This window comes from Microtetraspora sp. AC03309 (genome assembly GCF_020826795.1).
Classification (GTDB): domain Bacteria; phylum Actinomycetota; class Actinomycetes; order Streptosporangiales; family Streptosporangiaceae; genus Microtetraspora; species Microtetraspora glauca.
This window is the reverse complement of the sequence record NZ_JADDIL010000030.1, coordinates 57,672-98,816: the sequence shown is the minus strand read 5'-3', so window position 1 is coordinate 98,816 and position 41,145 is coordinate 57,672. Positions and strand designations below refer to the sequence as shown.

The following is a 41,145-nucleotide window of genomic DNA, read 5'->3' as shown; positions in this document are numbered from 1 at the left end:
GCCGAGCAAGGGGGTCGGCAGGGGAGCCGCCCGGATCGGCTTCGACTGCTCCGGCCTGGTGATGGCGGCGTGGGCGAAGGCCGGGGTCGGCCTCGGCCACTACACGGGCACCCAGTTCCGTCAGGGCCGCCAGGTGCCTCTCAGCGAACTACGCCCGGGAGACCTGATGTTCTTCGGCGGCACCACCGCCGCACCGACTCATGTGGGGATGTACGCCGGCGACGGGATGATGATCCACGCACCGAAGACGGGCGACGTGGTCAGGAAGGTGGACGTCCTGAGCTCCCGCCACTACATGACGACCTTTCGCGGGGCGGTTAGGCCGGGTTGAGCGTGAACGTGGGGCAGTTGGGCCAGGTTGACGTGGAGGTTTTCTGCGGCGGTTCTGCCCGATTGAGCGTGGCGTGGGGCCATGAGGTCGAGTTAAGCCTGAGCGTGGGGCGGTTGGGCCGGGTTGCGCATGAGGGTTTCGTGCGGCGGTTCTGCCCGATTGAGCGTGGAGGACTTGCGAGGCGGTTCGGCCATGCTGACGCTCAAGGAGCAACCCCAAGTTAAAGAGCCTTGCGGAGCCACTCCTCCACCCCGGCCACGTGGACGGTCGCCCAGGCTCTGGCCAGTTCCGACTGCCTGCCCGCGATCGCCTCGTAGATGGCGACGTGTTGCTCGCGCGTCTTGCCGAGCGCGCCCTCCTGGGTGAGGCCGCGCCACACCCGGGCACGGGTCGTCGGGCCGGACAGACTCTCGATCAAGGAACAGAGGACGGCGTTTCCCGCCCCGGCCGCGATGTGCTGGTGGAACTCCAGGTCGTTGGCGACGAGTTGCTCGATGCTGGGATCTTCCGGAAGAGAGTCAAGGATCTCGCGGAGGCCCTTGATGTCGTCTTCGGACATGGTGGTAGCCGCCATGGCGGTCGCGGCCGGTTCCAGGATGCGCCGTACCTCCAGGAACTGCAGAACGGTGTCGTCCCGATGGAAGTCCACCACGAAGGACATGGCGTCGAGGAGCAGATTGGGCTGGAGGCTGGTGACATAGGTGCCGTCGCCCTGCCGTACGTCCAGGACGTTGATGAGAGAGAGCGCCCGCACGGCCTCGCGCAACGAGTTGCGCGACAGCCCGAGCCGCTCGGCAAGGTCGGCTTCCTTGGGAAGCCGATCACCTGGGGCGAGCTCACCCGAGATGATCATCTCTTTGATTCTGTCAATCGCCGCGTCGGTGACCGCCACGCCACGCACCCCACCAGAGCCCCAGTCCGGGCTCCTAGACATCGGATGTCTCCAAGTGTATGGCCGGAGGACGCGAAGCCATGCCCCGCTGTCGCTGTCGCTGTCGCTGTCGCTGTCGCTGTCGCTGTCGCTGTCGCTGTCGCTGTCGCTGTCGCTGTCGCTGTCGCTGTCGCTGTCGCTGTGGTCCTGTGGGCCCTGGCCTGTGGGGCTGTGGGGCCGTGGGCTTTCGGCCTGGGCTGTGCGGCCGTGGGTCTGTGGGGCCCTGGGTCTGAGTTGTGGGCCTGGGCTGTGGGGCCGTGGGCTCTGGGCCGACGGCCGTGGGTCTGTGGATCTGTGGTCTCTGCGGGCGGTCGGCGCCGGGGTTGGGTTCATGCCTCTCGGGCTGCCGGGCGGAACAACGGTCAACTCGGCCGTGTCGGCCGTGTCGGCTGTTCGCGCCCGGCGGTGAATTCCGAGAGTCGATCAGGATGTCAGAGGCGCTCGATGATCGTGGCCGTGGCGAGCGCGCCTCCGGCGCACATCGAGATCAGTGCGGTCGAGGAGTCGGATCGCTCCAGTTCGTGCAACGCCGTCGTGATCAGGCGGGAGCCGGTGGCGCCGACCGGGTGGCCCAACGCGATCGCGCCTCCGTTGACGTTCACGCGGGCCATGTCCGGTTCGTGCACAGACGCCCACGAGAGGACGACCGATGCGAACGCCTCGTTCACCTCGAACAGATCGACGTCGCTCGCGGACATCCCGGTCTGCGCGAACACCTTGGCCGTCGCGTCCACCGGTCCGTCGAGGTGGTAGTAGGGCTCGCTGCCGACGAGCGCCTGGGCCAGGATCCGTGCGCGGGGGCGCAGGCCGTGTTGTGTGGCGGCCTCCTCGCTCATCAGCAGGACGGCCGCCGCACCGTCGGAGATCTGCGAGGACGTGCCCGCCGTGTGCATCCCGTTCTCGCCCAGTACGGGGCGGAGACCGGCGAGTTTGTCGACCGTGGTCTCGCGGAGTCCCTGGTCCTTGATGACGGTACGGCTCTCGCCGGTCGGCTGCCCGTCTTCCCCGAGTACGGGGGCGACCACCGGCAGGATCTCGCGCTCGAACCGGTTGTCGGCCCACGCCTTGGCCGCCAGATGCTGGGACCGGGCGCCGAAGGCGTCCAGCCGGTCGCGGGTGATGCCGCGGCGCTGCGCGATCCGCTCGGCGGCGGAGAACTGGTCGGGCATGTCCAGCGACCAGTCGTCCGGTTTCGGCCTCGCGGGCTGGACGTTGCTCATGAGGGGCTGGCGGCTCATCACCTCGACACCGCAGGCGATGCCGACGTCGATGACGCCCGCGTGGATCATCGCGGCCACAATGTGGACCGCCTGCTGGGACGACCCGCACTGGGCGTCGATCGTCGTCACGCCCGTCTGGTACGGCAGGCCGGCGTACAACCAGGCGTAGCGGCCGACGTGCCCGCCCTGTTCGCCCGCCTGCGTCACGCAGCCCGCGAAGACCTGTCCGACGATCGAGGGGTCGATGCCGGACCTCGTGACCAGCCCCTTGAGCGTGGCGCCCAGGACGGCCTGCGGTTTCAGTCCCGCGAGCCAGCCGTTCCGCTTCCCGATCGGAGTGCGTACCGCCTCGACAATCACCGGCGTGCCCACGGTGACCTCCTCCGTTTCAGAACCTTATTCCAGTTCAGGACTGTAACCGGTTCCATATTTCGGTGGAAGGGTGGGGGTTGGTTCAGGGAGGGCCGGGGGTCGGGTTCAGAAGTCGACCAGCAGCCGGGAGGAGACGATCTCGATCCGGTGCTGGATCTGGTCGTAGGTCCGCAGCCCGCGGAGCATCTCCAGCAGCTCGTGGACCCACACGCTGGCGAGCGAGTCGGCGAGGGTGAGCTGGTCCTCCGTGGCCAGTTCGACGGTGAGGCCGTTGCCGGCGACACGGAGCAGGAGCCGGGCCATCCGGTCGCCGAACGGGGTCTCGACCTCGGTCATGATCAGCGATCGGAGCAGCGCGTCAGCGAGCTCGGGCTCGCGCATCAGCCCTCGGGCCGCCCGCATCAGGACATCGACTGCTCGTCCGGAGGCGGTCGGGGAGCTCGGTGGGCGGCGTTGGATGCTGGACTCCAGGAGATCGATCTCCTCGCTCACGACCGCCACGACGAGATCCATCTTGGATGGGAAGTAGCGGTAGAGCGTGCCAAGCGCGACGCCGGCGCGTTCGGCCACGGTCCGCATCTGCATGGCTTCGACGCCTCCGCGCGAGGCGAGTGCGGCCGCCGCCTGCACGATGCGCTTACGCCGCTGGAGCTGGCTTCGCGTGCGGGCGCCCGGGGTGGCTGCGGCGTTCGCGGCGTTCCCGGCGGTCGGGTGGTTCTCCACGCTGGCAGCCCCTTCTGGGTGCGGCGTCGCGGTCTCTGTGGCGGCATGCGGAGTGCGCATGAGAACACGTTATCTGACTTCTTTCCCCGCTGGATGGTTACTCACCAGTCACAAAGAACGACGTCCTTGCATGTCTTTCTCGTTTCGGTCGGATGTCCTGACGGAGACGAGAGGTCACACACTGGACAGAGATTAGACCCTGTTCTACTTTGCGGTTGGAGCGTCCTCTGGAGGAGGCCAACGTGAGCGATGCCGTGGCGGGGCACCATGCCGTGCCGGTGGCCGCCCGAGATGACCCGGAGACGATCTCGGAGGCGGCCTCCGAAACGACCGCCGAGATGTCCGTGGAGATGAGACGGAGATCACTGCCGCGACGGCGACGGCGACGGCGACAGCGCGGTGGCCGGTGAGCTGACTGCACGATGGCCTGCGAGCCGGCCGAAGAGTCCAGCCCCGCACGATGGCCTGCGAGCCGGCCGAAGAGATCCAGACGTCCGCACCCCACCACTGATCCGGATCGCGAACAAGTTCGCCCGGTACGACCTTCTGGAGACCCGATGGACTTCAACCTGGACGAGAATCAGGCAGAGTTACGCACCCTGACCGCTGACGTCCTGGGGCGTACGGCCACCCACGCCAGGATCGAGGCGCACGAGGAGTCCGGCCTGCCGTACGACTCCGGGGTCTGGGCGGCCATGGCGCAGGCGGGGTTGCTCGGCGTGTGCCTGCCGGAGGAGGCGGGCGGCGCGGGGCTCGGTCCGGTCGAGATGGCGGTGATCCTCAGGGAGATCGGGGCTCACGTCGCGCCCGTACCGGCGCTGTCCAGCCTGGTCGCCGCGCTCACGATCGGCCGGTACGGCACATCCGAGCAGCGAGCGGCGCTCGCGTCACTCGCCGATGGAGCGGCCGTGCTGGCGGTCGCGCTGCGCGAACCCGGCGCGGACTTCGCGGAGCCGCCCGCGACGATCGCCAGGGACGGCCGGATCACCGGGCGCAAGAGCATGGTGTCCCATGCCGCCGTGGCGTCGCGGATCCTGGTGGCCGCCCGGGTCGAGGGCGCGGGCGTCGGGTTGTTCCTGGTCGATCCCGGCGCGGTCGCCATCCAGGAGATGCCGCTGACCACCGGAGAGCCGGGTGCGGTGATCACCATGGACGGCGTCCCGGGAGAAGCCGTCGGGGCGGCGGACGGCCTGGCCTACGAGGCGTTGCGCCTGCACGCCCTCGCGGCGATCACCGCGACCGCCTCCGGAGTCCTGGCGGGTGCGCTCAAGCTCACCACCGACTACATCAGGACGCGCAGGCAGTTCGATCGGGCGCTGGCCGAGTTCCAGGCCGTGACCATGCAGATCGCCGACGTCTACGTCGCGGCGCGGGCGATCGACGTGGCCGTCTGGTCGGGCGTGTGGCGATTGGCCGAGGGGCTGCCCGCCGAGGAGGATCTGGCGATCGCCGCCTACGCCGCGACGGACTCCGTGGTGAGAGCCCTGTACACCTGCCAGCACCTGCACGGCGGCATGGGCCTGGACGTGACCTACCCGCTGCACCGTTACTTCGCCTGGGGCAATCACGCCGCCCGCCTGCTCGGTGGCGCGGAGGCCCAGCTCGACCTGATCGGAGCCTTGGTCTGATGTTCATCGAACTCACGCGGGAGCAGCGCCGGATCCGTGACGAGCTGCGCGACTACTTCGCGGGCTGCATCACCGCCGAGGACCGCGAGAAGATCGCGGACGATCCGTTCGGTCCCGCGTACATGGAGCACTGCAGGCGGCTGGGCCAGGACGGCAAGCTCGGCCTCGGGTGGCCCAAGGAGTACGGCGGCGGCGGGTACGGCCCGCTGGAGCAGCAGATCTTCGCGAACGAGATCGCCCGAGCCGAGGTGCCGTATCCGATCATCACGGTGGGAACGGTGGGCCCGACCCTCATGCAGTACGGCACCGCCGAGCAGAAGGAGTTCTTCCTTCCACGCATCCTCGCGGGAGAGTGCCATTTCGCCGTCGGGTACAGCGAGCCGGAGGCGGGCACGGACCTCGCCTCCCTGCGAACCACCGCTGTCCGGGACGGCGATCACTACGTGGTCAACGGGCAGAAGATCTTCACGTCGGGAGCGCACCACTCGCAGTACATCTGGCTCGCCGCGCGTACGGACCCGGCCGCGAAGAAGCATCGCGGGATCACCATGATGATCGTGGACTGCGCCGACCCCGGCTACTCCTGGACGCCCATCATCACCATGGACGGGCGGCACCACACGAACTCGACGTACTACAGCGATGTCCGCGTCCCGGTGAACATGGTCGTCGGCGAGGAGAACAAGGGCTGGGATCTGATCGTCAACCAGCTCAACCACGAGCGGGTGACGCTCGGACCGGCGGGCAACATCGGACACACGTACATCCGGTTCGTCCGGTGGGCCAAGGAGAAGCCGGGCCGTGACGGCAGGCCGCTCTTCGAGAACCCGGCGGTCCGGCGGGCGATCGCCCAGGTGTACGCGTATTTCCGGACCAATGAGCTCCTGAACTGGCAGGTCGCCGCCAACATGGATTTGGGCTGGCTGGGAGCGCCCGACGCCTCAGCCACCAAGATCTACGCCTCCGAGCGGATGCAGGACGTCGGCCGCATCGTCGCCGAGACCCTCGCCAGGTACGGCGACCCCGGCGACGAGGAGACCCGCGATCTGATCGAGCGGGTCGACCGTGGCGTCAAGGGCGCGCTCGTGCTCACCTTCGGCGGCGGCGTCAACGAGGTCCAGCGCGAGCTGATCGCCATGCTCGGCCTCCAGCTCCCGAAGCCTCCCCGATGAGCATGAACAACCCGGGCGGCACGGGCGGTGCGGAGGTGCCGGAGAGCCGCGGGAACGTGGTGGGCGTGTTGCACGAGCTGGCCGCCCAGGTGATCGCGGCCGGGGAGGGACCGCGCCTGTCCGCTCCGCTTCCGGTCAACCTGCCGATGATCCGGCACTGGGCCGAGGCGATGGGGGACCGCGACCCCCGCTACGCCGGGCCCGACGCGGTCGCGCCTCCCGCCATGATCCAGGTATGGACCATGGCGGGCCTGGTGCAGCGGGGCGAACGCCCCCGGACACCGCTCGACGACATGCTGGACGCGATCGACGAGCACGGATACACGGGTGTCGTCGCGACCGACTGCGAGCACACCTACCACCGCTATCTCAGGCCGGGTGAGGTGCTCACCTCCGCCACGCGGATGGCCGATCTCGCCGGTCCGAAGCGGACCGCGCTCGGCGAGGGTTACTTCATCACCTGGCTGGTGACCTGGTACTCCGGGGCGGAGCCGGTCGCCGACATGATGTTCCGGGTGCTGAAGTTCCGCCCGGGGGAGAGGAAATACCCGCCCGAGGAGCAGGAGCCGCACCCGCTACGGCAGGCGATCGTCGGGGACGGTGCCCATCGACGATGAACTGATCCTGCCGATGCGGATTCCCCGGGAGCCAAGATGCAGAGAAGCCTGACGGAAGCCCCGAGAGCCGGGATCTCGCTCCCGGAGCTCACCATCCCGCTCACCCCGACCCTGATCATCTCGACCGCGATCGCGACCCGCGACTTCACCCCCGTGCATCACGACGTGGAGCGCGCCCGCGCGCAGGGCTCGAAGGACATCTTCCTCAACATCCTGACGACGGTGGGGCTCATCGAGCGGTACGTCACCGACTGGACGGGGCCGTGTGCCCTCGTCCACGGCATCAAGGTGAAACTGGGCGCCCCCGCGTACGCCGGTGACACGCTGACCCTGTCCGGCACCGTGACCGAGGCGACGGGGCCGGAGTTCACGATCGACGTATGCGGAACGGTCAGCCTCGGGGCCCACGCCACCGCCACCGTCCGGCTCGCCCTTCCCTGACGTACGGCAGGCGCACCGGCCGGCCGTACGTCGCCGGGAACGTCAGGGCGTGACGAAGGTGGGGAGCGAGAAGAAGACGATCAGCGCGATCGCCAGGCAGATCAGGAAGCCGACGATCTCCCAGGCCCAGTCGTAATGGTGCTCCCGTTTCCCGCGCGACCGTGCCTTCTCCTTGCCCCTTGCCGTGCCCTTGCTTCTCGCCGTGCCCTTGGCCCCGGACTCGGCCACGGCACTGGACTCGGCTCTGGACTCGGCCACGGCGCCGGTCTCGGCCCCGGTCATGGCCAGGGTGGTCGTTTCCCGCGCCTTGGCCTTCGCTCTGGTGCTCTTCTTTGCCTTGGCCTTGTGCTGCTTGGTGGCCTTGTCGGCTCGGGCCGTCGTACCGCTCTCGGCGGGCGTGGCGACCTCGGCAGGTGCGGTGGGTACGGCGTCAACCCGCACGGCGTCAACCCGCACGGTGGCGGCCTCGGCGGCGGGCGCCGCCTCGATCGCCGGAGCAGGGGAGCTCGTCAGGGCCGGGAAGGCCGCCGACGCGGCCGATGTCTCCTCGGCGGGGCGGAACGCATCGAACACCTGCGTGTCGGGTCCCGCCGTGCCGAACCCCGCGGGATCGAACACCTGCGTGTCGGGACCGGGCGTGCTGAGCCTCCCGAATGCGGATCCCCACGACGTCGGGGAACCCGTCTCGGCCGTACGGGAATGCGTGGCTGTCTCAGAGGCCGGAGGAGCGACATCCACCGGAGCCGGGAGCGCCGACGGAGGCGGAGCGGGCAGCGCCGCCCTGGCCGGTGGGGCGTCCAGCTCCGCCGGAGCGGACGCCTGCGGGACCTCCAGCTCGGCGGGAGCCAGCGAAGCGCGTCGCTTGCGGTCGGTGAACGCCGCCAGGAGCGAAGGACGCAGCCGGGGCATCGGCTCGGTCGTCGCCTCGTGCTTGGGCCTGCGGCCCGGCTTCGGCGGCGCGAGAGCCTCGGCCGGGAGCACGCACGTGTTCGTGACCTGGTTGGGGTCGGTGAGCGGCAGCGGCCACGCGGGCGTGGTGGGCCACAGCTTCCTCGTCGGCAGCGTCGAGGATACGGCGGCCGCGACGGGCGCGGCGGGCGCGGCGGTCTCGCCGGGCTCCTCGATGGGCAGCGCGGACAGGACCCGGCCCCGCACGGCGGCGGCGGGCCGGCGCCAGGGAAGCCGGGCCAGCACGTCCTCGATCGGCGAGACGACGATGGCGTCGTAGACCTCCGCGACGCTGACCGGCACGAACGGCGCCGACCTGGCGGCCGTCGTCGCGGTCACGAGAGTCTGCGAGAAGCGGCGCCGCGCGCTGAGCGTGAGCTGGGCGGCGGTGTCCGTGGCGACCTCGAACACCCAGGAGAGCTCGCCGGTCGACAGTCCGCAGACGGCGGACAGGAGGAGGACCTCTCGCTGGTGGGGGCGGATGTCACGGAAGACCCGCTCGATCAGCGCGGTGGCCGGGTCGGCCACGGAATCGACGGCTGGAAGGGCGTAGCTGACGTCCCTGCGATAGATCTCACGCCGGGCGAGCGCGTACAGCGCGGCACGCGCCGGGGGAGGGTCGGTCGGCACACCGGTGAAGACGGACACCACCGCGTCGGCGGCGGAGCTGGTCTCACCGAGCTGGTCGTGGCAGTACGCGAACAGCCCGGCGGCGTGACGTTCGTAGAGCTCGGCGATCAGCTCACTGCGCGAGCGCTGACCGGTGAGCGGTGTTGTCACGGCCGGTTCCTCTGAGGTTGGTGCGAGTCGGGAGAGTGTAGTCAATCATGCCAAGCCCTCACCGGCCACCGCACTATTCGAAGCGTTTTTGATAGATATTTAGTGAGTAATTTAAGAGATCATTCATCCGTTCCATTTCCTCCAGAGATGGAACATGACGGGCGAGATGCCCGCATAGGCTGGCTGGGGAGGATCATGTGGCTGAGCAGAGCTCAGGGGAACGGTAGGGGCCTCGGGGTTGTTGACGTGATCGCAAACTCTCGAAGGACGAGGTTCCTGTGATCACTTTTGAAGGCGTCACCAAGCGCTACGCCGACGGAACGGTCGCGGTGGACGACCTCAGCCTTGAGGCGCCCACAGGGGCGATCACGGTGTTCGTCGGCCCCTCCGGATGCGGCAAGACGACATCGTTGCGAATGATCAACCGGATGATCGACGCCACGGGGGGCCGGATCCTCCTCGACGGCCAGGACGTGCGCGAGATCGACCCGCCCACACTGCGCCGGGGCATCGGGTACGTCATCCAGCAGGCGGGCCTGTTCCCGCACCGCAAGATCGTGGACAACGTCGCGACTGTGCCGTACCTGCTCGGCTGGGACAGGAAGCGGGCCCGCGCCCGGGCGATGGAGCTGCTCGAACTGGTGGGCCTGGACTCCGAGCTGGCCGGGCGCTATCCCTTCCAGCTCTCCGGCGGCCAGCAGCAGCGGGTGGGCGTGGCGCGAGCATTGGCCGCCGACCCGCCGGTTCTGCTCATGGACGAGCCGTTCAGCGCGGTCGACCCGATCGTCCGGGCGAGCCTGCAGGACGAGTTGCTCCGCCTCCAGTCCGACCTGCAGAAGACGATCGTGTTCGTCACCCATGACATCGACGAGGCGATCAAGCTGGGTGACATGGTCGCCGTGCTGCGCGTCGGCGGCCGGCTCGCCCAGATGGCGGGCCCCGCGACGCTGCTGAGCGAGCCGGCGGACGACTTCGTCCGCGAGTTCCTCGGCCGTGATCGCGGCATCCGCCGCCTCTCGTTCATCCCCGCCAAGGACGTCAGGCTCGTGACGGCTCCCGCCGACCTCGTGGTGGACGCGTCGGGACGGCCGCTCGGATGGCGGGGGGACGGCGGGCTCCTGCCGTACGGGACCTTCAACCCGGAGCGGGACTCGCTGCGCGCGGCACTGGACGCGGCACTGCTGGCGCCCAACGGGACCGCGGTCGCGGTCGACGAGGACGGGCGGGTGATCGGCGTCGCTCCTCGGGAGGCGCTGGACGAGGTGCTGGGGCAGTACGCCGCGCGGTACACCGTGCCGGACCCCGGAGACCCGCACGAGGACGGCGGGCATCAGGGTGCCGGACATCAGGACACAGGACATCAGGACGCCGGGCCCGAGGATCCCGCGCACGGGGAGGACCCGCATGGGTGACGAACCCCTGGTGCGATGGGACTGGATCTGGCGGAACTGGGACACCGGGCGGCCGGACAGCATCCTCGCGCTGCTGGAGTCGCACGTCGTCATGGCGTTCCTGCCGGTGCTGTTCGGGTTGTTGCTGGCGTTGCCGCTGGGCCTGGCGAGCGCCCGATGGCGGTGGCTCTACCAGCCGACGGTCAGCGTGATGAACGTCGTCTACTCGCTGCCGTCGATCGCGGTGTTCATCGTGATGCTCGCGATCACCGGCCTCGGGCAGGCGACGGTCATCGTGCCGCTCACGTTCTATTCACTGGCGATCCTGATCCCCGCCGTCGTGGACGGGCTCACCTCGATCCCGGACCACGTCCGGAACTCGGCGGTCGCCATGGGCTTCACCCCGCTGCGCCGGCTGGTGCGGGTGGAGCTGCCCCTGGCGGTCCCGGTCGTGCTGGCCGGCCTCCGGGTCGCGACCGTCTCCAGCATCAGCCTGGTCAGCGTGGGCGCGCTCATCGGACAGGGTGGGCTCGGCTACCTCTTCATCGACGGCTGGCAGCGGCAGTTCACCACGCCCATCGTGGTCGGCATCGTGGCGACCGTCCTGCTCGCGGTGCTCGCGGACGGCCTGCTCGTGCTGGCGCAGCGGCTGCTGACCCCGTGGAGGCGCGCGTGAACTGGCTGATCGACTTCTTCTCGAATCCGGCGAACTGGTCCGGCCCGGGAGGGATCCCCGTACGCCTGCTCGAGCACCTGGAGTTCTCCGTGGTGGCGTTGCTGATGGCGGCTGCCGTCGCGATCCCGCTCGGGCTCTGGGTCGGGCACACCGGGCGCGGCTCGCTCGTCGTCGTGGTCAGCGCGAACGCCGCCAGGGCGTTGCCCACCCTCGGCATCCTCGTCCTCGTCGTGCTGATCATCGGCGTGGGCAGCACCTGGCCGGTGCTCATCCCTCTGGTCCTGCTGGCGGTCCCGCCCATCCTGGTCAACACGTACGAGGGCGTGCGCGGTGTGGACCCCGACCTGCGCGACGCGGCGTACGGCATGGGCCTGCGCGGGCCGCAGGTCCTGTTCAAGGTGCTCGTGCCCGTCGCGCTGCCGCTGATCCTCCTGGGAATGCGCCTGGCGGCCATCCAGGTGGTGGCGACGGCCACCGTCGCTGCCTACGTCGGCCTCGGCGGTCTCGGCCGCTTCATCATGGACGGCCTCGCCACCAAGAACTACACGATCACGATCGGTGGCGCCTTCCTCGTCGTCGCGCTCGCTCTGGCGGCGCAAGCCGGTTTCACACTGCTCTCGCGGGTAGCGGTCTCGCCCGGTATACGGCAGTTCCGGTAATCTATACTTTACCCCCCAATTATGAAGGGAATATGATGAAACGCCTTGTCAGCGCTCTGGCGGTCGCCGTGACCGCGGCGCTCGCCTTGACTGCCTGCGGCGGCGGGTCCGACCCGCTGTCCTCCACCTCCGCGTCCGCGGCCCCGGGAGAGACATCCGCGTCGAAGGTGGTCGTGGGTTCGTTCAACTTCCCCGAGAGTGTGCTCCTCGCGTCGATCTACGCCCAGGCGTTGCAGGCCAAGGGCGTCACCGTCGAGGAGAAGCCCAACATCGGCAGCCGCGAGATCGTGTACGGCCAGATCAAGAGCGGCGGGCTGACCGTACTGCCCGAGTACATCGGCTCGCTGCTCGCGTTCGTGGACAAGACCACCACGGCCAAGACCAAGGACGAGATCCTCGCCGGGCTGAAGACGGCGCTCCCCGCGGACCTTGAGGTCCTCGAGCCCGCGGCGGCCGAGGACAACAACTCGCTGACGGTCACCAAGGAGACCGCCGCGAAGCACAACCTGACCACGATCGAAGATCTGGTCAAGGTGTCCAAGGACTTCGTCGTGGGCGGCCCGCCCGAGTTCAAGGAGCGCCAGGAGAAGAACTTCAAGGACGTCTACGGTCTGGAGTTCAAGGAGTGGAAGCCCACGGGTGAGACCACCGCCGACGCGATCAAGAGTGGCACCGTCCAGGTGGGCAACGTCTTCACGACCGACCCGAAGATCCTGCTGAACGACCTGGTCTCGCTCCAGGACAACAAGAACGCCTTCGGCGCCGACAACATCGCGCCGCTCGTCTACAAGGCGGGCGTGAACGACACGGTCACGTCCACGCTCGACGCCGTCTCCGCGAAGCTCGACACCGCCACGCTCGTGTCGCTGATGAAGCGGGTCTCCGTCGACAAGGACGACCCGCCCGTGGTCGCCAAGGACTGGCTCTCCCAGAACGGCCTGGTCTGACCCGCGTGCTCACCCCGGCGGTCGTGCGATCGGGCGCGGTCGCCGGGGCGGACCCGCGAAGGCATAGGCTCTGACCGCAACGACCCGACGTGATCACGAGGGAGCCGGGTGGGCGAGTTCGTCGAGGCGATGGGACAGCTGGCCGCCGGGGTGTCGGTGGTCACGGTCCGGGAGGGCAGGGACGACGTGGGGGCCACGGTCTCCACGCTGATGTCCGTATCGCTCGACCCGCCCCTCGTCCTGGTCAGCCTCGCCGCCGGAAGCTACCTCACCGAGATGCTGCTGCGCCGGGACCGCTGGGCGGTCGCACTGCTCTCCGACGGGCAGCAGGCCATCGCCTCCCGTTTCGCCACCCCCGGCCGTCCGAGCGCGCGACTACTGCTGGCCGGCGCCCCGCACCACCGTGGGCCGTACAGCGAGGCGCTGGTCGTGGAAGGAGGAGTGGCCGCCCTGGAGGTCGAGACGACCCAGGTCGTCCCGGCCGGTGACCACACGCTGTTCATCGCCGCCGTGCTCGCGGTGGACTACATCGATCCCGCCAAGACCCCGCTCGTACGGCTCCGCGCGCGCTACCGCCCGGTTTCCTGAACCGGGCCCGATACGCGGCACGTGTCACGCTGGTCTGCTGGTTTGATGAGGAACGCCGCTTTGGTCCTGATCGCTGTGGCATGATCGACCGTCGATTGACGACATGCTTCTCGATGGACGGTGCCACGGTGACGACTGCTTCTCCTCAGGTCATCGTTGGCCGCTATCAGTTGATCCGTCCCCTCGGTCAGGGGGGAATGGGCACGGTCTGGGAGGCCCACGACACCGTGCTCGACCGGCCGGTCGCGGTCAAGGAGGTGATCCTCCCGCCCGGGGTCGGAGACGAGCAGAGGGCCGTGCTCATCGAGCGCGCCACCCGTGAGGCGCGGACCGCGGCCCGGATCAGTCATCGCGGCATCATCGCGATCTACGACGCCGTCCGGCACGACGGCCGTCCGTGGATCGTCATGGAACTCGTCCCGTCGCGGTCCCTGGACCAGATCATCACCGAGGACGGGCCGCTCCCCGCCGCCCGGGTCGCCGCCGTCGGGCGGGAGGTGCTCTCCGCGCTGTCCTGTGCCCACGCGGCCGGTGTCATCCACCGGGACGTCAAGCCCGCCAACATTTTGATCGGGCGGGACGGCCGGATCGTCCTCACCGACTTCGGCATCGCCACGTTCGAGGAAGACACGTCGCTCACCAGGACCGGCATGGTCACCGGATCGCCGAGCTTCATCGCTCCGGAGCGGGTCAGCGGCGCGCAGGCCGGGCCCGCCTCCGACCTCTGGTCGCTCGGAGCGACCCTGTACGCGTTGGCGACCGGCAGAGCGCCCTTCCACCGGACCAGCGGGATGGCGGTTCTCGCGGCACTCGTCGGCAATGAGCAGGCCGATCTCGCGCCCGTGCCCCCCGCCCTCCGTCCCGCGCTCGCCGGGTTGCTGGTCAAGGATCCCGTGCACCGCGTCGGCCCGGCCGAGGCGGATCGGCTGCTGGCCGAGGCGGCGAGCGGGACCGCGGCGGGAGCCCCCATGCCGGGAGTCCCCATGCCGGGCGGCCCTATGTCAGGGGGCACCATGCCGGGTGGCACCATGCACGGGGCCCCCGTGGCGGGTGGCGCCACGGCGCCGGCTCATGACCGGCCATGGCAGGACCCGGTACGTCACGTCCAGAACCACCCGAACCACAACCACCACAACCCAAACCACCCCAGCCACCGCAACTCCAGCCACGCGGCTCACAATGGCGACAACCGCAGCCACCCCGGCCACCCTTTCGGACATGCACCGAGGTCGCATGAGGCCGGAACGCCCACACTGGGCGGCCGACCCGGGCACGGCTCCGAAATGCGGCCGGGCCGTATGGCGATGCTGGTCGTGGCGCTCGTGCTGCTCGTGACGGCGGCGGTGGCGGCGGGCGGCTGGGTGCTCCTGCGTGAGGAGGGGACGGGGACCGCGGCAGGCCGCCCGTCCACGTCGAAGCCCGGACAGACCAGGACGCTGACGCTCCAGGGCTTCTCCTCGGACCGGGGCTGGACCATCCGGGCGCCCAAGACCTGGAAGAACGACCACGACGAGTACGGCGTGCAGTGGTGGTCGGATCCCAAGGGACGCGCGGTACTCAACGTCCGGTTCGACGACAGCGGCACCGATCCCGCGAGCTATCTGGCGAAGATGGAACTGGCCCTGAAAGCGAACGCCGCGAACAAGTACAAGCGCCTCAGGAAGTCACCCGCCGGCGCCGGCACCCAGGCGGAACTGGAGTTCACGGCCTACAGGGCGACGCCGTCCGCCGAGGCCGCCGAGGTGGCGGGCGACTACCGCGAGGTCGTGCGGGTCGTCTCCACGGGGTCGTCGTTCTGCTATCTCCACTGGCAGGTGCGCGGGAAGTCCTGGAACAGCTTCCAGCCGACGATGCGTGCCGTGTTCAAGTCGTTCGTGGCCCCCGCCTGATCACGCGTCACACAAGCCGGCGGGTCGTCCGGCGATCGCCGGGATCACGCTGGCCCTGCCCGGCCACTGTCCGGCCGGTGAGATCCGGGCCTGAAGCCGACGGAGGCCGGGCGGCCGGGTGAGACCACCGGGCCGATCTGGATCGGCGGGTCGTCCATCGGCCGGGTGAGACCACCGGGCCGATCTGGATCGGCAGGGCCTCCACCGGCCGGATGAAACCGACACGTGAAACCGACACGGGTGAAACCAACCGGGCCCCGGCGGGTCAGCGGATCGTCCACCAGCCGGGAAGGACGAGCGGTCCGTACGCCGGGAGGCCGAGTTCGGCGGCGACGCGGGCCATCGGGCCCCACGCCTCCAGGCGGACCCGGGCCTGGGTCGCCGACTTGTCCTCGCTCGACTCCGGCGGGCGCAGCCGCTCAAGGGGATGCATCCGCGGATATGTCCTGACCGGCGCGTCCACGGCGAGGCCGGCCTTCTTCCTGGCCAGGGCCAGGGCGTCCTCCAGGCCGCCGAGCTCGTCCACCAGGCGGCCGTCCAGGGCGTCGGCCCCGGTCCAGACCCGGCCTCTGGCCAGCTCGTGGGCCCGGTCCCGGTCCAGCCCGCGTCCCTGCGCCACCTTGCCCACGAAGTCGTCGTAGATCCGGTCGAGCCAGGCGTTCACCCGGTCCCACTGCGGGCCGGAGAACTCGCGCATGGGGGAGAACATCCCGGCGTTGGCGCCCTCGCTCACCGCCTCCGTCACCACGCCGATCTTGCCGAGCAACTCGCCGACGACCGGCTTGCCGCCGAACACGCCGATCGAGCCGGTGAGCGTGCCAGGCTGGGCCACGATCACGTCGGCGGCCATCGACACGAAGTACCCGCCGGACGCGGCGAGGTCGCCCATGGAGACGATGACCGGCTTGCCCGCCTTGCGGGCGAGCACCACCTCACGCCAGATGGCGTCGGAGGCGACGTACGATCCGCCGGGGCTGTCCACCCGGAACACGATCGCCTTCACCTTGTCGTCGCGGCGCGCCGAGCGCAGTGCGGCGCAGATCGTGTCGGACCCCATGGAGCTCCCGCCGCCGAGGGGCGAGCGGCCACTGCGTCCCAGGCGGATCGCGCCGATCCCGTGGACCAGGGCGACGACGTGCTCGCCGGGGTGGGGGAGCTTCTTCGGCAGCGGGTTCCTGGCGTACCGGGTGACGTAGAGCAGGTGGGCGTCCCCGACGGTCTCGCCGTACACCTCGTCCCGATATTTCAAGGCATCGATGAGACCGGCTTCGAGAGCCTCCGGCCCGACGAACGGACCCTGGTCGATCAGCTCGCGGACCCGTTCCGGAGTGAGCGAGCGCGCCTCGGCGATGCCCTTCACGATCTGCTCGGTCACCGACTCGGCGATCCGGGTGGCGGACTCGCGGTGCGCGTCGGTCATGTGGTTCTGGGTGAACATGTTGGCCGCGGTCTTGTACTCGTACCGCTGACCGAGCTGGTACTCCACACCGGCCTTGGCCAGCGCGTCACGGACGAAGCGCTGCTCCAGCGAGATGCCCGTCAGGCCCACGTCACCGGACGGCTGCAGGTAGACCCGCTCGCAGGCGCTGGCCAGGTAGTACGGGACGGTCCCGGCGGCGAACTCGCCGAAGGTCTCCCCGAACGCCACGGTCAGCTTCCCGGTGGCGCGGAGGCGGAGGATGGCGGCCCGCAGTTCCTGGACCATGCCGAGGCCGAGCGGATGCGCGCCGATCTTGACGATGATCGCGCGCACCCGGGGATCCTGGCGGGCCCGCTTGAGCCCGGAGAGCACGTCGGCCAGCCGCGCCTTGCGCATGGACAGGATCGCGCTCAGCGGGTCGACCGGCGGTCCCTCCGTGAGGCCCTCGGTCAGGTCGAGCTCTAGGACCAGCGGTGCGGTGCGGCGCTGCCGCAGTCGGTCGACCGTATCGATGATCGCTTTCGTCGCGTCCATAGTGCCACCATAAGTGACGGTTCCGGAGCTTAGATCGGCCTTGCACCAATTTCGGTGGACCGCGATCCGCTCGCCGCGTTCCCCTCGGTACGGCGCAGCCAGATGGTGGCCAGAGGGGGCACGCGCAGCCGCGCCGAGCACGGGAGGCCGTGGTGCGGCTGCTCGACCGCCTCGACCGCGCCCATGTTGCCCACGCCGCTCCCGGCGTAGTCGTAGGCGTCGGTGTTGACGACCTCCTCCCACCTGCCCGCCGCCGGAAGGCCCAGGTGGTAGTCCTCGTGCGGCGCTCCGGAGAAGTTTGCGACGCAGGCCAGCACCGAGCCGCTTCCGTCGTACCGCAGGAAGGAGAACACGTTCCCCGGGGCGTCGTCGGCGTCGATCCACCGGAACCCGCCGGGGTCGGTGTCCAGCGCGTACAAGGCGGGCGTGTCGCGATATATCCGGTTCAGGTCGCGGACGAGCCGCTGCACTCCCTGGTGGAAGTCGAAGTCGAGCACCCACCAGTCAAGACCCCTGGACTCCGACCACTCCGACCCCTGGCCGAACTCCCCGCCCATGAACAGGAGCTGCTTGCCCGGATGCGCCCACATGAAGGCGTACAGCGCGCGGAGGTTCGCGAACCGCTGCCACTCGTCGCCGGGCATCTTGCCGAGCAGCGACCCCTTCATGTGGACCACCTCGTCATGCGACAACGGCAGCACGAAGTTCTCGGAGTAGGCGTACATCAGGGAGAACGTCATCTGGTGGTGGTGGTACTGCCGGAAGATCGGCTCGTGCTTGAGGTAGGCCAGCGTGTCGTGCATCCAGCCCATGTTCCACTTGAAGCCGAAGCCGAGGCCGCCCAGATGCACGGGCCGCGACACCCCGGGCCACGCCGTCGACTCCTCGGCGATCGTCACGATGCCGGGGACCTCTCGGTAGCTGACCGTGTTCATCTCCTTGAGGAACTCGATCGCGTCCAGGTTCTCCCTGCCGCCGTAGACGTTCGGCGTCCACTCGCCCTCGCGGCGGGAGTAGTCGAGGTACAACATCGACGCCACGGCGTCCACCCGCAGCCCGTCGACGTGGAACTCCTTCAGCCAGTAGACCGCGTTCGCCACCAGGAAGTTCCGCACCTCGTGCCGCCCGAAGTCGAACACGTAGGTGCCCCAGTCCGGGTGCTCGCCGCGGCTCGGGTCGGCGTGCTCGTACAGCGGGGTGCCGTCGAACCGGGCCAGCGCCCACTCGTCCATGGGGAAGTGCGCGGGCACCCAGTCGACGATCACGCCGATGCCCGCCCGGTGCAACTCGTCCACCAGATGCCGGAAATCGTCGGGCGGGCCGAACCGCGACGTCGGCGCGTAGTAGGAGGTGACCTGGTATCCCCACGACCCGCCGAACGGATGCTCGGCCACCGGCATGAACTCCACGTGCGTGAAGCCCATCTCCTTGACGTACGCCACGAGCTCGGAGGCGAGATCACGATAGGAGAGCCCGGGGCGCCAGGAACCGAGATGCACCTCGTACACGCTCATCGGCTCGGCCACCGCGTCCCGGCCGGCCCGCTCCGCCATCCACGCGTCGTCACGCCAGTCGTACTCGGAGCGTTCGACGATCGACGCGGTGGCCGGGGGGACCTCGGTGCGGCGGGCCATCGGGTCGGCCTTCTCGCGCCAGACGCCGTCCATGCCGAGGATCGCGAACTTGTAGCGGCTGCCCGCCCCGATGTCCGGGATGAACAGCTCCCACACCCCCGACCTGCCGAGCGAGCGCATGGGGTGCCCGCCGCCGTCCCAGTGGTTGAAGTCGCCGATCACCCGCACACCCAGCGCGTTCGGCGCCCAGACCGCGAAGGCGGTGCCGTCGGTGTCCTCGTGGCGCAACACGCGCGCGCCGAGCACCTCCCACAGCCGCTCGTGCCGTCCCTCGCCGATCAGGTGCAGGTCCACCTCACCGAGCGTCGGCCAGTGCCGGTACGGGTCACCCGTCTCGTACGGCTCGGCCCCCGGATACGTGATCCGCACCCGGTAGTCGGGGATCTTGTCCACGCCGGGGATGGTCACCTCGAACACCCCGGCGGCGACGTGGTGCAGCTCGTGCGCCGTGCCGTCCACGAGTGCCTCGACCTTCTCGGCGAGAGGTCGGAGCACCCTGATCGTGACACCGTCACGCTCGAGATGCGCGCCGAGAATGGAGTGTGGGTCGTGATGAGCGCCGCCGGCCAGCCGATCGAGGTCCATTCCCTAACCCTGCCCTACAGGGCCGGGAACACCCATCCCTCGCATGAAAGATCCGTGTTTTCCGTCTCACCACGGGTGATCGACGATCGTGATCCGGGCGGCGGCGATGACCGGCGGAACGCGGCGAGTTTTCCGAGTTCCCGGAACCCGGATGATCGAGGGGCCAATCGACTAATCTGCTCACCGTGCGTAGTCGATTGGATATGAATCGTGGCGGTAGGGGTGCCGTTTCGCATCTCGCCGAGGAGGGGGAGAGCCGCGTCGGCGAGGGGGTGGAGCGGGATCTGGGCGGTAGTATTTCCGGTCCCACCTCAAGTAGGGTCGCTGGCGTGACGAGGAAGCTGTCCATCTCTGTGCCCGTCGAGGTCGCCGAGGCGATCCAGGAGCTGGTCGACGCCAAGAAGGCCGATTCCGTGTCCGCGTTCCTCACCGCGGCGGCGATCAAGGAGATCGACCGGGCGGCCATGTCCCGAGTCGTCATCGACGCCGCGCTCGAACGGGCCAGGGAGAAGGATCCCGAGAGGTTCGAACGTTCCCGGCGCAAGGTCGCCGAATGGTTCGGGCAGGCCGAAGGTGCTTAACGGGCTGTCCGGGCTGGTGCTCGACCACACCGCGGTGCTCGCGCTGGCCGACGACAACCCGGACATGGTTCACGTCGTCGACCAGGCGTATCGCACGTCCACGTCCCTGCTGGTGCCCACGACGTCACTGGCCACGGCCTTGCTCGACGTCCAGGAGATCCACGAGCTGAACAACATCCTCACCATGCTCGACCGGATCATGGTCCTGTACGACGAGCTCTCCACCCGCCGGGCCTACAACGTCCACGTCCGGATGTACGGCGAGGACGTGGTCAAGCCGGAGCACCGGCTCTCGCTCGGGCACGCCGCCGTGTGCGCGACCGAGCGGAACTGGCCCGTGCTCACCGCGGACGACACGTCCTGGGGGTTCGCCGGGCGAGAGATCTCCCTGCTCATTGTGGAGATCTGAACGCGGCGAGGGGGATGGGGAGCCAGGTCGGACGGTTGCGCGCCTCGTAGACCACCTCGTAGACGGCCTTCGACAGCTCCAGTGCGCGCAGCAGCACGGCGTCGTCGCCGCTGATCCGGCCGCCGCCCTCGGAATAGCCGCCGAGGAACGCCGCACGGTTGCGGGCCGACCACTCGTCCGCCCGTCCTGGCAGCGTCGCGGCCTCCGGATACCCGGCGAGCAGGTGCCGCGCCGCGTAGTCGAACGAGCGGAGCATCCCCGCCACGTCCCGCAGCGGTGTGTCCAGCCCGCGCCGCTCGGAGAGCGGCTGGCCCGGCTCGCCCTCGAAGTCCAGGACGACCCAGTCGACCGGCGTCCGCATCACCTGGCCGAGGTGGTAGTCGCCGTGCACCCGTTGGACGGCCACCGCCCGGTCGAGGTCGGCGAGCCGGTCGTAGGCCGCGTGCGCGACCGACGCGTGCGCGGAGAGCTGGGGCACCTCGGCCACCGCCTGGTCCAGGCGGTCACGGAACCGCTCGGCCATGCGCTTGACCTCCGGCGGCTCGACGACGCCGATCGGGAAGGCCGCCGCCAGCTCCTGGTGGACCTCCGCGGTGGCGACGCCCAGCCGGTACGCCTCGGCGGCGAAGTCGCCGCCCGCTTCCTCGGCGGGCACGTCCGGCGGAGAGCCGTACAGGTCGCGGACGCTGGTCAGGGCGAGTGCCCAGCCCTCGTTCGCGTTGGCGAGGAACTCCTGCATGATCGCCAGCGTCGTCGGCTGAGCGTCCAGATCTGTCTCGATCCATCCGCACGGCCGGGCGATGTGCGTGGAGCCGGCCGCCGCGAGCGCGGTGATCACCTCGAGCTCCGGGTTGAGCCCCGCGTTGATCTGGCGGAAGAGCTTGAGGATGTACCGGTCGCCGTAGACGAGTGAGGTGTTCGACTGCTCCACGGTCAGCACCAGGCTGCGCAGGGACGTGTCGATCTCGATCCCGGGCGCGCGATGGAACGCCAGGCGCCCGGCCCGCCGGGACGATTCCATCCCCTCCAGCAGGATCCGGGTGAGCTCCGCGTCGTGCGCCGCGTCGTAGGCGGAGTACTCGCGGCCCTCCCAGTCACAGGACCCGATCAGCACGTGTTTCAACCGGTCGGGCAGGCTCGTCCGCAGGCCGACCAGGAGCTGGTAGCGGGTCCTGCGCTCGCCCTGCCGTACGGACAGGATCAGGTGCAGCAGGCCGGGGTCGCCGGTCTGGATGTCGGTGCGATGTTCGATGGACAGGTCGTCGATCACGCGCCCCTTGCCGGCGAACCACCGCTGCCCGGTGATCCAGCCGGCGAGGAGCTCCTGAAGCGAAGTCGTCATGCCTCCTTGGTGCCGACCGCGTCCGTGTCGGCCGCGTCGGGGGGTACCGGAAGGGTGAACCAGTAGAACCCATGCCCAGGAAGCGTCAGAAGATACGGGAGTTCGCCGACTGGTGGGAACGGAACTCCGCCCATGCACTCCACCGGCGTGGATCCCTCGAACCGGCGCAGGTCGAGCTCGACCGGCTGCGGGAATCTGGACAGGTTGTTGACGCACAGCACCCGGTCGCCGCCCAGCTCCCGGATGAACGCGAGGACGCTCGGGTTGGAGGAGTTCAGCTCGGTGAACTCGCCGAGGCCGAACACGGGATGCCGCTTGCGGATCTCGATCATGCGCTTGGTGAAGTGCAGCAGCGAGCTCGGACTCTTCTGCTGGGCCTCGACGTTGATCGCCTGGTAGCCGTAGATCGGGTCCATGATCAACGGCAGGTAGAGGCGGCCGGGGTCGCAGCTGGAGAAGCCGGCGTTGCGGTCGGGCGTCCACTGCATGGGCGTGCGGACGCCGTCCCTGTCGCCCAGCCAGATGTTGTCGCCCATGCCGATCTCGTCCCCGTAGTAGAGGACGGGCGAGCCGGGCAGGCTGAGCAGCAGCGCCGTGAACAGCTCGATCTGGTTCCTGTCGTTGTCGAGCAGGGGCGCGAGGCGGCGGCGGATGCCCACGTTGGCGCGCATCCGCGGGTCCTTGGCGTACTCGGAGTACATGTAGTCGCGCTCTTCGTCGGTGACCATCTCGAGCGTCAGCTCGTCGTGGTTGCGCAGGAAGATGCCCCACTGGCAGTTCTCCGGGATCTTCGGCGTCTGCGCCAGGATCTCGGAGATCGGGTAGCGCGACTCCCGCCTGACCGCCATGAAGATGCGCGGCATCAGCGGGAAGTGGAACGCCATGTGACACTCGTCGCCGCCGGTGACCGGGTCGCCGAAGTACTCGACCACGTCGGAGGGCCACTGGTTCGCCTCGGCGAGCAGGACCCGGTCGGGGTAGAGCCGGTCGACCTCGGAGCGGACGCGCTTGAGGTACGCGTGCGTCTGCGGCAGGTTCTCGCAGTTGGTCCCGTTCTGCTCGAAGAGGTACGGGATGGCGTCCATGCGGAACCCGTCGATGCCGAGGTCCAGCCAGAACCGCAGGACCTCCAGCATCGCGTCCTGTACGGCCGGGTTCTCGTAGTTGAGGTCCGGCTGGTGATGGAAGAACCGGTGCCAGTAGTACTGCCCGCGGGCCGGGTCGTAGGTCCAGTTGGACGACTCGGTGTCGACGAAGATGATCCGGGCGTCCTTGTACTCCTCGTCGGTGTCGTGCCAGACGTAGAAGTCGCCGAACGGCCCCTCCGGGTCGTGCCGGGACGCCTGGAACCACGGGTGCTGGTCGCTGGTGTGGTTCATGACGAGGTCGGCGATCACGCGGATGCCGCGCTTGTGCGCCTCGTCCACGAGCCGGATGAAGTCCCCGAGGTCGCCGAAGTCGGGAAGGATCTTCATGAAGTCGGCGATGTCGTACCCGCCGTCGCGCAGCGGCGACTCGTACAGCGGGAGCAGCCACAGGCAGTCGACCCCGAGCCACTGGAGGTAGTCGAGCTTCTCGATCAGGCCGCGGATATCCCCGGTGCCGTCCCCGTTGGAGTCCGCGAACCCGCGGATCAGCACCTCGTAGAAGACGGCCCGCTTGTACCAGTACTGATCCCGGGGCTTCTCGGGAGAGAAGGTGTTCGGGATCGGCTCGTTGTGGACGGGCACCGAGCCGGCGGGCTGCTCCACCGGCTCTCCTCGTGTCATGGGGTCGCTTCGCTCAGTCAACTGTTGACTCCCCGGATGTGCGTTCGCAGCGCTTATGGGCGGTGCGGGGACCCGCTGCGCAGCGTGAAGATGTGGGCAGGATGGACATGCGGATCAAGACGCACGTAATTGGCCTGGCGCCAGCGATACGACTCGCCCGACAGCTCGTCGTCCACGACGAACTCGGCTTGCCAGTCGAGACCGAGGGCCGGCATGTCCAACTGGACGGTGGCCTCGTGCGTGTTGTGTGGATCCAGATTGACGACGGCCAGTACGACATCGCCTAGGCCGTGCCGTCGTGTGGCCGTGTCATAGGCGCCGGGCAGTCGCTTGGAAAAGCAGATCAGCTCCGGCTGGTCGACGCTATGGAACCGTAGGTTACGCAACTCCTGGAGTGCCGGGTGGGCTCTTCGCAACAAATTGAGCTGCGTGATGAACGGAGCGAGGCTCCGGCCCTCCCGCTCGGCGCCGGCCCAGTCGCGAGGCTTGTACTGATATTTCTCGCTATCGAGGTACTCCTCGCTGCCAGGGCGAACGGGTATGTTCTCGGCTAGTTCGTAGCCCGCATAAACACCCCAACTCGGTGACATCAGTGCCGCCAGGACGGCCCTGATCCTGAACGCGGGCACGCCGCCCTGCTGCAGGTATTCGTGCAGGATGTCGGGCGTGTTGACGAACAGGTTCGGGCGCAGGAAGTGCGCCGTCTCCCGGGACAGCTCGGTGAGATAGTCCTCGATCTCGGGCTTGGAGTTCCGCCAGGTGAAGTAGGTGTACGACTGGTGGAACCCGACCTTGGCCAGGGTCTGCATCATCGCCGGCCTGGTGAACGCCTCGGCCAGGAACAGCACGTCGGGATCTGTGCTCGCGATGTCCGCCAGCATCCTTTCCCAGAAGTTCACCGGCTTCGTGTGCGGATTGTCCACCCGGAAGATTCGCACTCCGTGATCCATCCAGTGCAGGATCACTCGCTTGACCTCGGCGTAGAGCCCCTCGGGATCCTGGTCGAAGTTGAGCGGGTAGATGTCCTGGTACTTCTTCGGCGGGTTCTCCGCGTACGCGATGGTTCCGTCGGCCCTGATGTTGAACCACTCGGGATGCTCCTTGACCCACGGGTGGTCGGGGGAGCACTGCAGGGCCAGGTCGAGCGCGATCTCCATGCCCAGCTCGCGCGCCCTGGCGACGAAGTCGTCGAAGTCCTCCAGGGTGCCGAGGTCGGGATGGATCGCGTCGTGGCCGCCCTCCTCCGAGCCGATCGCCCAGGGCGACCCCGGGTCGTACGGCTCGGGCGTGAGGGTGTTGTTGCGTCCCTTGCGGTACTGGTGGCCGATCGGGTGGATGGGAGGCAGGTAGACGACGTCGAATCCCATTCGGGCGACGGCGGGGAGCCGGTTCCCCGCAGTCTTGAAATTTCCGGATTTGGGGGCGGCGCCGTCCTCGACGATCGCTCCCTCGGACCGGGGAAAGAACTCGTACCACGATCCGAAGAGCGCCCTGCGCCTGTCCACCGTCACCCGGTTCCTGCCGGACCTGGTGGCCAGGGCCCGCAGCGGGTGCGCCGCGATCAGCGCCGCCGTCTCCGGCAGCTGGGCGATCGCGAAGCGGGCCCTCGGGTCCAGGTGGTCGTCGCGGAGCCGGGCCGCGACCGCCAGGAACGCCGCCCGGTGCCCGCACGCCCCGCCGTCGTCCACGCTCGGGCAGTCCACGGACCGAACGCCGCGCGCCGCGCGGTCGAACAGCCGGGCGCCCTCCTCGCACATCAGGTCGGCGTCCATGTTGCGCGGGATCTTGATGCCGGCGTCGTGCAGCCAGGTGGCGATCGGGTCGCCCCACGCCTCGACGCGGAACTGCCACATGCCCTCGGCGGGAAGCTGCACGTCCACGCCCCACCGGTCGGTACCCGGGCCGAGCTCGCGCATGCGCAACAGCCGGCCGGGCTTTCCGTCGGGGTCGATGAGGACGACCCCGGCGGCCACGGCGTCGTGTCCCTCGCGGAACACGGTGGCGCTGATCTCGAATGTTTCGCCCGCGGCCGCCTTCGCGGGCCAGCGCCCGCAGTCGACGACTGGGTGGATGTCCTGGATTGGGATTCGTCCGATCATCGTCATTCACGTTAGCGACGACACACCCGGTGTCGCCGGATTTCCGAGGCAAGCGTTGATCTCTGGTTCTTCAATGTGCTCGGTGTCATTAGGTACAGCACGATGGGAGACGCCAGGGGCGGCTTCACATACAGGGGGTGCCCCGATGGTCCACTTTTACCCGTGGGTATGAAAGATCGCACGGCGTGTTTGTTTCCTTACACTCTGACACCCCGTCCGGCGGGGCGGTAGCCGTACGATCACGATGGGCATCACCGGAGAAGGTCTGCTTTGGTGATGTTTGAGCTGGTTTCTTAATGGTGAGAGCGCTATGCAGGGTGGCGCCCCCCGCGCCGGGAGGTGCTTTCCCTGGACACGAGTGTTTTGGTCGCGCGCCGTGGCGCTGAGTAACTAGGGTCTGGCCCCGTGAGAGCAATCCGCAGGTTCACCGTCCGTACCGTCCTTCCTCCCGAGCTCGCGCCGCTGGGCGAGCTGGTCCATAATCTGCGCTGGTCATGGCACCCGGAGACGATGGATCTGTTCGCCGAGGTGGATCCCGAGGTCTGGGAGCGGGTCGGTCACGACCCGGTCGCGCTGCTCGGCGCGGTCGAGGCAGACCGGCTGCGCTCGCTCGCCCAGGACCGGCGGTTCCTCCGCCGGCTGGCCGACGCCTCTGACGATCTCCGTGAGTACATGACCGCGCCCCGCTGGTATCAGTCGCTCGAGGGAGGTCCCGCCGCCGTCGGCTACTTCTCGCCCGAGTACGGCATCGCCGCCGCGCTGCCGCAGTACTCCGGCGGCCTGGGCATCCTGGCGGGCGACCACCTGAAGGCCGCGAGCGACCTCGGCGTGCCGATCCTCGCGGTGGGGCTGCTCTACCGGCACGGCTACTTCTCGCAGTCGCTCTCGCCCGAGGGCTGGCAGCTCGAGCACTATCCGTCGCTCGATCCCGGTGGTCTGCCGCTCACCCTCCTCAAGAACCGGGACGGCTCTCCCGCCCGGATCAGGATCGGCCTGCCGGGGCCGCGCACCCTGCACGCCCAGATCTGGGTGGCCCAGGTCGGCCGGGTGCCGCTGCTCCTGCTCGACTCCGACGTCGCGGAGAACGACGCCGCGGCCAGGGACGTGACCGACCGCCTCTACGGCGGCGGCGGCGACCACCGCCTGATGCAGGAGCTGCTGCTCGGCATCGGCGGCGTCCGCGCGCTCCGGGCGTACTGCCGGATCACGGGGCACCCGGAGCCCGAGGTGTTCCACACCAACGAGGGGCACGCGGGTTTCCTCGGCCTCGAACGCATCCGCGAGCTCACCGAGGCCCGGCTCTCCTTCGACGAGGCGCTGGAGGCCGTACGCGCGGGCACCGTCTTCACCACGCACACCCCGGTCCCCGCGGGGATCGACAGGTTCCCGGTGGAGATGATCGCCCGCCAGTTCGGCGGCGCCAACGCGTGGCCGACCGTGAACGTCGAACGCATTCTGGAGCTGGGCGCCGAGCCCGACGCCGTGGAGGGCGAGAAGCCCGTCTTCAACATGGCGGTCATGGGCATGCGGCTCGCGCAGCGCGTCAACGGCGTGTCCCTGCTGCACGGCAGGGTGAGCAGGGAGATGTTCCACGGGCTGTGGCCCGGGTTCGACATCGACGAGATCCCCATCGGATCCATCACGAACGGCGTGCACGCCCCGACGTGGGTGGGCCGCGAGATGATGGAGCTCGCCGACAGGGAGCTGCCCGAGCTGGTCGAGACCGGCCAGGGCTGGGACGCGATCCAGAAGATCCCCGACCAGGAGCTCTGGGCGATCCGCGGCAAGCTGCGGGCCGGTCTCGTCACGGAGGCGCGCAAGCGGATCAAGCAGTCCTGGCGTGAGCGCGGCGCGTCCGACGCGGAGCTGGGGTGGGCCGACGAGGCGCTGGACCCCGAGGCGCTGACGATGGGCTTCGCCCGCCGCGTGCCGTCCTACAAGCGCCTCACGCTCATGCTCAGCGATCCCGACCGGCTCCGCGCGCTCCTCCTCGACCCGGAGAAGCCCGTCCAGATCGTGATCGCGGGCAAGGCCCACCCCGCCGACGAGGGGGGCAAGAAGCTCATCCAGCAGATCGTGAAGTTCGCCGACGAGGAGGACGTGCGGCACCGCATCGTCTTCCTGCCCGACTACGACATGGCGCTGGGCCGGCTCATGGTCACCGGGTGCGACGTGTGGATGAACAACCCGCTGCGCCCGCTCGAGGCGTGCGGCACCTCCGGGATGAAGGCGGCGCTCAACGGCGGTCTGAATCTCTCCATCCGCGACGGCTGGTGGGAGGAGTGGTACGACGGCAACAACGGCTGGGCCATCCCGACCGCCGACGGCGTCGCCGATCCCGAACGCAGGGACGAGCTGGAGGCCGCCGCACTCTACGACCTGATCGAGCGTGAGGTCGCCGACCGGTTCTACGACCGCGCCGCCGACGGGCTGCCGCGGCGCTGGATGGAGATGGTCAAGCACACCCTGACCTCTCTCGGGCCCAAGGTCCTCGCCGGGCGGATGCTCCGCGACTACGTCGGCGACCTGTACGCCCCGGCCGCCGCCTCGGCGCGGACGTTGTCCGCGGACGGCTATCGGGACGCCAAGGCGTTCGCGGCCTGGAAGCTGCGGGTCACCCGCGCGTGGCCGGGCGTGCGGGTCGAGCACGTCGAGGCGTCGGGCATCGGTGACACCCCCGAGCTCGGGGCCACGCTGGAGCTGCGCGCGACGGTCGCGCTGGGCGAGCTGTCCCCGGACGACGTCCGGGTCCAGGCGGCGTACGGACGGGTCGGGGCGCACGACGAGCTGATCGATCCGGCGTACGCCACGCTGACGGTGGAATACACGGGCGACGACGGCCGGGCCCACTGCGTCGGGACGCTGCCGCTGGACCGCACGGGGGCCTTCGGTTACACCGTCAGGGTGGTGCCCGACCATCCGCTCATGGCGTCTCCGGCCGAGCTGGGCCTGATCGCCGTGCCCGAGGAGCCTGTCGGCATGACCAACGGCACCCTCCGCTGACCCTCCCTCCGGGACCGGGCGTACGGCATTCGGACTGCTCCTCGCGGGATCGGAACCCGCAAAGGGGCAAACTGGATGAATCGGGCGAAACCGGTCCTGGGGGGGATCATGAGCGGTTGGACGTTCGAGGGGCAGCCGACCGCGCTCGGGGGCGCGACGGTGACCCTGGTCGAGGGCGGCTCCTTCTGCGTCTCCGGCCGGAACGGCGACATCGTGGCGGGTGGCGCCGAAGGGGTCTACCACGCCGACACCCGGTTGCTCTCCCGCTGGGAGCTGCGGGTGGACGAGGCTCCGATCGAGCCGTTGCAGGTGTTGCCGGCCGAGCCGTACCACGCGGCGTTCCTCAGCAGGACGCGGCCGCGGCCCGGACGCGTGGAGAGCACCCTGCTGGTGTTGCGCGACCGCTACGTCGGCGGCGGGCTGCGCGAGGACATCACGCTGCGCAACCTCTCCGACGAGCCGGCGGGATGCGTGGTCGAGATCCACGTCGGCTCGGACGTGGCCGACCTGTTCGAGGTCAAGACCGACCGCATCCGCCACGTCGCCGACATCGACGTCACCAGCAGCCCGGACGGCCTGCGGATCTACTCCATGAGCCGGGGCAGGGGAGTGTCCGTCGTCTCCACCGGCGTGCTCGCCGTACCCGGCCTGCTGACCTTCCGCGTCGTCGTCCCGGCTCGGGGGGAGTGGCGTACGGCGGTGCACGTGAACCCCATCATCGAGGGGGAGGAGTCGCAGGCGTGGTTCTCCACCCTCGAACGGGCGGAGCCGGCCGTACGGCGGGCCGACTGGGAGCGGCAGGTCCCGGTCGTCGCGTCGCAGGACACCTTCCTCACCCGGGCGCTGCGCTGCGCGAGGGAGGATCTGGGGTCGCTGCGGCTGTTCGAGCCCGACTATCCGGACGACCCGCCGTCGATCGCGGCCGGCGCTCCCTGGTTCATGACCCTGTTCGGCCGTGACTCGCTGCTGGCCTCGTGGTTCGCGCTGACGCTGGACCGGTCGCTCGCCCTCGGCACGCTGCGCAGGCTGGCCAGGCTGCAGGGCACGCGGGTCGACCCGCTGACTGAGGAGGAGCCGGGCAAGATCCTGCACGAGCTGCGGTTCGGCGTGTCCACCCCCACGTCGCCTCTCGGTGGCAACGCGTACTACGGCTCGGTCGACGCGACCCCGCTGTTCGTCATGCTCCTCGGCGAGCTGCGCCGGTGGGGCCTGCACCGGGAGGCGGTGGAGGAACTGCTCCCGCCCGCCGACGCGGCGCTGGCCTGGATCGAGAACTACGGCCTGAAGGACGATTTCCTCTGGTACTGCAGGAAGACCGACCAGGGCCTGGTCCACCAGGGATGGAAGGACTCCTTCGACGGGGTCAACTTCGCCGACGGCACGCTGGCCCGCCCGCCGATCGCGCTCGCCGAGGTGCAGGGGTACGTGTACTCCGCCTACATCGCGCGCGGCCACTTCGCCCACGAGGCGGGCGACACCGAGACGGAGCGGCGGTGCACGGAGCGTGCCCAGCGCATCCGCGAGGCGTTCAACGAGCGGTTCTGGCTGCCGGACCGGGGCTACTACGCGATCGGCCTGGACTGCAGCGGCGTGCCCATCGACAGCCTCGCCTCCAACATGGGCCACTGCCTGTGGACCGGCATCATCGCGCCGGAGCGGGCCGCCGCCGTCGTCGAGCACCTGATGTCGCAGGCGATGTTCAGCGGCTTCGGCGTCAGGACGCTGGCCACCGACATGGCCGCGTACAACCCGATGAGCTACCACAACGGGTCGGTCTGGCCGCATGACAACGCGATCGTGGCCAATGGGCTGATGCGCTACGGCTTCGTGGAGGAGGCCCAGCGGGTCATCACGGCCGTGCTGGACGCGGCCAAGGCGTTCAATGGGCGCCTGCCCGAGCTCTTCTGCGGGTTCGGCCGCGCGGAGTTCCCCGTGCCGGTGCCGTACCCGACGTCCTGCTCGCCGCAGGCGTGGTCGGCGGCCACTCCCATCAGCATGATGCGGACCCTGCTCAGATTCGACCCCTGGGTGCCGTACCAGAAGATCTGGATCGATCCCGTGCTGCCCGAGGGGTTCGGGTCGCTGACCCTCACCGGCCTGCGCCTCGCGGGAACCCGGATCGGCATCGAGGTCGACGAGAAAGGCGGCACACGGGTCTCCGGCCTGCCGGAGACCATCGAGGTCCTCCACAAGGCGCGTCCCCCGATCAGCGCGATGGTCACGGACAACAGCTGACGACCGGAGGTGGGGATGGAGTCGCGGAACGAACTGTGGCGAGGGCGCGGCGCCCTCCGGATCGCCATGATCGCGCCGCCGTGGTACGAGGTCCCGCCACGCGGCTACGGGGGCATCGAGTCGATGGTCGCCGACCTGGTCGCCGGGCTCGTACGGCGGGGCCACCAGGTGACGCTGATCGGCGCGGGCCGCGGCGTCGACCTGCGCACCTACGAGCAGCCGCCGTCCCAGCGGATCGGGGACCCGATGCCGGAGGTGCTGCACGCGGCCAGGGTGGAACGGATGCTGGAGGACCTCGTGGTCGACGTGGTCCACGACCACTCGCTGGCGGGGCCGCTCGGCGCGGGCAGCCGGGCCGCGCCGACGGTGGTCACCTGCCACGGCACGGTCACCGGCGAGATGGGCGACTACTACCGGGCGCTCGACGGGAACGTCGCGCTGGTCGCGATCTCGTCCGCGCAGCGCGCCCGCGGCTCGCGGCTCGACTGGGCCGGGCGGGTGCACAACGCGGTGAACGTCGCGTCCTTCCCCTTCCGCGACCTGAAGGAGGACTGGGTCCTCTGGCTCGGCCGCTTCAATCCCGACAAGGGGGCGCATCTGGCGATCGAGGCCGCCCGCGCGGTGGGGCGCCGCATCGTCCTGGCCGGCAAGCGGTCGGAGGAGATCGAACACGCCTACTTCGAGGCGTACGTCAAGCCCCGGCTGGGCCAGGGGGTCCAGTACGTCGGGGAGGCGGACGCCGATCTGAAGCGTGAGCTGCTGTCCAAGGCCCGCTGCCTGCTGTTCCCTCTCCAGTGGGAGGAGCCGTTCGGCATGACCATGATCGAGGCGATGGCCTGCGGTACGCCGGTGGTGGCGCTCGACCGGGGGGCCGTCGCCGAGATCGTGGTGGACGGGGTCACCGGCTTCGTCAGGAAGGAGCTGGGCGAGCTGCCCCCGGCGATCGAGGCGTCGGGTGACCTGGATCCGGCGCTCAGCCGCGCGCACGTCGCCCGCAACTTCGACGTCCCCGCCATGGTCGGGGGATACGAGCGCGTGTACCACCAGGTCGCCGTGCCGGGCCGGACACCGGGATCACCGCGCGATCTTCCTCTGGCCCAGTCGTAAGGTGGTCACGCCATCGGAGCGCGCCAGCCAGCGCGTCAGCTTACGGAAGGACGACGGTGTCATGGGCGAGTTCGTCAGCGTTGAGATCACCGACCAGATCGCGACCATCCGGCTCGACCGGCCCAAGATGAACGCCCTCAACCGGCAGGTCCAGGAGGAGATCGCCGAGTGCGCGCGGATCGTGGACGCCGATCCGCTGATCGCCGCGGTGATCCTCTACGGGGGCGAGCGGGTGTTCGCCGCCGGTGCCGACATCAAGGAGATGGCCGCCATGTCCTACGTGGACATGGCGGCGCACTCGCGGACGCTGCAGGAGTGTTTCACCGCCGTCGCCGAGATCGGCAAGCCCGTCGTCGCGGCGATCACCGGGTACGCCCTGGGAGGCGGGTGCGAGCTCGCCCTCTGCGCCGACTTCCGCGTGGTGGGGGAGAGCGCCAAGCTGGGCCAGCCGGAGATCTCTCTGGGCCTCATCCCGGGCGCGGGAGGCACCCAGCGGCTGCCCCGCCTGATCGGGCCGGCCAGGGCGAAGGACCTGATCTTCACCGGCAGGCACGTGGACGCCGCCGAGGCGCTGGCCATCGGGCTTGCGGACCGGGTGGTCCCGGACGACGAGGTCTACACCGCCGCGCTGGAGCTGGCCTCGACCTTCGTCGGAGGTCCCGCCGTGTCGCTCCGCGCGGCCAAGCAGGCGGTCGATCGGGGACTGGAGGTCGATCTCGACACCGGCCTGGAGATCGAGCGGCTCCAGTTCTCCGCTCTGTTCGCCACGGAGGACGCCAAGGAAGGCATGGGGGCGTTCGCGGAGAAGCGCCGTCCCAAGTTCACCGGCCGCTGATCCGCCCGGCGTACACGCTCATCCGCATATAGCGACAAATGCCGACATGAGGCGATGGGTACAAATAGATATTGATCACAAAGGCCGATGGCTTTGCCGCTATGGTGTCGGTTCATGCGGTTCGTCTTACGCGCGCTGATTCCTTCACGGCTCCGTCGGGCGGTGCGTTCCCGGATCGACGCCCGATACGTCAACAAGGCGGAGCATCGGAAAGACATCAAGGACGCCCTGTGGGAGGTCCAGGTGCTGCGCCGGGAAGTCGTGTCCCTGCGCAGTGAGGTCGATCGGCTGCGGCAGGTGGTGATCACGCCGCCCAAGGCGCCCACGGTCGACCTCCGGGGAACGGACGCGCATCGGCTCGCGACCGAGACCGCCGACGCCCTCGATCGCCTGCTGCAGAACGAGATGCTCGTGTGGCAGGCGATCGACGCGCTCAGAGCCGAGATCAGGACCGAGTTCCAGGCCAGGGCCGTCGTGACCGTGGACGCGGAGTAGCCGTGCGCGTCACCTGGACCGCCGGGGGACGGGACGACGAGGGAGCCCCCGGGGCGGGGAAGGGCGACCGCGTCTGGCGGCTCACCTTCATGCTCGACCCCGAGGACGCCACCACCGGCACCTGCACCGACGGTCAGCGTCTGGAACTGCGCACCAACTCCTGCCAGGTACGGCTCCCGCCCGCCGCTTCGGCCCAGCCGTCCGCCCGGCCGTCCACTCAGCCGTACGTGCATCCGGACCTGCTCGCGGTGGCGGCCTGGACGGTGGTGGCGCCGTGGACCGGGAGGCGGGTGACCTTCGACCGGCCGATCTCCCCGGCACTCGCCGAGGCCGTCCACGACGGATGGGGCGTCGAGGCGGGGCCGGTCGGTGCGGAGCCGAGGTCCGGGACGCGGCTCGCGATCTCCTACAGCGGTGGCGCGGACTCCGTGGCGGTGGCCGCGATCCTCCCGGACGCCCCGCTGGTCCACTTCAAGCGGATCAGCCATCCCCGGGTCCCGAACCGGTGGACGCACTACCGCTCCGACGTGCTCGCCCGCCTCGCCGGGCAGACCGGCCGCGAGCTCAGCATCGTGACGTCCGATCTGGAGTTCCTGCTCTCCTATCCCCGGCCCGGCTATCCCGAGCACCACGCGGTGGCCGCCGGCGCGCTCCTCCTCGCGGACGAGCTCGGCCTCGGGGGCCTCGCGATGGGCTACGAGCTCGGATCCCGCTGGCTGGGCGGCGACAGGTACGTGCACAGGTACACCCCCGACAACCCCATGTGGGCCCCGCACGGGCGATGGGGCCGCGTGTTCGCGGCCGCCGGGCTGCCGGTCGTGCTGCCCGTCGGGGGCATCAGCGAGGCCATGACGATGCGCGTCGCGCTCGAGTCCGAGCTGCGCGACCAGGTGCGCTGGTGCCTGCGCGGCTCGGGCGACGGCCCCTGCGGCACCTGCGGCAAGTGCCTGTACAAGGAGCTCATCCAGGCCGCCGTCGAGCGGCGCCCGCTCGCGACCTCGCTCACCGCGAGCAGCGCGGTCGCGCGCAAGTGGCAGGAGCCGCCCCCGTACGGCGGGCAGGAGATGATCGAGTACGGCTGCGCGCGGGTGCCCGGGATCGAGGACACGCCGTTCGCGCGGGCCGCCGAACACCTGCGGGCGACCGAGGAGTCCACCCGCTGGCTGGACCACTGCTATCCCCCGGCGATCGAGGAGATCCCGGAGCCGTGGCGGAAGCAGGTCGCGACATACATGGAAGGCATCGGCCTGATGACCCCGGACGAGATCGCCCGGGTGGAGAACTGGGGGGTCAGTTGAAGATCTACGTGTCCGTGGACATGGAGGGCGTCACCGGGTTGACCGACCCGGAGGAGATGCACGCGGGCGGCCGGGGCTACGAGCGCGGCTGCGAGCTGATGACGGGCGACGCCAACGCCGTCGCCGCGGGCGCCTTCGACGCGGGTGCCGAAGCCGTGCTGATCAACGACGCCCACGGGTCGACCAAGAACCTGCGGATCGACCTGATCGACCCGCGCGCGACGCTCATCCGGGGGCCGGGCAAGCCGCACCGGATGGGGCAGGGGCTCACCCCGGACTTCGACGCCGCCTGCTTCGCCGGGTACCACGCGCGGGCGGGCGTGCAGCACGGCGTGCTCAACCACACCTGGATGGGCAAGGAGATCCAGAACGTCTACCTCAACGGCGAGATCTGCGGGGAGACCCGGCTGGTCGCCGGGTTCGCCGGTTCGATGGGCGTTCCCATCGCGCTGATCACCGGAGACGAGGCCGTCTGCGAGGAGGCCCGCGAGCTGCTCGGCGACGTGGAGACCGTGGCCGTCAAGAAGGGCGTCGACCGGTTCTCCGCCGAGCTGCTGCCGCCGAGCGTCGCCCAGGCCCGCATCCGGGAGGCCGCCGCGCGGGCGCTCGGCCGGCTGGGCGACTTCCGGCCCTACGCCGTGACGCCGCCGTACACGCTGGGCGTCGAGTGGAACTCGACCGCGATCGCGGCGGGCTGCGCGATCGTTCCCGGCACCCGGCAGGTCGGCCCCCGGCACACCGAGTTCAGCACGGACGACTACCGGGAGATCATGGCGCTCTTCGGCATCTTCGCCATGATCGCCGGACAGGTCGCGTGCGGCAGCGGGATCTACGGCTGAGGCGGACCCGGTGACGACGACGGTCACGAGCGGCACGGGGTCGGCGGGATGAGCGGCGCGATGGGAGGGACGCTCACGCGGCGTGGGCTCCTCGTCGGTCTCGGCGCCGCCGGAGGCGCGGGCGCGATGTACGCCGCCATGGGCGCGCTCGGGCTGGCCCCCGACCGGCAGGCGACGGACTACGCCCCGCCCCGGGCCTCCGACTTCGCGTTACGCGGCCGCGCCGGGGCGAAGGTCGTGATCCTCGGCGCGGGCGTCGCGGGGCTCGCCTGCGCGTACGAGCTGGGCAGGGCGGGCTACGACTGCACGGTGCTGGAGGCGCGCGACCACGTCGGAGGGCGGAACCGCACGCTCCGCCACGGCGACCGGCTTCCCGAGATCGCGGGAGAGACCCAGGAGGCGAAGTTCGGCGAGGGGATCTACTTCAACGCGGGTCCCGGCCGGATCGCCCAGTGGATGATCACCCTTGACTACTGCCGCGACCTGGGCGTCCCCATCGAGGTGTTCGTCAACGAGAACCCCAGCGCCTACGTCTACACGAGCGGCATGGCGACCCCGATCCGGGCGCGTACGGCCCGAGCCGACACGTACGGCTACCTCAGCGAGTTGCTGGCCAAGGCGACGAACGAGGGCGCCCTCGACCGGCGACTGACCGGGCAGGACAAGGAACTGCTGCTCGACTTCCTGTCGGCCTTCGGCGACATCGGCGACCGGTACGCGTACGCGGGCTCCGAGCGCAGGGGCGAATCCACCGGCGGGCCGCCCTCGCTCAGCGAGGTCCTCGGATATCGGATCGGCAGGACGGTGAGCTTCGGGCTCGCCTATGACCAGGCCATGCCGATGTTCCAGCCGGTGGGCGGCATGGACGCGATCGTCACCCGGCTCGTGGACGCGGTCGGCAAGGACCGGATCCGCACCTCCGCCCCGGCCGAGAAGATCACCAACCGGCCGGACGGCGTCGAGGTCGCGTACAAGGGCGGCTCCGTCAGGGCCGACTACTGCATCGCCGCGCTGCCGCCGAACGTTCTCGCGCGGGTGCCCGGCAACCTCGACCGCCGCACCGTGGACGCGCTGTCCACGCCCAAGCCGGCGTCCGCGGGCAAGATCGGGCTGGAGTACCGGTCGCGCTGGTGGGAGAGCGACGACCACATCTACGGCGGCGTCACCGAGACCGATCTCGACATCTCCCACATCTGGTATCCCTCGCACGGGTTCCACGGCCGGAGCGGGCTGGTCGTCGGCTACTACAACACGGGATCGGACGCCGACGCCTACGCGCGGCTGAAGCACGCCGAGCGGCAGCGCCGGGCGCTCGACCAGGGCATGAAGATCCACGGGGAGAAGTACCGCAGCGCGCTCGCCTCCAGCGTCTCCATCGCCTGGCAGCGCCAGCCGTACATCGAGGGGGCCTGGATGGCCTGGCCCTCCTACGAGGGCGCTTTCTCGCTGCTGCAGAAGCCCGACGGCAGGGTCTACTTCGCCGGAGACTGGCTCACCCATCTTGTCGCGTGGCAGGCGGGCGCGTTCGAGTCGGCCCGTAATGTGGTCACCCAACTGCACGAGCGTGTGTTGAAGGAGTCCTGATGCTCGACTGGGTGCCCGTCGCCGACCGGATCGACCTGCTCGCGGACCCCGTGGCGAAAGCGGTCCAGGAGACCGGCGCGGACCTGAGGGTGGCCGAGATCGATCCCGCGCTCTCGGACACCGCCGCGTTCTGCGAGCGGTACGCCGTGGCCCCGGAGGACTCGGCCAACTGCGTGATCGTGGCGGGCAAGAGGGGCGGCGAGGTCCGGTACGCCGCGGTGCTGGTGCTCGCCGAGGACCGGGCGGACGTGAACGGGGTCGTCAGGAGGCACCTGGACGTCCGGAAGGTCTCCTTCGCCCCGCAGGCCGAGGCCGTCGAGCTCACCGGCATGGAGTACGGCGGCATCACCCCGATCGGGCTTCCCGCGGCCTGGCCGGTGCTCGTTGACGAAAATGTGACCCGGCGGGACTTCATCGTGATCGGAAGCGGCGTGCGCCGCTCCAAGCTGGCACTTTCCGGGAAGGCACTGGTCGCGGCGACCGGCGCGGAGGTGCTCTCCCTCGCCATGTGACGGTCCCCGGGGGCCTCGTGACCGTCACATGGGAAACCGAATGACTGTTCCATGCGTTGTCACGAGCAGGATGTGGCGCGATGGTTCAGTCATGGACGGTGCTTTAGTCGGTATGGTGCTTACGCCATGAATCAGGACGACCGACTGGGCCCCTACCGGCTGCTACGGCGGCTCGGTGAGGGCGGCATGGGCGTGGTCCACCTCGCCCTGGATCCGCACGGGAGGCAGGTGGCCGTCAAGGTCCTGCGCCCGGAGGTCACTCAGGACGACGTCGCTCGCAGGAGACTGTCGCGCGAGGTCGAGACGATGCGGCGGGTGCGCAGCGCGTACATCGCGGAGGTCCTCGACGCCGACGTCACGGGCCACCGGCCCTACATCGTGACCCGGTACGTGCCGGGCCGCCCGCTGGATGAGATCGTCAAGCAGGACGGTCCGCTCTCCGTGGACGCGCTGCTGCAGGTCGCGAGCGGTGTGGCCGAGGCGCTCGCCGCCGTGCACGCCGCCGGAGTGATCCACCGCGACCTGAAGCCGGGCAACGTGCTCATGCTCGACGGGCGTCCGGTCCTGATCGACTTCGGCATCGCCCAGGGGGTGGACGCCACGCGCCTCACCCAGACCGGCATGTTCATCGGGACACCCGGCTATCTCGCGCCCGAGATCATCGAGGGGCACGAGGCCGGTCCCGAGGTGGACGTGCACGCCTGGGCGGGCACCCTGCTCTACGCCGCCACCGGCCTGCCCCCTTCGGCAAGGGCACGCTGGAGATGATCTTCTACAACATCACCTCCGGCAAGGCCAACGTCAGCGCCGCTCCCGCGCTGGTCCAGCCGGTGTTGCGCGCGGCGCTCCAACGCGAACCGGCCAAGCGCCCGACCGCCGCCGAGCTGAGCCGGCAGGTGAGCCTGCTCATGGCGCGTGGCGGCAGGGCGCGCGTTCCCGACGAGATCACCACGGTCCCGAACGTCGACGAGACGACCGGCCGTCCGGTGCCCGTCGTCGGCGTCCCCGGACAGCCCGTTCCGCCGCGGCAGCAGCCCCAACAGCATCCACAGCCTCATCAGCAACAGCAGCAACAGCAGCAGCAGGGCGTGCCGCCATGGCGGCCTCCCACCTCGCCGTCCCTGCCGTCGCCCGCGTCCACGCCCGCCACGCCTCCGGCGGAGGAGTTCGTCTCGCTGCTCGGCGATCCCACGTCGTCGGGCCAGCCCGGCGACCCGTTCCCCACCGTGCGGGTGACCGGCGAGGACCTGCGCCGGGCGGGCGTCACGTCCGGGAACCCGGCCCGCCCCGACGAGGCGCCCACGCGGTACGCGCCGCAGACCGGCCCGCGCACTCCTGTCCCGCCGGTCACGCCGCCCACGACTCCGCCGTCCCAGACGCCCCAGACGCCCTGGCAGGCCGCGCCGAAGACTGGCGAGACGGACGTGCCGACCCGCAGGGTCAGGCCGGAGGAGCTCCGGGGCGCCTATTCCCAGCAGTCGTTCTTCGAGCAGGCGCCGGAGATCTACGAGCAGACGCCGCACGTCCACCAACCGCATCCGGCGCCCTTCCAGCCGACCGTGCGCGTGCCACCGCCTCCGGTGGCCGCCTCCGGGTCGGCGCCCGGCACCCCGCTCCAGCGCTCCAAGGCGTACGGCGTGGCGGGCGCGATGTTGCTGGTCCTGGTGGTGGCCCTCGCGGTCATCGCGCCCCTGCTCGTCACGCTGGTGGCGCTGCCGGCCACGATCCTGCTGCGCGCCGCCGACATCGCGCAGCCCCAGCTGAACGGCCGCAGGCCGCCGGCCGCCGCGGCGGCGGACGTGCTGCGCGTGCTCGGCCAGCCGGCCGCGCTGCTCAGGTCGGTCGGCATCACGATCGCGCTGGTGCCGTACGCGCTGATCCTCGGACTTCCGGTGACGCTGCTGCTCACCGTGCTCGTCGCGAAGATGTCCACGCTCGACGCGCTGAGCTGGGGCATCGCCGTGGCGTTGTGGACGGTGTGCGCGGGGCCGGGAGTGGAGGGTCCGAGCCGGCAGATGCGGCGCACGCTCGCGTCGCTGGTGCCGACGAGAAGTGCGGCGACGGCGCTGGCCTGGGGGGCCGGAGCAGTCGCCACGGTGGTGACGGCGATTGCGCTGACCGGCCTGATGGGTAAACACGTAGGGGGACACTTCATGGGTCCCGTCAACGTGCCCTCGGTGGTGCAGGACCTGAACCAGTTGCGTAACAAAGCAGGGAATCAGTGACGGGGGACGGACATGTCGGCGACTGAGGCTCCGGAGAGGATCGGCCCTTACCGGCTGCTCCGCCAGCTCGGCGAGGGCGGCATGGGGGTGGTCCACCTCGGCCTGGACGAGGAGGGGCGCGAGGTCGCGGTCAAGGTGCTGCACCAGCACGTGGCCTCCGACCTCAAGGCGCGCGACCGGCTCACCCGCGAGGTCGAGACCATGCGCCGGGTACGCAGCCCCCGCGTCGCCGAGGTGCTCGACGCCGACCTGATCAGCGACACGCCGTACATCGTGACGAGGTACGCCCCCGGGCGGACGCTGGAGCAGACCGTCCTTGAGGACGGTCCGCTTCCGGACGACGACGTCGTCCGGCTGGCGCGCGGCCTCTGCGAGGCGCTGGTCGCCATCCACGCCGCCGACGTCATCCACCGTGACCTCAAACCGGCCAACGTGATGCTCGTCGACGGCGAGCCGCTGGTGATCGACTTCGGCATCGCGCACCTGGTGAACGCCACCCGGCTGACCCAGACGGGCATGTTCGTCGGCACACCCGGATACCTCGCCCCCGAGATCATCAGGGACACCGAGATCACCCAGGCGGCCGACGTGCACGCGCTGGCCGCGACCGTGTTCTTCGCGGTCTCCGGCAAGCCGCCGTTCGGTTCTGGCACGTTCGAGTCGGTCTGCTACAACATCCTGGAAGGCAAGGCGCAGATCGACCTCGCGCCGCCGTGGCTGCATGGATGGCTGCGCCTGGCGCTGGCCACCGACTCCGCGTCACGTCCCACGGCCGGGTCCCTCCTGCGGCTGTCCCGGGCGCTCGACCCGTCCGTGACCGCACTCCAGGAGGTCGCACGCGACGGCGGGACCAGGGTCCTCGACGCGTCGGCCCTCAACGGGCACGGGTCCGTCGACGGCACCAGGGTCATGGACGACGCCGTCACCCCCGCCGTGCCGTACACACCGTCAGGGGTGCGGGAGGACGACAGCTACTCCGACCTGCTTCCTCCGGTGAACTATGTCGAGCCGGAGCGTCCCCGCAGGGAGCCGCGCCAGTCGAGGCAGTCGCCCGCCAGGGCCGTTCCGCCGTCTCCTCCCGGTTTTCCGCCGGGTCAGGGCCATCCGCCGCCCTACCAGCCCGCTCCGTACCCGCCGCCGTTCCCGGACCAGAGAGTGGCGGGATATCCGCCGGCGCATTCCGGGCACGTAGCCGGGCCGCAGGGCGTCCCGCCCGGGCACACCGCGCCGCCCGGCCCCCGGATCATGCCTCCGGCGCCGACCGGCCCGGCCGCGCAGGCCCGGCCGTACGCGCCGGAGCAGGAACGACCGCGCTACCGCACCAGG

Annotated in this window: 34 protein-coding genes (1 of these 34 cut by a window edge); 25 read left to right on the top strand and 9 right to left on the bottom strand. The window is 69.8% G+C overall.

Annotated features, from left to right (window positions below):
• On the top strand, positions 1-331 hold a 331-nt coding region (locus IMZ11_RS19540; RefSeq protein WP_228643472.1), incomplete at its 5' end, for a C40 family peptidase.
• Between the two features lie 220 nt (positions 332-551).
• On the opposite strand, the gene IMZ11_RS19535 is transcribed toward IMZ11_RS19540, so the two are convergent.
• From IMZ11_RS19535 to IMZ11_RS19525, 3 genes are all read right to left on the bottom strand, one after another.
• On the bottom strand, positions 552-1,265 hold the full coding sequence (locus IMZ11_RS19535; protein ID WP_228643470.1) for a FadR/GntR family transcriptional regulator: 714 nt from the start codon (positions 1,263-1,265) through the stop codon (positions 552-554).
• 428 nt (positions 1,266-1,693) lie between these two features.
• On the bottom strand, positions 1,694-2,854 hold the full coding sequence (locus IMZ11_RS19530; protein WP_228643469.1) for a steroid 3-ketoacyl-CoA thiolase: 1,161 nt from the start codon (positions 2,852-2,854) through the stop codon (positions 1,694-1,696).
• Positions 2,855-2,959: 105 nt separating this feature from the next.
• Positions 2,960-3,637: a TetR family transcriptional regulator gene (locus tag IMZ11_RS19525; protein ID WP_082776784.1), complete on the bottom strand. Its 678-nt coding sequence runs from the start codon at positions 3,635-3,637 to the stop codon at positions 2,960-2,962.
• 497 nt (positions 3,638-4,134) lie between these two features.
• Between IMZ11_RS19525 and IMZ11_RS19520 the strand changes: the two genes are divergently transcribed.
• The 4 genes from IMZ11_RS19520 to IMZ11_RS19505 are packed head-to-tail and all read left to right on the top strand — an operon-like array spanning position 4,135 to position 7,435.
• Positions 4,135-5,205 (top strand): acyl-CoA dehydrogenase family protein, encoded by a 1,071-nt coding sequence (locus IMZ11_RS19520; RefSeq protein ID WP_228643467.1) that lies wholly within the window; start codon positions 4,135-4,137, stop codon positions 5,203-5,205.
• Positions 5,205-6,377, top strand: coding sequence for an acyl-CoA dehydrogenase family protein (locus IMZ11_RS19515; RefSeq protein WP_228643465.1), 1,173 nt, complete (start codon positions 5,205-5,207; stop codon positions 6,375-6,377). Before IMZ11_RS19520 ends, IMZ11_RS19515 begins: the two co-directional genes overlap by 1 nt.
• A complete protein-coding gene (locus IMZ11_RS19510; RefSeq protein WP_228643462.1) occupies positions 6,374-6,994 on the top strand; it encodes a MaoC family dehydratase N-terminal domain-containing protein in 621 nt (206 codons plus the stop codon). Before IMZ11_RS19515 ends, IMZ11_RS19510 begins: the two co-directional genes overlap by 4 nt.
• Before the next feature lie 36 nt (positions 6,995-7,030).
• Positions 7,031-7,435: a MaoC family dehydratase gene (locus IMZ11_RS19505; RefSeq protein WP_228643460.1), complete on the top strand. Its 405-nt coding sequence runs from the start codon at positions 7,031-7,033 to the stop codon at positions 7,433-7,435.
• Positions 7,436-7,477: 42 nt separating this feature from the next.
• On the opposite strand, the gene IMZ11_RS19500 is transcribed toward IMZ11_RS19505, so the two are convergent.
• Positions 7,478-9,163: a hypothetical protein gene (locus IMZ11_RS19500; protein ID WP_228643486.1), complete on the bottom strand. Its 1,686-nt coding sequence runs from the start codon at positions 9,161-9,163 to the stop codon at positions 7,478-7,480.
• A gap of 278 nt (positions 9,164-9,441) precedes the next feature.
• On the opposite strand from IMZ11_RS19500, the gene IMZ11_RS19495 reads away from it, so the two are divergent.
• From IMZ11_RS19495 to IMZ11_RS19470, 6 genes are all read left to right on the top strand, one after another.
• Positions 9,442-10,575, top strand: coding sequence for an ABC transporter ATP-binding protein (locus tag IMZ11_RS19495; RefSeq protein WP_228643458.1), 1,134 nt, complete (start codon positions 9,442-9,444; stop codon positions 10,573-10,575).
• Positions 10,568-11,230 (top strand): ABC transporter permease, encoded by a 663-nt coding sequence (locus IMZ11_RS19490; protein WP_061255115.1) that lies wholly within the window; start codon positions 10,568-10,570, stop codon positions 11,228-11,230. Before IMZ11_RS19495 ends, IMZ11_RS19490 begins: the two co-directional genes overlap by 8 nt.
• Positions 11,227-11,889: an ABC transporter permease gene (locus tag IMZ11_RS19485; protein ID WP_228643456.1), complete on the top strand. Its 663-nt coding sequence runs from the start codon at positions 11,227-11,229 to the stop codon at positions 11,887-11,889. Before IMZ11_RS19490 ends, IMZ11_RS19485 begins: the two co-directional genes overlap by 4 nt.
• Before the next feature lie 32 nt (positions 11,890-11,921).
• The gene (locus IMZ11_RS19480) at positions 11,922-12,836 is read left to right on the top strand and encodes an ABC transporter substrate-binding protein (RefSeq protein WP_228643454.1); all 915 of its coding nucleotides are present in this window, start codon (positions 11,922-11,924) and stop codon (positions 12,834-12,836) included.
• A 108-nt stretch (positions 12,837-12,944) separates the two neighbouring features.
• Entirely contained in the window at positions 12,945-13,424 is a 480-nt protein-coding gene (locus tag IMZ11_RS19475; protein ID WP_228643452.1) for a flavin reductase family protein, read from the top strand.
• 80 nt (positions 13,425-13,504) lie between these two features.
• Entirely contained in the window at positions 13,505-15,313 is a 1,809-nt protein-coding gene (locus IMZ11_RS19470) for a serine/threonine-protein kinase (protein ID WP_308066821.1), read from the top strand.
• A 265-nt stretch (positions 15,314-15,578) separates the two neighbouring features.
• On the opposite strand, the gene sppA is transcribed toward IMZ11_RS19470, so the two are convergent.
• Positions 15,579-17,267: a signal peptide peptidase SppA gene (gene sppA, locus IMZ11_RS19465; protein ID WP_228643450.1), complete on the bottom strand. Its 1,689-nt coding sequence runs from the start codon at positions 17,265-17,267 to the stop codon at positions 15,579-15,581.
• Between the two features lie 29 nt (positions 17,268-17,296).
• Complete coding sequence (gene glgB / locus IMZ11_RS19460; RefSeq protein ID WP_228643448.1) at positions 17,297-19,486, bottom strand: 1,4-alpha-glucan branching protein GlgB; 2,190 nt, start codon at positions 19,484-19,486, stop codon at positions 17,297-17,299.
• 329 nt (positions 19,487-19,815) lie between these two features.
• On the opposite strand from glgB, the gene IMZ11_RS19455 reads away from it, so the two are divergent.
• Positions 19,816-20,067 (top strand): hypothetical protein, encoded by a 252-nt coding sequence (locus tag IMZ11_RS19455; RefSeq protein ID WP_228643445.1) that lies wholly within the window; start codon positions 19,816-19,818, stop codon positions 20,065-20,067.
• A complete protein-coding gene (locus IMZ11_RS19450; protein ID WP_228643443.1) occupies positions 20,060-20,476 on the top strand; it encodes a hypothetical protein in 417 nt (138 codons plus the stop codon). Before IMZ11_RS19455 ends, IMZ11_RS19450 begins: the two co-directional genes overlap by 8 nt.
• On the opposite strand, the gene IMZ11_RS19445 is transcribed toward IMZ11_RS19450, so the two are convergent.
• The 3 genes from IMZ11_RS19445 to IMZ11_RS19435 all read right to left on the bottom strand — a co-directional run bounded on the left by IMZ11_RS19445 (position 20,460) and on the right by IMZ11_RS19435 (position 25,686).
• On the bottom strand, positions 20,460-21,818 hold the full coding sequence (locus tag IMZ11_RS19445; RefSeq protein ID WP_228643441.1) for a phosphotransferase: 1,359 nt from the start codon (positions 21,816-21,818) through the stop codon (positions 20,460-20,462). The two genes, IMZ11_RS19450 and IMZ11_RS19445, sit on opposite strands and share 17 nt — an antisense overlap.
• Positions 21,815-23,569 carry a maltose alpha-D-glucosyltransferase gene (gene treS / locus IMZ11_RS19440; protein WP_374462367.1) on the bottom strand — a complete coding sequence of 585 codons (1,755 nt, stop codon included), beginning with the start codon at positions 23,567-23,569 and terminating at the stop codon, positions 21,815-21,817. The genes IMZ11_RS19445 and treS overlap by 4 nt, the downstream gene beginning before the upstream one ends.
• A gap of 71 nt (positions 23,570-23,640) precedes the next feature.
• Entirely contained in the window at positions 23,641-25,686 is a 2,046-nt protein-coding gene (locus IMZ11_RS19435; protein WP_228643439.1) for an alpha-1,4-glucan--maltose-1-phosphate maltosyltransferase, read from the bottom strand.
• A 405-nt stretch (positions 25,687-26,091) separates the two neighbouring features.
• On the opposite strand from IMZ11_RS19435, the gene glgP reads away from it, so the two are divergent.
• The 12 genes from glgP to IMZ11_RS19375 form a co-directional block, all read left to right on the top strand.
• The gene (gene glgP, locus IMZ11_RS19430) at positions 26,092-28,689 is read left to right on the top strand and encodes an alpha-glucan family phosphorylase (RefSeq protein WP_228643437.1); all 2,598 of its coding nucleotides are present in this window, start codon (positions 26,092-26,094) and stop codon (positions 28,687-28,689) included.
• Positions 28,690-28,797: 108 nt separating this feature from the next.
• Positions 28,798-30,924, top strand: a complete 2,127-nt coding sequence (locus IMZ11_RS19425; RefSeq protein WP_228643435.1) for a glycogen debranching N-terminal domain-containing protein — start codon at positions 28,798-28,800, stop codon at positions 30,922-30,924.
• A 15-nt stretch (positions 30,925-30,939) separates the two neighbouring features.
• On the top strand, positions 30,940-32,031 hold the full coding sequence (locus IMZ11_RS19420) for a glycosyltransferase family 4 protein (RefSeq protein ID WP_228643433.1): 1,092 nt from the start codon (positions 30,940-30,942) through the stop codon (positions 32,029-32,031).
• A 61-nt stretch (positions 32,032-32,092) separates the two neighbouring features.
• Positions 32,093-32,866, top strand: coding sequence for an enoyl-CoA hydratase/isomerase family protein (locus tag IMZ11_RS19415; protein WP_228643431.1), 774 nt, complete (start codon positions 32,093-32,095; stop codon positions 32,864-32,866).
• A 114-nt stretch (positions 32,867-32,980) separates the two neighbouring features.
• Positions 32,981-33,361, top strand: coding sequence for a hypothetical protein (locus IMZ11_RS19410; protein WP_228643429.1), 381 nt, complete (start codon positions 32,981-32,983; stop codon positions 33,359-33,361).
• Positions 33,362-33,363: 2 nt separating this feature from the next.
• Positions 33,364-34,659 (top strand): DUF6395 domain-containing protein, encoded by a 1,296-nt coding sequence (locus tag IMZ11_RS19405; protein ID WP_228643426.1) that lies wholly within the window; start codon positions 33,364-33,366, stop codon positions 34,657-34,659.
• Complete coding sequence (locus IMZ11_RS19400) at positions 34,656-35,498, top strand: M55 family metallopeptidase (RefSeq protein ID WP_228643423.1); 843 nt, start codon at positions 34,656-34,658, stop codon at positions 35,496-35,498. Before IMZ11_RS19405 ends, IMZ11_RS19400 begins: the two co-directional genes overlap by 4 nt.
• 60 nt (positions 35,499-35,558) lie before the next feature.
• Positions 35,559-37,082 carry an FAD-dependent oxidoreductase gene (locus IMZ11_RS19395; RefSeq protein ID WP_228643421.1) on the top strand — a complete coding sequence of 508 codons (1,524 nt, stop codon included), beginning with the start codon at positions 35,559-35,561 and terminating at the stop codon, positions 37,080-37,082.
• A complete protein-coding gene (locus IMZ11_RS19390) occupies positions 37,082-37,594 on the top strand; it encodes a YbaK/EbsC family protein (RefSeq protein WP_228643418.1) in 513 nt (170 codons plus the stop codon). Before IMZ11_RS19395 ends, IMZ11_RS19390 begins: the two co-directional genes overlap by 1 nt.
• Before the next feature lie 126 nt (positions 37,595-37,720).
• The gene (locus tag IMZ11_RS19385; RefSeq protein WP_228643416.1) at positions 37,721-38,362 is read left to right on the top strand and encodes a serine/threonine-protein kinase; all 642 of its coding nucleotides are present in this window, start codon (positions 37,721-37,723) and stop codon (positions 38,360-38,362) included.
• Positions 38,359-39,819, top strand: coding sequence for a hypothetical protein (locus IMZ11_RS19380; RefSeq protein WP_228643414.1), 1,461 nt, complete (start codon positions 38,359-38,361; stop codon positions 39,817-39,819). The genes IMZ11_RS19385 and IMZ11_RS19380 overlap by 4 nt, the downstream gene beginning before the upstream one ends.
• A gap of 12 nt (positions 39,820-39,831) precedes the next feature.
• A protein-coding gene (locus tag IMZ11_RS19375) for a serine/threonine-protein kinase (protein ID WP_228643412.1) crosses the window boundary here: on the top strand, positions 39,832-41,145 show its 5' portion. It continues 651 nt past the right edge of the window; only the first 1,314 of its 1,965 coding nucleotides appear in the window; the start codon lies at positions 39,832-39,834; its stop codon lies beyond the right edge, outside the window.

What these genes read in the sequence shown, in the direction of transcription:
- IMZ11_RS19535 (WP_228643470.1), bottom strand. Translation starts at nt 1,265, where the DNA reads ATGTCTAGGAGCCCGGACTGGGGCTCTGGTGGGGTGCGTGGCGTGGCG.
- IMZ11_RS19525 (WP_082776784.1), bottom strand. Translation starts at nt 3,637, where the DNA reads ATGCGCACTCCGCATGCCGCCACAGAGACCGCGACGCCGCACCCAGAA.
- IMZ11_RS19520 (WP_228643467.1), top strand. Translation starts at nt 4,135, where the DNA reads ATGGACTTCAACCTGGACGAGAATCAGGCAGAGTTACGCACCCTGACC.
- IMZ11_RS19515 (WP_228643465.1), top strand. Translation starts at nt 5,205, where the DNA reads ATGTTCATCGAACTCACGCGGGAGCAGCGCCGGATCCGTGACGAGCTG.
- IMZ11_RS19510 (WP_228643462.1), top strand. Translation starts at nt 6,374, where the DNA reads ATGAGCATGAACAACCCGGGCGGCACGGGCGGTGCGGAGGTGCCGGAG.
- IMZ11_RS19505 (WP_228643460.1), top strand. Translation starts at nt 7,031, where the DNA reads ATGCAGAGAAGCCTGACGGAAGCCCCGAGAGCCGGGATCTCGCTCCCG.
- IMZ11_RS19490 (WP_061255115.1), top strand. Translation starts at nt 10,568, where the DNA reads ATGGGTGACGAACCCCTGGTGCGATGGGACTGGATCTGGCGGAACTGG.
- IMZ11_RS19480 (WP_228643454.1), top strand. Translation starts at nt 11,922, where the DNA reads ATGATGAAACGCCTTGTCAGCGCTCTGGCGGTCGCCGTGACCGCGGCG.
- IMZ11_RS19470 (WP_308066821.1), top strand. Translation starts at nt 13,505, where the DNA reads ATGATCGACCGTCGATTGACGACATGCTTCTCGATGGACGGTGCCACG.
- sppA (WP_228643450.1), bottom strand. Translation starts at nt 17,267, where the DNA reads ATGGACGCGACGAAAGCGATCATCGATACGGTCGACCGACTGCGGCAG.
- glgB (WP_228643448.1), bottom strand. Translation starts at nt 19,486, where the DNA reads ATGGACCTCGATCGGCTGGCCGGCGGCGCTCATCACGACCCACACTCC.
- IMZ11_RS19445 (WP_228643441.1), bottom strand. Translation starts at nt 21,818, where the DNA reads ATGACGACTTCGCTTCAGGAGCTCCTCGCCGGCTGGATCACCGGGCAG.
- IMZ11_RS19435 (WP_228643439.1), bottom strand. Translation starts at nt 25,686, where the DNA reads ATGATCGGACGAATCCCAATCCAGGACATCCACCCAGTCGTCGACTGC.
- IMZ11_RS19425 (WP_228643435.1), top strand. Translation starts at nt 28,798, where the DNA reads ATGAGCGGTTGGACGTTCGAGGGGCAGCCGACCGCGCTCGGGGGCGCG.
- IMZ11_RS19420 (WP_228643433.1), top strand. Translation starts at nt 30,940, where the DNA reads ATGGAGTCGCGGAACGAACTGTGGCGAGGGCGCGGCGCCCTCCGGATC.
- IMZ11_RS19415 (WP_228643431.1), top strand. Translation starts at nt 32,093, where the DNA reads ATGGGCGAGTTCGTCAGCGTTGAGATCACCGACCAGATCGCGACCATC.
- IMZ11_RS19410 (WP_228643429.1), top strand. Translation starts at nt 32,981, where the DNA reads ATGCGGTTCGTCTTACGCGCGCTGATTCCTTCACGGCTCCGTCGGGCG.
- IMZ11_RS19395 (WP_228643421.1), top strand. Translation starts at nt 35,559, where the DNA reads ATGGGAGGGACGCTCACGCGGCGTGGGCTCCTCGTCGGTCTCGGCGCC.
- IMZ11_RS19390 (WP_228643418.1), top strand. Translation starts at nt 37,082, where the DNA reads ATGCTCGACTGGGTGCCCGTCGCCGACCGGATCGACCTGCTCGCGGAC.
- IMZ11_RS19385 (WP_228643416.1), top strand. Translation starts at nt 37,721, where the DNA reads ATGAATCAGGACGACCGACTGGGCCCCTACCGGCTGCTACGGCGGCTC.
- IMZ11_RS19380 (WP_228643414.1), top strand. Translation starts at nt 38,359, where the DNA reads ATGATCTTCTACAACATCACCTCCGGCAAGGCCAACGTCAGCGCCGCT.